At 42.3% G+C, this 56,888-nt stretch carries 70 protein-coding genes and 2 other annotated features (1 of these 72 running past the window's edge); all 70 genes read right to left on the minus strand.

The genetic code is table 11. The features are described from left to right. Positions 1-507 precede the first annotated feature (507 nt). Positions 508-1,173, minus strand: coding sequence for a KinB-signaling pathway activation protein (locus tag QMF37_RS13525; RefSeq protein WP_283478565.1), 666 nt, complete (start codon positions 1,171-1,173; stop codon positions 508-510). A 193-nt stretch (positions 1,174-1,366) separates the two neighbouring features. Beyond that, positions 1,367-2,431 (minus strand): Mrp/NBP35 family ATP-binding protein, encoded by a 1,065-nt coding sequence (locus tag QMF37_RS13530; protein ID WP_058386705.1) that lies wholly within the window; start codon positions 2,429-2,431, stop codon positions 1,367-1,369. 176 nt (positions 2,432-2,607) lie between these two features. Beyond that, on the minus strand, positions 2,608-3,042 hold the full coding sequence (locus tag QMF37_RS13535; RefSeq protein ID WP_078080031.1) for a VOC family protein: 435 nt from the start codon (positions 3,040-3,042) through the stop codon (positions 2,608-2,610). Between the two features lie 111 nt (positions 3,043-3,153). Then, on the minus strand, positions 3,154-3,546 hold the full coding sequence (gene rpsI, locus QMF37_RS13540; protein ID WP_058386707.1) for a 30S ribosomal protein S9: 393 nt from the start codon (positions 3,544-3,546) through the stop codon (positions 3,154-3,156). 29 nt (positions 3,547-3,575) lie between these two features. Then, complete coding sequence (gene rplM / locus QMF37_RS13545) at positions 3,576-4,013, minus strand: 50S ribosomal protein L13 (protein ID WP_058386708.1); 438 nt, start codon at positions 4,011-4,013, stop codon at positions 3,576-3,578. A 193-nt stretch (positions 4,014-4,206) separates the two neighbouring features. After that, entirely contained in the window at positions 4,207-4,950 is a 744-nt protein-coding gene (gene truA, locus QMF37_RS13550; RefSeq protein ID WP_283478567.1) for a tRNA pseudouridine(38-40) synthase TruA, read from the minus strand. 11 nt (positions 4,951-4,961) lie between these two features. After that, a complete protein-coding gene (locus QMF37_RS13555; RefSeq protein ID WP_078080027.1) occupies positions 4,962-5,759 on the minus strand; it encodes an energy-coupling factor transporter transmembrane component T family protein in 798 nt (265 codons plus the stop codon). Then, entirely contained in the window at positions 5,756-6,628 is an 873-nt protein-coding gene (locus tag QMF37_RS13560; protein WP_071154691.1) for an energy-coupling factor ABC transporter ATP-binding protein, read from the minus strand. Before QMF37_RS13560 ends, QMF37_RS13555 begins: the two co-directional genes overlap by 4 nt. After that, positions 6,604-7,452: an energy-coupling factor ABC transporter ATP-binding protein gene (locus QMF37_RS13565; protein ID WP_071154690.1), complete on the minus strand. Its 849-nt coding sequence runs from the start codon at positions 7,450-7,452 to the stop codon at positions 6,604-6,606. The genes QMF37_RS13560 and QMF37_RS13565 overlap by 25 nt, the downstream gene beginning before the upstream one ends. A 398-nt stretch (positions 7,453-7,850) precedes the next feature. Next, positions 7,851-8,225: a 50S ribosomal protein L17 gene (gene rplQ / locus QMF37_RS13570; protein WP_008432531.1), complete on the minus strand. Its 375-nt coding sequence runs from the start codon at positions 8,223-8,225 to the stop codon at positions 7,851-7,853. 45 nt (positions 8,226-8,270) lie between these two features. Next, positions 8,271-9,215: a DNA-directed RNA polymerase subunit alpha gene (locus QMF37_RS13575; protein ID WP_058386713.1), complete on the minus strand. Its 945-nt coding sequence runs from the start codon at positions 9,213-9,215 to the stop codon at positions 8,271-8,273. Positions 9,216-9,345: 130 nt separating this feature from the next. Further along, a complete protein-coding gene (gene rpsK / locus QMF37_RS13580) occupies positions 9,346-9,735 on the minus strand; it encodes a 30S ribosomal protein S11 (protein WP_006828953.1) in 390 nt (129 codons plus the stop codon). A 25-nt stretch (positions 9,736-9,760) separates the two neighbouring features. Beyond that, positions 9,761-10,126 carry a 30S ribosomal protein S13 gene (gene rpsM, locus QMF37_RS13585; RefSeq protein WP_006828952.1) on the minus strand — a complete coding sequence of 122 codons (366 nt, stop codon included), beginning with the start codon at positions 10,124-10,126 and terminating at the stop codon, positions 9,761-9,763. Between the two features lie 23 nt (positions 10,127-10,149). Further along, positions 10,150-10,263: a 50S ribosomal protein L36 gene (gene rpmJ / locus QMF37_RS13590; protein WP_058386714.1), complete on the minus strand. Its 114-nt coding sequence runs from the start codon at positions 10,261-10,263 to the stop codon at positions 10,150-10,152. A 37-nt stretch (positions 10,264-10,300) separates the two neighbouring features. Next, entirely contained in the window at positions 10,301-10,519 is a 219-nt protein-coding gene (gene infA, locus QMF37_RS13595) for a translation initiation factor IF-1 (RefSeq protein WP_006828950.1), read from the minus strand. 398 nt (positions 10,520-10,917) lie between these two features. Then, positions 10,918-11,571, minus strand: a complete 654-nt coding sequence (locus QMF37_RS13600; RefSeq protein ID WP_058386715.1) for an adenylate kinase — start codon at positions 11,569-11,571, stop codon at positions 10,918-10,920. A 61-nt stretch (positions 11,572-11,632) separates the two neighbouring features. Beyond that, positions 11,633-12,928, minus strand: a complete 1,296-nt coding sequence (gene secY / locus QMF37_RS13605; protein ID WP_058386716.1) for a preprotein translocase subunit SecY — start codon at positions 12,926-12,928, stop codon at positions 11,633-11,635. Then, on the minus strand, positions 12,928-13,368 hold the full coding sequence (gene rplO, locus QMF37_RS13610) for a 50S ribosomal protein L15 (protein ID WP_058386717.1): 441 nt from the start codon (positions 13,366-13,368) through the stop codon (positions 12,928-12,930). The genes secY and rplO overlap by 1 nt, the downstream gene beginning before the upstream one ends. Before the next feature lie 33 nt (positions 13,369-13,401). Beyond that, complete coding sequence (rpmD, locus tag QMF37_RS13615; protein ID WP_071154689.1) at positions 13,402-13,584, minus strand: 50S ribosomal protein L30; 183 nt, start codon at positions 13,582-13,584, stop codon at positions 13,402-13,404. Positions 13,585-13,597: 13 nt separating this feature from the next. Next, positions 13,598-14,098, minus strand: a complete 501-nt coding sequence (rpsE, locus tag QMF37_RS13620; protein ID WP_008497444.1) for a 30S ribosomal protein S5 — start codon at positions 14,096-14,098, stop codon at positions 13,598-13,600. Between the two features lie 21 nt (positions 14,099-14,119). After that, complete coding sequence (gene rplR, locus QMF37_RS13625; protein WP_058386719.1) at positions 14,120-14,482, minus strand: 50S ribosomal protein L18; 363 nt, start codon at positions 14,480-14,482, stop codon at positions 14,120-14,122. Between the two features lie 33 nt (positions 14,483-14,515). Beyond that, positions 14,516-15,055 (minus strand): 50S ribosomal protein L6, encoded by a 540-nt coding sequence (gene rplF / locus QMF37_RS13630; protein ID WP_071154688.1) that lies wholly within the window; start codon positions 15,053-15,055, stop codon positions 14,516-14,518. A 30-nt stretch (positions 15,056-15,085) separates the two neighbouring features. After that, entirely contained in the window at positions 15,086-15,484 is a 399-nt protein-coding gene (gene rpsH / locus QMF37_RS13635) for a 30S ribosomal protein S8 (protein WP_006828942.1), read from the minus strand. A gap of 29 nt (positions 15,485-15,513) precedes the next feature. Continuing rightward, positions 15,514-15,699, minus strand: a complete 186-nt coding sequence (rpsN, locus tag QMF37_RS13640; RefSeq protein ID WP_006828941.1) for a 30S ribosomal protein S14 — start codon at positions 15,697-15,699, stop codon at positions 15,514-15,516. Positions 15,700-15,718: 19 nt separating this feature from the next. Further along, complete coding sequence (gene rplE / locus QMF37_RS13645; RefSeq protein ID WP_006828940.1) at positions 15,719-16,258, minus strand: 50S ribosomal protein L5; 540 nt, start codon at positions 16,256-16,258, stop codon at positions 15,719-15,721. A gap of 27 nt (positions 16,259-16,285) precedes the next feature. Beyond that, entirely contained in the window at positions 16,286-16,597 is a 312-nt protein-coding gene (rplX, locus tag QMF37_RS13650) for a 50S ribosomal protein L24 (protein WP_058386721.1), read from the minus strand. Between the two features lie 35 nt (positions 16,598-16,632). After that, on the minus strand, positions 16,633-17,001 hold the full coding sequence (gene rplN, locus QMF37_RS13655) for a 50S ribosomal protein L14 (protein WP_006828938.1): 369 nt from the start codon (positions 16,999-17,001) through the stop codon (positions 16,633-16,635). 47 nt (positions 17,002-17,048) lie between these two features. Next, entirely contained in the window at positions 17,049-17,312 is a 264-nt protein-coding gene (gene rpsQ, locus QMF37_RS13660) for a 30S ribosomal protein S17 (RefSeq protein ID WP_008432511.1), read from the minus strand. A 24-nt stretch (positions 17,313-17,336) separates the two neighbouring features. After that, on the minus strand, positions 17,337-17,537 hold the full coding sequence (rpmC, locus tag QMF37_RS13665; protein WP_006828936.1) for a 50S ribosomal protein L29: 201 nt from the start codon (positions 17,535-17,537) through the stop codon (positions 17,337-17,339). Continuing rightward, the gene (rplP, locus tag QMF37_RS13670) at positions 17,527-17,961 is read right to left on the minus strand and encodes a 50S ribosomal protein L16 (protein ID WP_006828935.1); all 435 of its coding nucleotides are present in this window, start codon (positions 17,959-17,961) and stop codon (positions 17,527-17,529) included. Before rplP ends, rpmC begins: the two co-directional genes overlap by 11 nt. A 1-nt stretch (position 17,962) precedes the next feature. Then, the gene (rpsC, locus tag QMF37_RS13675) at positions 17,963-18,619 is read right to left on the minus strand and encodes a 30S ribosomal protein S3 (RefSeq protein ID WP_008497438.1); all 657 of its coding nucleotides are present in this window, start codon (positions 18,617-18,619) and stop codon (positions 17,963-17,965) included. Between the two features lie 3 nt (positions 18,620-18,622). Further along, on the minus strand, positions 18,623-18,964 hold the full coding sequence (gene rplV / locus QMF37_RS13680; protein WP_008432509.1) for a 50S ribosomal protein L22: 342 nt from the start codon (positions 18,962-18,964) through the stop codon (positions 18,623-18,625). A gap of 19 nt (positions 18,965-18,983) precedes the next feature. Then, positions 18,984-19,262 (minus strand): 30S ribosomal protein S19, encoded by a 279-nt coding sequence (rpsS, locus tag QMF37_RS13685; protein WP_006828932.1) that lies wholly within the window; start codon positions 19,260-19,262, stop codon positions 18,984-18,986. A gap of 60 nt (positions 19,263-19,322) precedes the next feature. Further along, positions 19,323-20,153 carry a 50S ribosomal protein L2 gene (gene rplB / locus QMF37_RS13690; protein WP_058386722.1) on the minus strand — a complete coding sequence of 277 codons (831 nt, stop codon included), beginning with the start codon at positions 20,151-20,153 and terminating at the stop codon, positions 19,323-19,325. Positions 20,154-20,199: 46 nt separating this feature from the next. Continuing rightward, positions 20,200-20,484: a 50S ribosomal protein L23 gene (gene rplW, locus QMF37_RS13695; RefSeq protein ID WP_058386723.1), complete on the minus strand. Its 285-nt coding sequence runs from the start codon at positions 20,482-20,484 to the stop codon at positions 20,200-20,202. Beyond that, positions 20,484-21,107 (minus strand): 50S ribosomal protein L4, encoded by a 624-nt coding sequence (gene rplD / locus QMF37_RS13700; RefSeq protein ID WP_058386724.1) that lies wholly within the window; start codon positions 21,105-21,107, stop codon positions 20,484-20,486. Before rplD ends, rplW begins: the two co-directional genes overlap by 1 nt. Positions 21,108-21,136: 29 nt before the next feature. After that, positions 21,137-21,766 carry a 50S ribosomal protein L3 gene (rplC, locus tag QMF37_RS13705; RefSeq protein WP_058386725.1) on the minus strand — a complete coding sequence of 210 codons (630 nt, stop codon included), beginning with the start codon at positions 21,764-21,766 and terminating at the stop codon, positions 21,137-21,139. Positions 21,767-21,813: 47 nt separating this feature from the next. After that, positions 21,814-22,122 carry a 30S ribosomal protein S10 gene (gene rpsJ / locus QMF37_RS13710; protein ID WP_006828927.1) on the minus strand — a complete coding sequence of 103 codons (309 nt, stop codon included), beginning with the start codon at positions 22,120-22,122 and terminating at the stop codon, positions 21,814-21,816. A 255-nt stretch (positions 22,123-22,377) separates the two neighbouring features. Next, positions 22,378-23,700, minus strand: coding sequence for a Na+/H+ antiporter family protein (locus tag QMF37_RS13715; RefSeq protein ID WP_078080022.1), 1,323 nt, complete (start codon positions 23,698-23,700; stop codon positions 22,378-22,380). Between the two features lie 147 nt (positions 23,701-23,847). Continuing rightward, a complete protein-coding gene (gene leuD, locus QMF37_RS13720; protein WP_078080020.1) occupies positions 23,848-24,435 on the minus strand; it encodes a 3-isopropylmalate dehydratase small subunit in 588 nt (195 codons plus the stop codon). Between the two features lie 25 nt (positions 24,436-24,460). Beyond that, positions 24,461-25,879 carry a 3-isopropylmalate dehydratase large subunit gene (gene leuC, locus QMF37_RS13725; RefSeq protein WP_283478579.1) on the minus strand — a complete coding sequence of 473 codons (1,419 nt, stop codon included), beginning with the start codon at positions 25,877-25,879 and terminating at the stop codon, positions 24,461-24,463. Between the two features lie 18 nt (positions 25,880-25,897). After that, on the minus strand, positions 25,898-26,998 hold the full coding sequence (gene leuB, locus QMF37_RS13730; RefSeq protein WP_283478580.1) for a 3-isopropylmalate dehydrogenase: 1,101 nt from the start codon (positions 26,996-26,998) through the stop codon (positions 25,898-25,900). 30 nt (positions 26,999-27,028) lie between these two features. Then, entirely contained in the window at positions 27,029-28,570 is a 1,542-nt protein-coding gene (locus QMF37_RS13735) for a 2-isopropylmalate synthase (RefSeq protein WP_078080014.1), read from the minus strand. Continuing rightward, positions 28,557-29,591, minus strand: a complete 1,035-nt coding sequence (gene ilvC / locus QMF37_RS13740) for a ketol-acid reductoisomerase (protein WP_058386731.1) — start codon at positions 29,589-29,591, stop codon at positions 28,557-28,559. Before ilvC ends, QMF37_RS13735 begins: the two co-directional genes overlap by 14 nt. 28 nt (positions 29,592-29,619) lie before the next feature. Further along, entirely contained in the window at positions 29,620-30,132 is a 513-nt protein-coding gene (gene ilvN, locus QMF37_RS13745; RefSeq protein WP_058386732.1) for an acetolactate synthase small subunit, read from the minus strand. Beyond that, on the minus strand, positions 30,129-31,856 hold the full coding sequence (gene ilvB / locus QMF37_RS13750) for a biosynthetic-type acetolactate synthase large subunit (RefSeq protein ID WP_078080012.1): 1,728 nt from the start codon (positions 31,854-31,856) through the stop codon (positions 30,129-30,131). The genes ilvN and ilvB overlap by 4 nt, the downstream gene beginning before the upstream one ends. A 354-nt stretch (positions 31,857-32,210) precedes the next feature. Continuing rightward, positions 32,211-33,110 (minus strand): branched-chain-amino-acid transaminase, encoded by a 900-nt coding sequence (gene ilvE / locus QMF37_RS13755; RefSeq protein WP_071153305.1) that lies wholly within the window; start codon positions 33,108-33,110, stop codon positions 32,211-32,213. 325 nt (positions 33,111-33,435) lie between these two features. Next, on the minus strand, positions 33,436-34,623 hold the full coding sequence (gene tuf / locus QMF37_RS13760) for an elongation factor Tu (RefSeq protein ID WP_058386734.1): 1,188 nt from the start codon (positions 34,621-34,623) through the stop codon (positions 33,436-33,438). Between the two features lie 115 nt (positions 34,624-34,738). Next, positions 34,739-36,817 carry an elongation factor G gene (gene fusA, locus QMF37_RS13765; RefSeq protein ID WP_058386735.1) on the minus strand — a complete coding sequence of 693 codons (2,079 nt, stop codon included), beginning with the start codon at positions 36,815-36,817 and terminating at the stop codon, positions 34,739-34,741. Between the two features lie 51 nt (positions 36,818-36,868). Further along, the gene (gene rpsG, locus QMF37_RS13770) at positions 36,869-37,339 is read right to left on the minus strand and encodes a 30S ribosomal protein S7 (RefSeq protein WP_058386736.1); all 471 of its coding nucleotides are present in this window, start codon (positions 37,337-37,339) and stop codon (positions 36,869-36,871) included. A 44-nt stretch (positions 37,340-37,383) separates the two neighbouring features. Continuing rightward, a complete protein-coding gene (gene rpsL / locus QMF37_RS13775; protein WP_058386737.1) occupies positions 37,384-37,803 on the minus strand; it encodes a 30S ribosomal protein S12 in 420 nt (139 codons plus the stop codon). 98 nt (positions 37,804-37,901) lie between these two features. Continuing rightward, complete coding sequence (locus QMF37_RS13780) at positions 37,902-38,150, minus strand: ribosomal L7Ae/L30e/S12e/Gadd45 family protein (protein WP_071153302.1); 249 nt, start codon at positions 38,148-38,150, stop codon at positions 37,902-37,904. A 138-nt stretch (positions 38,151-38,288) separates the two neighbouring features. Next, positions 38,289-41,894: a DNA-directed RNA polymerase subunit beta' gene (gene rpoC, locus QMF37_RS13785; protein WP_283478585.1), complete on the minus strand. Its 3,606-nt coding sequence runs from the start codon at positions 41,892-41,894 to the stop codon at positions 38,289-38,291. Between the two features lie 107 nt (positions 41,895-42,001). Beyond that, positions 42,002-45,556, minus strand: a complete 3,555-nt coding sequence (gene rpoB / locus QMF37_RS13790; RefSeq protein ID WP_058386740.1) for a DNA-directed RNA polymerase subunit beta — start codon at positions 45,554-45,556, stop codon at positions 42,002-42,004. Positions 45,557-45,770: 214 nt separating this feature from the next. Next, positions 45,771-46,373, minus strand: coding sequence for a class I SAM-dependent methyltransferase (locus QMF37_RS13795; RefSeq protein ID WP_071153301.1), 603 nt, complete (start codon positions 46,371-46,373; stop codon positions 45,771-45,773). Positions 46,374-46,497: 124 nt separating this feature from the next. Then, a complete protein-coding gene (gene rplL, locus QMF37_RS13800) occupies positions 46,498-46,857 on the minus strand; it encodes a 50S ribosomal protein L7/L12 (protein ID WP_058386742.1) in 360 nt (119 codons plus the stop codon). 57 nt (positions 46,858-46,914) lie between these two features. Continuing rightward, positions 46,915-47,415, minus strand: coding sequence for a 50S ribosomal protein L10 (gene rplJ, locus QMF37_RS13805; RefSeq protein ID WP_058386743.1), 501 nt, complete (start codon positions 47,413-47,415; stop codon positions 46,915-46,917). 31 nt (positions 47,416-47,446) lie between these two features. Continuing rightward, positions 47,447-47,595: a sequence feature (ribosomal protein L10 leader region), on the minus strand. Between the two features lie 42 nt (positions 47,596-47,637). Further along, on the minus strand, positions 47,638-48,336 hold the full coding sequence (rplA, locus tag QMF37_RS13810) for a 50S ribosomal protein L1 (protein ID WP_058386744.1): 699 nt from the start codon (positions 48,334-48,336) through the stop codon (positions 47,638-47,640). Positions 48,337-48,441: 105 nt separating this feature from the next. Then, the gene (gene rplK / locus QMF37_RS13815) at positions 48,442-48,867 is read right to left on the minus strand and encodes a 50S ribosomal protein L11 (protein WP_006828906.1); all 426 of its coding nucleotides are present in this window, start codon (positions 48,865-48,867) and stop codon (positions 48,442-48,444) included. A gap of 164 nt (positions 48,868-49,031) precedes the next feature. Beyond that, positions 49,032-49,565, minus strand: coding sequence for a transcription termination/antitermination protein NusG (nusG, locus tag QMF37_RS13820; protein ID WP_058386745.1), 534 nt, complete (start codon positions 49,563-49,565; stop codon positions 49,032-49,034). 103 nt (positions 49,566-49,668) lie between these two features. Further along, positions 49,669-49,854: a preprotein translocase subunit SecE gene (secE, locus tag QMF37_RS13825; protein WP_058386746.1), complete on the minus strand. Its 186-nt coding sequence runs from the start codon at positions 49,852-49,854 to the stop codon at positions 49,669-49,671. 58 nt (positions 49,855-49,912) lie between these two features. Continuing rightward, positions 49,913-50,059 (minus strand): 50S ribosomal protein L33, encoded by a 147-nt coding sequence (gene rpmG, locus QMF37_RS13830; RefSeq protein WP_078080010.1) that lies wholly within the window; start codon positions 50,057-50,059, stop codon positions 49,913-49,915. Positions 50,060-50,128: 69 nt separating this feature from the next. Beyond that, on the minus strand, positions 50,129-50,779 hold the full coding sequence (gene sigH, locus QMF37_RS13835; protein WP_058386747.1) for an RNA polymerase sporulation sigma factor SigH: 651 nt from the start codon (positions 50,777-50,779) through the stop codon (positions 50,129-50,131). A gap of 71 nt (positions 50,780-50,850) precedes the next feature. Then, positions 50,851-51,360 (minus strand): NYN domain-containing protein, encoded by a 510-nt coding sequence (locus QMF37_RS13840; protein WP_071153299.1) that lies wholly within the window; start codon positions 51,358-51,360, stop codon positions 50,851-50,853. A 4-nt stretch (positions 51,361-51,364) separates the two neighbouring features. Next, positions 51,365-52,120: a 23S rRNA (guanosine(2251)-2'-O)-methyltransferase RlmB gene (gene rlmB / locus QMF37_RS13845; RefSeq protein ID WP_071153298.1), complete on the minus strand. Its 756-nt coding sequence runs from the start codon at positions 52,118-52,120 to the stop codon at positions 51,365-51,367. Next, positions 52,117-52,536 carry a Mini-ribonuclease 3 gene (locus QMF37_RS13850; RefSeq protein WP_058386750.1) on the minus strand — a complete coding sequence of 140 codons (420 nt, stop codon included), beginning with the start codon at positions 52,534-52,536 and terminating at the stop codon, positions 52,117-52,119. The genes rlmB and QMF37_RS13850 overlap by 4 nt, the downstream gene beginning before the upstream one ends. Beyond that, positions 52,533-53,942, minus strand: a complete 1,410-nt coding sequence (gene cysS, locus QMF37_RS13855; RefSeq protein ID WP_283478587.1) for a cysteine--tRNA ligase — start codon at positions 53,940-53,942, stop codon at positions 52,533-52,535. The genes QMF37_RS13850 and cysS overlap by 4 nt, the downstream gene beginning before the upstream one ends. After that, positions 53,939-54,601, minus strand: coding sequence for a serine O-acetyltransferase EpsC (gene epsC / locus QMF37_RS13860; RefSeq protein ID WP_283478588.1), 663 nt, complete (start codon positions 54,599-54,601; stop codon positions 53,939-53,941). Before epsC ends, cysS begins: the two co-directional genes overlap by 4 nt. A 52-nt stretch (positions 54,602-54,653) precedes the next feature. After that, positions 54,654-54,871, minus strand: a binding site (T-box leader). A gap of 42 nt (positions 54,872-54,913) precedes the next feature. Beyond that, positions 54,914-56,377: a glutamate--tRNA ligase gene (gltX, locus tag QMF37_RS13865; protein ID WP_283478589.1), complete on the minus strand. Its 1,464-nt coding sequence runs from the start codon at positions 56,375-56,377 to the stop codon at positions 54,914-54,916. Positions 56,378-56,417: 40 nt separating this feature from the next. Further along, on the minus strand, positions 56,418-56,888 hold the 3' portion of the coding sequence (gene ispF, locus QMF37_RS13870) for a 2-C-methyl-D-erythritol 2,4-cyclodiphosphate synthase (protein WP_283478590.1). The gene runs 30 nt beyond the window's last position; only the last 471 of its 501 coding nucleotides appear in the window; the start codon falls outside the window, past its right edge; it ends in the stop codon at positions 56,418-56,420.

A 56,888-nucleotide genomic window follows, 5' to 3' on the forward strand; every position in this document is an offset into this window, starting at 1 on the left:
AGTAGTGTTGATTGCTCAATACTGCTGGCGTATCGCCGTCCGAAGACGCACGATTCGCTTTGATCTGCGTGATGCTGATCAGTAAGTTGTCGTCACGAACACCGAGAAGGAAAACAACTTTGCTCTGATTGCCATAAGGCAACCTTCGCAAAAGCCGTTCTCGCACCGAAGTGCTCGTGACGTCTTTCGTTGACGTTTTGCTGTTCAGTTTTCAAGGTTCAAGTTGTTGTGTTTGGTTGCCGCCGTTTTGTTTGTGTTGTTCGTTGTTGCTTGGCGACTTTTATTATATTAAAGCATGATTACATTTCTGTCAACACTTTCGCAAAAGTTTTTCTTAAAACCCTGTTTTCCCTTCTGTATTCTCTCTTTAAAAAATCGAAAAAGTACCTAGCTCCCTTACAGCCATCTACATTCGCTCATCGTGCAATTGATTTTATTAAAACAAAAAAATCATTTAGCCACTTTATTGAAACAAGCGGTTAAATGATTTTTCTTACGAAACAATGCTTACGCTTTTGCTTTTCTTGCAGCACGTCGTTCTTCTAATTTCTGGCGATCAATATCTGATTGTGCGTTGTATTTTGGCAACACCAATAACTGATACGCATTTACTGCTAAGAATGGGAACAGCAATAAAGTAACCCAGCTGTCGATATTCCCTTCTTCTACCATCAACGCCGGCAGCCATTCAACCGTCGTAATAACAATCATGAAGAACAATGCAGAAATAAATGTTTCTTTATTGGTCCATTTTGCTTTCATATATGCCGTAACCACTCCGGTAACGATCAAGATTGTTAATAAGATTCCATATAACCAAACCTGTTCAGTCGTTTCTGCGTTTGGCGCAAAGCGGAATAAAATCAAATCTGTAACGACTACGACGATAATCAAAAGTTGAATCCAATTCCACAAACGCAATGTACGGAATATGTTCATCCCAATCTGATGCACCGTCAAGTAAGCAAAGAAACACAATTGGCTAATAATGCTCATCGTTAAGCCAATAATAACGAGCCAGACAAATCCTGCCAAGAATTCGCCCCAGTGTCCTGCATAAAACGGTTGTGAAAATATATCATCCCAGCGAACGAATAAACCGAGTACGCCGGTTACCGCTCCACCAATTAATAAAGCTTTCAAGAAAAACTTAACCCAATTTCGTATTGTCAATTGAATGCCTCCGTTATTTAAAGTTCTTTTACGATTGTACCAACCGGCTATTAAAAAATCCATTCACTGTAGACGATAGATTGTGAACAAAGCTTGAAAGTCGAATCTTTGTTACTGAATCGCCATATCCTCCTGAGGATTGCACAAAATAAAAGCCCGGAAACCGATTATGGCTTCCGGACTGCTCATTATCTTATTTTTTGTCAGCAAATTGTTTAAGTACTTGCTGCGCGATGTCTTCGTAGATTTTCCCTGTCGGATGATCCGCCAAGTAAACAGACGGTGCAAAGTCTGCTTCGTTCCAGTCAGGCTGACCCAGTGGAATTTGTCCAAGTAGCGGCGCTTGCAACTCTTCTGCAAGTTTCGGTCCGCCACCTTGTCCGAAAAGAAATTCTTTCTTGCCCGTTTCTTGGCTTTCAAACCATGACATGTTTTCAATAACACCCAACACCTCGTGATTGGTTTGAAGCGCCATCGCTCCAGCACGTGCCGCAACAAACGCTGCAGTCGGGTGTGGTGTGGTGATAACAATTTCTTTAGATGCCGGTAGCATTTGGTGAATGTCGAGTGCAACGTCCCCTGTACCTGGTGGCAAGTCCAATAGAAGGTAATCCAAATCTCCCCATTCTACATCGCGGAAAAATTGATCAAGTACTTTGCCGAGCATCGGGCCACGCCAAACGACTGGCATATTGTCTTCTACGAAAAAGCCCATCGAAATTACTTTTACGCCGAAGCGCTCTACTGGAATGATTGTTTGACCACGAACGACTGGCGATTTATCAATGCCCATCATGTCTGGCACACTAAAACCGTAGATATCTGCATCGATTAAGCCCACTTTTTTGCCTAGACGCGCTAATGCAATTGCTAAGTTAACAGATACCGTCGATTTACCAACTCCACCTTTACCGCTGGCAATTGAAATAAATTCAACTTTGTTCAATGGAGATAACAAATCCTGCGCTTCTGATTCATCAGCTGTGCCACGGAATTTCGCTAAAGCTTCTGTTGAGAGCTCTTCAAAACGAATTCCGACAGAACCCGCTCCCGCTCCTTTTAATACATCGACAACTTTCATCTGTAACTGCATTTGTTCAGGTGTATTTGTTTTAGCAATTGCCAATTTGACACTGACGTGTTTTTTCTCTTCCTTAATCGTTACAGACGTAATGCCATCTGTTTCAGTTAACGATCTATGTAAAAACGGATCTTCTAACGCTCCGAGTAATTCGCGTACTTGTACTTCAGTTAACATATCGATACACTCCCTATCAATTTTGCTCACCATAAAGTATAGCACAGCAAATCTTATTTTTAATCTATTCGGTCTTATAAGAAAAATGAAAAAAGCCACTGCGCTCCGGTGGCTATGAGAGCTCGGGCGAAGTGGCGTTTCTTCAACAGAATAACTGGCGTGGCCAAGAGCCCAACTTACGAATCAATTTCCAGCATATCGTTTTCATCGAACGTAAAGTCCGGACCCCATGCTACTTCCCAGTAATAGCCGTCGGGATCGGTGAAGTAACCTGAATAACCTCCCCAGAAAACTTCTTTCGGTTCTTTGATGATCCTTCCTCCAGCCGCTTCCGCAAGAGCCATCACTCTATCCACTTCTTCTTTAGACTTTGCGTTATAGGCCAGCGTAATGCCTGAAAATCCACTGCCACTTGGCGGGTTCTTTTCATCGATATCTTTCGCCAAGTCCTCCAATGGATACAACTCCAGTTTCGTACCAGCCGAATTGAAAAACACGATTTCAGGATTGTCCCCTTTTTCCGTCGTTTTAAAGCCGAGGCCATCTCTGTAAAACTTTACGGATGTTCCCATGTCTTTCACACCCAGGCAAATTAAATTGATCCGGTTCATTTCGGCACCCCTCCCATTTCCTTCTATTTTACCTGTTCGAACCTCCATTTGAACATAAAAAAAGCACTTCCCGAATTTCTTCGGAAAGTGCTTTGTAAACGAAAATCGAAATTAACGTTTTGAGAACTGAGGTGCACGACGTGCTGATTTAAGACCTGGTTTCTTACGTTCTTTCATACGTGGGTCACGTGTTAACAACCCAGCAGATTTCAACGCAGGACGGAATGCAGGGTCTACAGTTAGTAGAGCGCGTGCGATACCGTGACGGATTGCTCCGGCTTGGCCTGTGAATCCACCGCCGTTTACGTTTACTAGGATGTCGTAGCTTCCTAGAGTATCCGTAGCAACTAGTGGCTGTTTGATAATTTGTTGTAGTGTTTCGTAAGGAACGTAGTCCGCTACGTCACGTTTGTTGATTGTAATTGTGCCGTCACCCGGTACTAAACGTACGCGAGCTGTTGAGTTTTTACGACGACCTGTCCCAATATATTGAACTTGTGCCAAAGGTGTATCCTCCTCTAATTTACTAATTATTAACCGCGTAGTTGATAGATTTCTGGTTGTTGTGCTTGGTGGTTATGTTCAGGGCCAGCATAGACATGCAGCTTTCTAAACGTTTGACGACCTAAAGAGTTTTTTGGAAGCATCCCTTTAATAGCCAATTCAAGCATTCTTGTTGGGTATTTTGTGCGCATTTCAAGTGCAGTACGTTGTTTAAGTCCACCCGTGTATTGTGTGTGACGGTAATAGATCTTGTCTGCAAGTTTGTTACCTGTAAGGTGAATTTTTTCAGCGTTGATAATGATCACGTGATCACCAGTGTCAACGTTTGGTGTAAATGTTGGTTTATATTTTCCACGTAAGATTGAAGCGACTTCAGAAGCTAAACGTCCAAGAGTTTGCCCTTCTGCATCGACAACTAACCATTTACGCTCTACTTCGTGACCCTTAGCCATGAATGTTGTACGCATGTATATTGTCCTCCTAATATATCGTCTCTTTTAAGTTCTTTTACAGTGTTCCGCTGTTCCGTTTTTTCGTTATCCCTTAACACAAATAACCTTCCGGGGCATATCGTGGGGGTAATGAAAATACCATACATCATGTTATAACGAAAGTGCTAAAAAGTCAAGGGGTTTTCTAAAAACACCAGGAAAAGTTGCTTCAGCTCTCGTACATCACGCTTTCCAAGTAAAGCCCATGTGCTGCCGCTGTTTTTCCAGCGGCGACCCGGTCCGTTGCAGCCACAATTCGACTAAGTTCGTCAGCTGCTCTTTTACCGGTACCGACTTCCGTTAAGGTCCCTGCAATAATGCGAACCATATTGTATAAAAAGCCAGATCCTTCAATAATCATATGCAATTCGTCACCATGTTCTTCAAACTCCAGACGTCGAACTGTTCGCACTTTATCGACTACTGCGGTATTCGCCGCACAAAAACTGGAGAAATCGTAAGTGCCAATCAACGCCTGTGCCGCTATGGTCATTGCTTCTACATCGAGTGGTTGCTTGATGTGAACCATCAAATTGCGCGTGAACGGACTGATGATTTGACTGCGATTCCATTTATAACGATAAGTTTTACCTGTCGTATGATAACGCGCATGAAAAGACGCATCGACTTCTTCAATCGCGTTCACGCGGATGTCTTCTGGCAATAGCACATTCAAAGCCTTTATCCAACCCGTCATCGGGATGGAAAACGCTGTATCAAAATGAATGACTTGTCCGGTAGCATGGACTTTGGCATCTGTCCGTCCGCTTGCCACGACTTGCACAACTTTTCCTTTATGAATGGTTTTTAACACGTTCATTAATTCGAGCTGGACCGTGCGTTTGTCTGGCTGCACTTGATAACCTGCAAATCCAGAACCATCATACGCAATGGTCGCTTTTAATCGTTTCATAATTTCTCTCCTTATACCCGGAAATACCAAAGCATTCCCGCGAGCCCCGCTAGCACAAGCAGGCTCAAGCTATCGATAGAACGCCAATTGAGTTGGCGATAGCGCGTTCTGCCTTCGCCCCCGCGGTAGCCACGAACTTCCATCGCTGTAGCCAAGTCCTCTGCCCGTTTAAAGGCACTGACGAACAGCGGAATCAGCAAGGGCACAACCGCCTTAATGCGCTCTTTAATCGGCCCTGAGCCAATGTCAGAACCTCTGGCCATTTGCGCCTTGAGAATCTTCCCAGTCTCGTCCATAAGCGTCGGGATAAACCGCAACGAAATCGACATCATCAACGCCAGTTCATGGACCGGCAACTTGATTCGTTTAAATGGACCAAGCAGTACTTCAATCCCGTCTGTAATAGAAATCGGTGAAGTCGTCAAGGTTAAAATACTAGTAATAAACACCAGTACTAAAAAGCGAATCGAAATGAATATCCCCTGCCGCAAACCTTCTTCATAAATTTCAATAAAACCAAAATCCACTAATATATCACCTTCACGCGTAAAGAAAATATGCAATAAAAAAGTGAATACCAACAATATAAAGACCGGTTTCAATCCATTTATCAAGAAATACAAACGAATTTTGGATAAAAATACTACCAGCAAAGTAAATCCTAGCAAAATCCCATAAGTCACTGCGCTATTCGCAATAAACACGATGGCAATAAACACAAAAACAAATGAAATTTTCGCCCGTGGATCCATTCGGTGAATAACAGAATCACCAGGAATAAATCGACCAAAAATCATTTTCTCCATCATTCGGAATCACGTCCTTCCGATAATGCGGATGCAATGTTTTGAGCTAACGCTTCTTCTGTCAATGAAACAACACCCAGTTGAATTCCTGTTTTGGCTTCAAATTTTCGTTGCAACCGAATGGTACGCGGTGGTTCCAAACGGTAATCTCTCAGTTGCTCTTCATTTGAAAAGATTGCTGTTGGCTCTCCTGTGACCACACAGCGACCATTGTGCATAATCGCCACATTATCTGCGTAACGCGCCGCATCTTCCATGCTGTGCGTCACCAGCACCGTTGTTAGTCCTTTTTCAATATGCAAACGGTAAAACAAGTCCATAATCTCACGGCGACCACGTGGGTCAAGGCCTGCTGTCGGTTCATCTAACACCAATACATCTGGTTCCATCGCCAACACGCCAGCGATAGCCACGCGACGCATTTGCCCACCGGACAAGTCAAACGGCGATTTTGTCAAAACTTCTGCAGGCAATCCAAGCTGTTCGACTAATTCATGCGCCCGGCGGCTCGCTTCTTCTTCTGACACACCATAATTTAAAGGTCCGAACATAATATCCTTTAAGACCGTCTCATCAAACAGTTGTTGCTCAGGAAACTGAAAGACAATCCCCACTTGTCGCCGAACATCACGCAAATTCTTTGCTTTTACACCAGCTTCGATTTTACGGTCACCAATCGTAACGGACCCTTCAGTTGGTTTTAAGAGCGCATTGAGATGTTGAAGAACAGTTGATTTGCCAGACCCAGTATGGCCAATAATAGCCGTATAGGAACCAGAAGGAATATGCAGCGATACATCCGTCAGTGCTCTCTTTTCAAAGGGCGTATCTTTCGCGTAACTATATCCTACTTCCTGGAGTAAAATGTCCATAACTCATCCACCAATTCTTCTTCTGTCATATGTTCTCCTTGCAACGCCACACCCGCTTCTCGCAACAAATGCGTCATGCGCATCGAAAACGGCAAATCTAAACCCAAAGTTGTTAATTCATTACCCGAAAGGAACACGGATTCTGGTATTCCTTCTAACTGCTTATGGCCTGCGTTCATTACAAGAATACGATCAGCAAGTGCTGCTTCTTCCAGGTCGTGCGTAATGGATATTACCGTCAAACCTGTTGCTTCCCGAAGTTCACGAATGGTTTCAATCACTTCCATACGCCCTTGCGGATCGAGCATCGAAGTTGCTTCATCCAAAATCAATAAACGTGGACGGAGCGCCAGTGCACCCGCAATTGCCACACGCTGTTTTTGGCCACCCGACAAATGATGAGGTTCATGATCAAGATAATCGTCCATCTTCACTTGGTGCAAAGCTTCTTTGACACGAACCACCATTTCTTTATGTGGCACACCGTTGTTCTCCAGTGCAAAAGCAACATCATCTTGAACCGTTGCCCCGACAAACTGATTATCTGGGTTTTGAAAAACCATGCCCATTTGGGAACGGATGTCCCACAAACTTTCCTCAGCCATCAATTTGCCCATGGCTGATACTTGACCGGTTTGCGGAAATAATAAGCCGTTCATCAATTTAGCAATTGTCGATTTTCCAGAGCCATTGTGACCCACTAAGGCAATCCACTCCCCATCTTGAATGGAGAATGACAAATCTGCTACAGCGGGTTTTACCGACTCGTCTTCTTGCGTATATGTAAATGTCACATTTTCGAATGACAAGATAGTCGAATTCATCTCAGCTGACCTCCTCTAACACTTGCTTAACTCTTCTCTACTCTACTGGTTTTTATGCGCGTTTGTAAAACCTAAAATAAATAAAAAAAGCGCGCACCTCATTCAGAGAAATGCGCTTTTCTGTCTCTATGGCTTCCCCGGTTGCTTAAGCCAGGGTTGAATGAGGTGCGTAGAGCTAGACGAGACGCCGCCTTTCGGCTCGCTCATCATAACACTCAGCTTTTCATATTGTCGTATAAATCATAATGCTAAAAGAAGAGGGCTATTGACCCCCTTCAAGTAAATCAATTATGCCTCCGCATAATTGCGTCCGGATTTTGAATTGCGCTAGCGCAATTCATTCCTTTCAAAATCCGTGACATCCGCCGGAGGCTTTAATTTGAATCAATAGATTCAAATTAAACCAATTCGATAATAACGATAGGTGCGCCATCTCCGCGACGAGGCCCCATTTTCATAATACGAGTGTAACCGCCTTGACGGTCAGCGTAACGTGGTGCAACGTCATCAAACAATTTCTGCAATGCATAAGTTGTCGTTTCGTTGCCTTCAGCGTCTGCAGTTGTAACCAACTCACGGCGCATCCATGCTGCTGCTTTACGGCGAGCGTGAAGATCTCCACGTTTACCAAGCGTAATCATTTTTTCTACAGTCGAACGCACTTCTTTCGCACGAGCTTCAGTCGTTTGAATGCGTTCATGTACGATTAAGTCTGTTGTAAGGTCACGTAATAGTGCTTTACGTTGAGAACTTGTACGTTGAAGCTTTCTCATTGAAGTTTCCCTCCTTTGTTGAATAGTTCGGATCCGATCTTAATCTCAGTCTTCTTTACGAAGTCCAAGACCTAAATCTTCCAACTTCACTTTAACTTCTTCAAGTGATTTGCGTCCGAGGTTGCGTACTTTCATCATGTCGTCTTCCGACTTGCTTGCCAGTTCGTGTACCGTGTTGATACCCGCACGCTTTAAGCAGTTGTAAGATCGAACCGAAAGATCAAGTTCTTCGATAGTCATCTCTAATACTTTTTCTTTTTGGTCTTCTTCTTTTTCAACCATGATTTCAGCCGTTTGTGCCTCATCTGTTAATCCTACGAAGATATTTAAATGCTCAGTAAAAATTTTAGCTCCAAGCGCAATTGCCTCTTTTGGACCAATGCTGCCATCTGTCCAAACATCAAGAGATAATTTATCGAAATGAGCCAGTTGGCCCACACGAGTATTTTCCACTTGGAAGTTAACGCGTGAAACTGGAGTGTAAATAGAGTCAATCGGGATAACACCAATCGGAAGATCTTCACGTTTGTTCTGATCTGCACGAGCGTATCCACGGCCTCTGTTCGCATACATACGCATACGTAGATGACCATTTTTAGCGATTGTTGCAATATATAGATCCGGATTCAGAATTTCCACGTCACTATCGTGCGTGATATCTGCAGCCGTAACCGTTCCGTCACCTTTTATATCAATTTCAATGACTTTTTCTTCGTCAGAGTAAATTTTCAAAGCCAGCTTCTTAATATTCAAAATGATTGTTGCTACATCTTCTTCTACACCTTCGACAGTGGAGAATTCATGCAGTACGCCATCAATTTGAATTGAAGTAACAGCTGCGCCAGGTAAAGATGAAAGTAAGATTCGACGTAAGGAGTTTCCTAAAGTGGTTCCATATCCACGCTCAAGAGGTTCAATAACAAATTTTCCGAATTTGGAATTGTTATCGATCTCAACCGTTTCAATCTTTGGTTTTTCTATTTCGAGCATTCAGTTTACCCTCCTTCAAAACGTCGGTTTTTTTTCGTGTCATCAAGAATTCGATAGTCACAGACTTTCGCTACGATTCAGAACCCATCCAGTAAGTCGTGATGTTCAAAAATCCTATTCAGATTAACGATTATACGCGACGGCGTTTTGGCGGACGGCAACCGTTATGAGGTACTGGAGTTACATCTTTAATCGCTGTAACTTCTAGTCCGGCAGCTTGAAGCGCACGGATAGCAGCTTCACGACCTGAACCAGGACCTTTAACTGTAACTTCTAAAGTTTTAAGACCGTGTTCGATTGATGTTTTAGCAGCAGTTTCAGCAGCCATTTGCGCAGCGAAAGGAGTAGATTTACGTGAACCTCTAAATCCTAGAGCCCCTGCACTTGACCATGAAACAGCGTTACCCTGCATATCAGTGATAGTAACGATTGTGTTATTAAATGTTGAGCGGATGTGAGCAATACCAGATTCGATATTCTTTTTCACACGACGCTTACGAGTTTGTTGTTTACGTGCCATGTTAAGAAGAAACCTCCTTTACTGATTATTTTTTCTTGTTAGCTACAGTTTTACGAGGACCTTTACGCGTACGCGCATTGTTCTTCGTATTTTGACCGCGAACAGGTAGTCCACGACGATGGCGAATCCCTCGGAAGCTAGCAATTTCCATCAAGCGTTTGATGTTCATTGAAACTTCACGGCGAAGGTCACCTTCGATTTTGTATTGATCTAATTGTTCACGGATATTGTTCAACTCGTCTTCTGTAAGATCACGAACGCGTGTCTCTTCAGAGATACCAGCAGCAGAAAGAACTTTCTGTGCAGTTGTTTTACCAACACCGAAAATATATGTTAATGAAATAACAACGCGTTTGTCGCGCGGAATGTCAACACCAGCAATACGTGCCATGTGTGCGATGCACCTCCTTCAAATTAGCCTTGTCTTTGTTTGTGTTTCGGATTTTCACAGATTACCATTACTTTACCGCTTCTGCGAATAACTTTACATTTTTCACAGATCGGTTTTACAGATGGTCTCACTTTCATCTAACCCAACCTCCTTAGTGGTCCGGAGTGCAAAAGATTATTTAAAACGGTATGTGATACGACCGCGTGTTAAATCATAAGGAGAAAGTTCTACTGTCACTTTATCTCCTGGCAGAATGCGGATAAAATGCATGCGAATCTTGCCAGATACGTGCGCGAGAATCGTGTGACCGTTTTCCAATTCTACTTTAAACATCGCGTTAGGCAAAGTCTCAACGACAGTTCCTTCGATTTCAATTACATCGTCTTTCGCCATCGACCCAGTCTCCCTTCTGTATACAAATCAGGTTCTCATCTTCAAACAGTATTTGCTGATTGAATAGTGTAGTACATTCATTCACGAGAAATGCATGAGTGACATTCGAAGATATTCTCCGAGCCCCGCAGTCTAGCGGGCCGGGGTTAATCCGGCAAAGCCAGTCTGTCTCATGTATCCTCGACTGCCCGGACTGCCTTGGATGAGTTCCAAACCCGTTACACAGATGCTTCCACGAAACTCATTATACTAGCATCGGTGCATAATTGCACTAAAGTGCATTTGCACCAATAGTTGTATCCTGAGCCTTGTTTGCTTTTGCAGCTCTCGAAAATTCATATCTCCGGTGCCCCTTTAAAGCCACATGGAGGCAACTAACTGCGCCCGGCGCCGGGGATTTAGCCTCGGTCGCCCTTTAGAAGAGCATCAATGTCAGCAAATACTTTTTTGATGTCCTGCTGTCCATCTATATTTTGCAGCACGTTTTTGCTTTCATAGAAATCAAGAAGCGGCTGTGTTTGTTGCATATTTACTTCTAGACGCTTCGTGACGGTTTCAGGCTTATCATCTTCACGCTGATAGAGTTCTCCGCCATCTTTGTCGCACACGCCAGCTTTAGCCGGTGGGTTAAACACAGTATGGTAAGCAGTTCCACAAACTTTACAGATCCATCGGCCTGTTAAACGTGCAATCAATTCGTCTTGTTCGACTTGAATATTTACGACATGCTCGATTCGCTTATCAAGATCGGCCAGAAGAGATTCCAACGCTTCAGCTTGAGGGACAGTACGTGGAAAGCCATCTAATAAGAAGCCTTCTTCACAATCCTTCGCACTTAGTCGTTCTCGGACAATGCCGATTGTCACTTCATCAGGCACTAGAGCACCTTGATCCATGAATGATTTAGCTTTCAAGCCCAGTTCCGTTCCACCTTTTATAGCAGCACGGAACATGTCACCTGTAGAAATATGAGGGATGTCGTACTTCTTAACAATTTCGTCTGCTTGAGTACCTTTTCCGGCACCCGGTAGACCCATTAATACGATATTCATACGTTGTCCCCCTCAAACAATTGGACAAGAGACGCTTTCACGTCTCTTTATATCCTACTGATTATTTCATAAAGCCTTTATAATGACGTTTCACAAGTTGAGATTCTAATTGCTTCATCGTCTCTAGTGCTACCCCTACAACAATCAAAAGACTTGTTCCGCCGATTTGCGCCGATTGCGGTAAATTCGCAATGTTAATGAAGAAAATCGGTAGAACAGCAATAACTGCTAAGAAAATGGCACCAACGAATGTCAATCGGTATAACACACTTGTTAAGTAATCTTGCGTATTTTTACCCGGACGGATTCCCGGAATATATGCACCTTGTTTTTTCAAGTTATCCGACACGTTCTCAGGATTAACCTGAATGAAAGCGTAGAAATACGTAAATGCTACGATCAAAGCGACATAAATGATCATGCCGACCGGACGCGTATAATCAAACGTACTCTGAATCGCTTCTGTAAACGCATTGGCACCAAAGAAAGAAGCAATGGTTTGTGGCGTAATAATAAACGCTACTGCAAAGATTACCGGGATAACTCCGGCCGCGTTTACTTTCAAAGGTAAATGCGTTTGCTGCCCACTTGTTGTTTGACCACGGCCAGCAACTCGTTTTGCATACTGAATCGGTATTTTACGCAACGCTTGTTGAACGTAAATAACCAAAACCGTAATGGCAACAACAGCTAATGCAAGCAATGCCATAATGGCAATATTGATCGGAAGCTGATCTCCAGCTCCTTGGATCTGCTGTGCATATAGTTGATTAATAGCACCTGGTACTGCAGCGACAATCCCTGCGAAGATGATAATCGAAATACCGTTCCCCACACCTTTTGCCGTAATCTGCTCACCAAGCCACAGTAGAAACGCCGTACCAGCAGTCAAAACAATAGCGATGACAACGTAAGTTGAAATCGTGTCATTCTGGATTAAAGAACCGCCGTACATTTGGTTAAATCCGTAAGACATACCGATTGCTTGAATAAAGGCAAGAACGATTGTGAAGTAGCGAGTGAATTGAGCAAGTTTCCGTCTTCCGACTTCCCCTTGTTTCGCCCACTCTGCAAATTTCGGTACAACATCCATCTGCAATAATTGCACGATGATTGATGCTGTAATGTATGGCATAATTCCCATCGCTAAAATCGAAAAGTTAGCAAGGGCACCTCCACCGAAAGTATTTAAGAATCCAACCAGACCCATCTGGTCAGTAGCTTGCAAAACTGAAGCATCAACATTCGGTACTGGAACAAAAGTTCCAATACGGAAAATGATGAGCATCAATAATGTAAAGAATATTTTATTTCGAATATCAGTCACGCGCATAAAATTAGAGATTGTCTGAAACATTAAACCACCTCGGTTTGTCCGCCAGCAGCTTCAATCGCTTTTTTAGCTGATCCAGAGAATTTGTGAGCTTTTACTGTCAATTTCTTTTCTAAGCTACCATTGCCCAGAATTTTGATTCCAGAACGTTCATTGCTCACAACACCTGTTTCAATCAACAATGCAGGTGTTACTTCTGTGCCTTCGTCGAAACGGTTTAGCACTTCAATATTTACAACTGCATAGTCTTTACGGTTAATGTTGGTAAATCCACGTTTTGGCAAACGACGGAATAATGGGTTTTGACCACCCTCAAATCCAGGACGAACACCGCCGCCTGAACGTGCGTTTTGACCTTTATGACCTTTACCTGCTGTTTTACCAGTACCTGAACCGATACCGCGTCCGATGCGCTTTCTTGAGCTGCGTGAACCTTCTGCCGGTTTTAATTCATGAAGTTTCATTTAGTTGGCACCTCCTTCTATAGAAATCCGTAATTAAACTTCTTTAATCGTTACTAAGTGAGCGACTTTAACGAGCATTCCGCGAATGGCTGCATTATCTTGGTGCTCAACAGTTTGATGCATTTTGCGCAATCCCAATGATTGAACAGTTTTACGTTGTGTCGGTTTAGTACCGATCACAGATTTTGTGAGGGTAATTTCCAATTTAGTTGCCATGTGATTTTCCCTCCTATCCTAACAGTTCTTCTATTGATTTGCCGCGAAGTTTTGCAACTTGGTCAGCACTTTTCAATTGAGTTAAACCGTTAATAGTTGCACGTACCATGTTGATTGGTGTGCTTGAACCTAGAGATTTAGATAAAATATCTTGTACTCCAGCTAATTCAAGTACCGCACGAACAGGTCCGCCAGCAATTACACCAGTACCCGGAGAAGCAGGTTTAATAAGAATTTGGCCTGCACCAAAACGACCGATTACTAAGTGTGGAGTTGTACCCTTAACCATTGGTACTTCGATTAGGTTTTTCTTCGCATCTTCAATAGCTTTGCGGATAGCATCTGGAACTTCTTGAGCTTTACCAGTACCAAAACCAACATTACCATTTTTGTCGCCTACAACAACTAATGCAGAGAAACGGAAACGACGTCCACCTTTTACAACTTTCGCTACGCGGTTAATCGTAACTACGCGTTCTTCAAGTTCAAGTTTGTTTGGATCAATACGACGCATGAAATGTGTCCCTCCTTCTTTTTAAAATTGTAAACCATTTTCACGTGCAGCTTCTGCTAATGCTTTTACACGTCCATGATATAAATAACCACCGCGGTCGAAAACAACTGATTTTAAGCCATTTTCAGTAGCGCGTTTTGCGATTGTTTCGCCGACTTTAGTTGCTGCTTCCACGTTGCCAGTAGATTCTACTGAGAAATCTTTCTCCATAGATGATGCACTTGCAAGTGTAACGCCATTCATATCGTCGATCAATTGAGCGTAGATGTATTTATTTGAACGGAATACGTTTAAACGTGGGCGTTGTGCTGTACCCGTAATTTTAGAACGTACGCGAGCATGACGTTTTTTACGAGATGCGTTTTTGTCGAGTTTCGTAATCACTGAGGTCACTCCTTTCAGCCTGCCTAAGCAGCATTATTTACCTGTTTTACCTTCTTTGCGGCGAACGACTTCTCCTTCGTAACGGATCCCTTTGCCTTTATATGGCTCTGGTGGACGTACTTGGCGAATGTTCGAAGCAAGAGCTCCAACACGTTCTTTATCAATACCTTTTACAATAACTTTTGTGTTTGCCGGAACTTCAACTGATACTCCGTTTTCCGGTGTGAATTCAACCGGGTGAGAGTAACCTACGTTAAGAACCAATTTTTCACCTTGTAATTGAGCACGGTAACCAACACCTACTAGTTCTAGTGTGCGTTGGAATCCTTCTGAAACTCCAGTAACCATGTTTGCAAGCAAAGCACGAGTTGTACCGTGGTTTGTGCGGTGATCTTTAGAATCCGAAGGACGTGTCAATGTTAGCACGTTATCTTCAAGAGCGATTGTAATATCTTTGTGGAATTCGCGAGTTAACTCGCCTTTAGGTCCTTTAACAGTTACAGCATTCTTGTCTCCAAGAGTGATTGTAACGTCAGCAGGAACCTCGATTGGTTTTTTACCTACACGTGACATTCTTTTGCACCTCCATTCGTTTGTTGCTTATTACCAAACGTATGCTATGATTTCTCCGCCGATTTGTTTCGCGCGGGCTTCTTTATCAGTTACTAAACCTTGTGATGTTGAGACTAAAGCGATTCCAAGACCGTTTAGTACACGTGGCACCTCATTAGTTTTTGCATAAACACGTAGTCCTGGTTTTGAAATGCGTTTCAATCCAGTAATAACGCGCTCATTGTTAGCTCCGTATTTAAGGAAAATTCGGATCATGCCTTGTTTATCATCTTCAACGTATTCTACGTCACGAACGAAACCTTCACGCTTAAGGATTTCAGCGATGTCTTTTTTCACATTAGAAGCTGGAAGCTCTAATTTCTCGTGACGAACCATGTTTGCGTTACGAATGCGTGTCAGCATATCTGCAATCGGATCTGTCATTGTCATTACTTTTACCTCCTTCCCAAATTAGGGGATTACCAGCTGGCTTTTTTGACGCCAGGAATTTGTCCCACATATGCAAGTTCACGGAAACAAATACGGCAAAGTTTAAATTTGCGTAATACTGAATGCGGACGTCCGCATCGTTCACAGCGTGTGTACTCTTGTACTTTAAACTTTGGCGTGCGTTTTTGTTTTGCGATCATAGATTTTTTAGCCACGTTTACGCCTCCCTCACGTTTACTTTTGGAACGGCATTCCGAATTGTGTTAATAACTCACGAGCTTCTTCATCAGAGTTCGCAGTCGTTACAATTACGATGTCCATACCGCGTACTTTTGAAACTTTATCATAATCGATTTCTGGGAAGATTAACTGTTCTTTCACGCCAAGTGTGTAGTTACCACGGCCGTCGAACGATTTGTTCGATACGCCACGGAAATCACGAACACGTGGAAGTGAGATAGCAATTAATTTGTCCAGGAAGTCATACATACGCTCTCCGCGTAGTGTAACTTTACATCCGATTGGCATACCTTCACGTAGACGGAAGCCAGCGATAGATTTCTTAGCTTTAGTAATAACTGGTTTTTGACCAGTGATCGTTTGTAATTCTTCAACAGCAGAGTCAAGTGACTTAGTGTTTTGAACAGCTTCGCCTACACCCATGTTGATGACGATTTTGTTTACTTCAGGTGCCTGCATTACCGATTTATATTCAAACTTGCTCACTAGAGCAGGAGTGATTTCATTGACATATTTTTCTTTTAGGCGGTTCATGTGTGTACCTCCCTTCATTCAGGAATTTTATTTATCTAATTTTTCGCCGGATTTTTTTGCAACACGAACTTTTTTACCATCTTCAACCTTATATCCTACACGAGTCGGCTCGCCGGATTTAGGGTCAAGTAACATTACGTTAGAAACGTGAATTGCTGCTTCTTGGCTGACAATTCCACCTTGTGGATTTGCCTGGTTCGGTTTTGTATGCTTTTTAATGATGTTTACACCTTCAACAAGCACACGGTCTTTCTTAGGTAAAGCAGTCAAAACAACACCTGTTTTGCCTTTGTCTTTGCCTGAGATTACCTTAACTGTATCGCCTTTTTTAACATGCATTCTGTCGCACCTCCTTGGTATGGCACATTGATTTATTAAAGAACTTCAGGAGCAAGTGATACGATTTTCATGAAGCTGTTATCGCGAAGTTCGCGGGCAACAGGTCCGAAAATACGAGTTCCGCGTGGACCTTTGTCGTCACGGATAATGACACATGCGTTTTCATCAAATTTGATATAAGTACCGTCTTTACGGCGAGCTCCGCTTTTCGTGCGAACGATGACAGCCTTAACGACTTCACCCTTCTTAACAACGCCACCTGGTGTTGCTTTTTTCACGGTACAAACGATTACGTCTCCGATGTTTGCAGTCTTACGACCAGAACCACCAAGTACTTTAATCGTTAGTACTTCACGAGCACCCGAGTTGTCTGCAACTTTTAAACGACTTTCCTGTTGGATCACTTAGGTAACCTCCCTCCGGAATTTCTTAGGTTCCGAAATTATTTAAATTAAATGATAACCGCTTTTTCTACAATTTCCAATACGCGGAAACGTTTTGTAGCTGATAACGGACGAGTTTCCATGATGCGAACTACGTCGCCCATTTTCGCTTCGTTTAGCTCATCATGAGCTTTATATTTCTTAGAGTATTTTACACGTTTGCCATAGAATGCATGCTTCTTTTGAGTTTCAACCATTACTGTAACGGTTTTGTCCATTTTGTCAGACACAACACGGCCTGTGTATACTTTGCGTTGGTTACGCTCAGTCATACTTGCAAACCTCCTCTCGATTTATCAGTTATTGCCACTGAGTACTCTTTCGTGAATCACAGTTTTCATACGGGCAATCGCTTTACGTACTTCGCGGATGCGAGCAGTATTTTCTAATTGACCAGTAGCCAATTGGAAGCGAAGGTTGAAAAGCTCTTCTTTCAGTGATTTCACTTTTTGTTCAATCTCAGCAGTGGTTAGGTCACGGATTTCATTAGCTTTCATTCGATTCACCACCAATTTCTTCGCGTTTTACGAACTTCGTTTTGATTGGAAGTTTGTGAGATGCAAGGCGTAATGCTTCGCGTGCCACTTCTTCAGTTACTCCACCAAGTTCGAACATGATTTTACCAGTTTTGACAACGGCTACCCAGCCTTCAGGTGAACCTTTACCAGATCCCATACGTACCTCTAGAGGCTTTTTCGTATATGGCTTATGAGGGAAAATTTTAATCCAGACTTTACCGCCACGTTTCATGTAACGAGTCATGGAAATACGTGCTGCTTCGATTTGACGGTTAGTGATCCAAGATGATTCTAGTGCTTGGAGACCAAATTCGCCGAATGCAATTTCTTTACCGCCTTTAGCTTCTCCGCGCATCTTGCCTCGGTGCTCTCTACGATATTTAACGCGTTTAGGCATTAACATATTATTTGCCTCCTTCCTCAGATTTCTTCTTAGTTGGAAGGACTTCACCGCGGTAGATCCATACTTTTACGCCAAGCTTACCATAAGTTGTGTCTGCTTCAGCATGCGCATAATCAATGTCAGCGCGGAGCGTATGGAGCGGAACAGTACCTTCACTGTAGTGTTCAGCACGCGCTATGTCAGCGCCGCCTAGACGTCCAGATACTTGAGTTTTGATTCCTTTAGCGCCAGAACGCATAGTGCGTTGGATCGCTTGTTTTTGTGCACGACGGAATGATACTCGGTTTTCCAATTGACGTGCAACACTTTCAGCAACCAATCTTGCATCAAGGTCAGCTCGTTTAATTTCAATGATGTTGATGTGTACACGCTTGCCAGTCATAGAATTAAGTTGTGTGCGAAGTACTTCTACTTCAGATCCACCTTTACCAATTACCATACCTGGTTTCGCAGTATGAATAGTTACGTTAACACGGTTTGCAGCGCGCTCAATTTCGATTTTAGAAACTGAAGCTTCTTTCAAACGTGCTTCAACATATTCACGGATTTTAATATCTTCGTGAAGAAGTGTCGCATAATCTTTCTCAGCGTACCATTTAGACTCCCAATCACGAATGATTCCGATACGCATCCCAATTGGATGTATTTTTTGTCCCACGAATTATCCCTCCTTCTGGTCAGATACCACTAATGTAATGTGGCTTGTGCGTTTATTAATTGCGCTTGCGCGTCCCATTGCACGTGGACGGAAACGTTTAAGTGTTGGTCCTTCGTCAACGAATACTTCGCTGATGACTAGGTCATTCAGGTCCATTTCGTAGTTGTGTTCAGCGTTAGCAGCTGCAGATTTTAATAACTTCTCAACAACAACAGATGCTGCTTTTGGAGTATGGTTCAAAATCGCAACAGCTTCGCCAATTTGCTTGCCTCGGATTAAATCTACTACTAAACGGACTTTACGAGGAGCAATACGTACTGTTCTAGCGACAGCTTTTGCTTGCATAGGGAAATCCTCCTCTCATTTAACGTCTTGTTTTCTTATCGTCTGCACCATGACTAGCGTATTTACGCGTTGGAGCGAATTCGCCTAGTTTATGGCCCACCATGTCTTCAGTCACGTATACAGGGATGTGCTTACGACCATCGTATACTGCGATTGTTTGTCCGATGAATGTCGGGAAAATTGTAGAACGGCGAGACCAAGTTTTGATCACTTGTTTTTTCTCAGAATCCTTTTGTGCTTCAACTTTTTTCATAAGATGATCATCAACAAAAGGTCCTTTTTTCAAGCTGCGGCCCATGTGGGATCCTCCCTTCGTGATCGCACCACGGTTCTTTTAGTGAACCGTAGCGGAATCAAATTATTTTTTACGACGACGCACGATAAATTTATCTGACTTGTTCGTTTTCTTACGTGTCTTGTATCCAAGAGTTGGTTTACCCCAAGGAGACATTGGTGATTTACGTCCGATTGGCGAACGTCCTTCACCACCACCGTGTGGGTGATCGTTAGGGTTCATTACAGATCCACGTACAGTTGGGCGATTGCCCTTCCAGCGGTTACGACCTGCTTTACCAATGTTGATCAATTCGTGTTGCTCATTTCCTACAGCGCCAATAGTTGCACGGCAAGTAGCAAGAATCATGCGAACTTCGCCTGATTGCAAACGAACTGTTACGTATTTTCCTTCTTTACCCAATACTTGAGCTGAAGTTCCTGCTGAACGAACTAATTGTCCGCCGCCGCCTGTTTTCAATTCAATGTTGTGGATTGTAGAACCCATTGGGATGTTTGATAACGGCAAAGCGTTACCTGGTTTGATGTCTGCTTCAATACCTGACATGATTTGAGTTCCAACTTCGACTCCTTTAGGAGCTAGGATGTAACGTTTTTCACCATCAGCATAATGAATCAATGCGATGTTCGCAGAACGGTTAGGATCGTACTCGATTGTAGCAACGCGTCCTGGAATGCCGTCTTTGTTACGCTTGAAATCGATCACACGGTATTGACGTTTATGTCCACCACCGTGATGGCGTACAGTAATTTTACCTTGGTTATTACGGCCGCCTTTGCGCTTTACAGGTTGTAGAAGCGATTTTTCAGGCTTGTTCGTAGTGATTTCAGCGAAATCTGAACTCGTCATGTTACGACGACCGTTAGTGGTAGGTTTGTATTTTCTGATCCCCACGTTATTTCCCTCCTTCTTTAATAGTCCTATAAGAACTTATAGAAAATTAAATTTCGAATAACTCGATGTCTTTAGATTCAGCAGTCAATTTAACAATCGCTTTACGGCGCTTGTTTGTATATCCTGCGTGTTTGCCCATACGTTTGAATTTGCCTTTGTAATTCATGATGTTGACTTTCTCAACCTTCACGCCAAAGATTTCTTGTATAGCTTGTTTAACTTGTGTTTTATTTGCGCGAGTGTCCACTTCAAAAGTGTACTTTTTCTCTGCCATTACTTCAGATGATTGCTCAGTAATGACCGGACGTTTTATTACATCACGTGCTTCCATTAACTAAGCACCTCCTCAATTTTCTCAATCGCTGCTTTTGTCATAACAATTTTGTCATGTCCAAGCAAGTCTAATACGTTAATACCATCTGCTGCTACTACTGTCATACCTTTAAGGTTACGTGCAGATTTTGCAACGTTCTCATCAAGGTCAGCAGTTACGAACAATGCTTTTTTGCCAATTGAAAGATCAGCGATCAACTGGTTAAATGCTTTTGTTTTTGGTGCATCAAATGTTAATCCTTCAAGTACCATCAAGTTTTCTCCTACTACTGTAGATGAAAGTGCAGAGCGTAAAGCTAAGCGACGGACTTTCTTAGGAAGCTTGTAGCTATAGCTACGTGGAGTTGGACCGAATACGATACCGCCTCCGCGCCATTGTGGTGAACGGATCGACCCTTGACGAGCACGTCCAGTTCCTTTTTGACGCCATGGCTTTTTACCACCACCAGCTACTTCAGAACGGTTTTTTACTTTATGGTTACCTTGACGTAGTGAAGCGCGTTGAGACACTACTGCGTCAAATAGTACTGATTCATTTGGCTCGATACCGAATACATAGTCGTTCAATTCGATGTCGCCCACTTGTGAACCTGTTTGATTTAATAAAGCTACTTTAGGCATTCTTGTTTCCTCCTTTCTCTAAAAATATATTATTTCGCTTTAGTTGCCGTTTTAACACGGATCAATGCTTTGCGAGAACCAGGAACATTACCTTTAACAAGAAGCAAGTTACGCTCAAGATCTACTTTCACGATCGAAAGGTTTTGAATCGTAATTGTTGTGCCACCCATTTGACCAGGTAATTTCTTCTGTTTGAATACGCGGTTAGGAGCAACCGGACCCATTGAACCAGGACGACGGTGGTAACGTGAACCGTGTGTCATTGGTCCGCGAGATTGTCCGTGGCGTTTAATAACACCTTGGAAACCTTTACCTTTTGTTGTTCCTGTTACATCTACTACATCGCCTTCTGCGAATACATCTACTTTGACTTCTTGACCAATCTCGTAATCAGCTAAGTTTACATTGCGAAGTTCGCGGATGAAGCGCTTAGGAGCAGTGTTTGCTTTTGCTACGTGTCCTTTAGAAGGTTTGTTTGAAAGCTTATCGCGCTTGTCTTCAAAACCTAATTGGATTGCTTCGTAGCCGTCAACCTCAACTGTTTTCTTTTGAAGCACTACGTTTGGAGAAGCTTCAATAACAGTTACAGGGATTAAATCACCGTTCTCAGCAAAAACTTGCGTCATACCGATTTTTCTACCTAAGATTCCTTTGGTCATGTTGTCACACCTCCTGTGATTATTTGTGTTTTCTATTTCGTTGCCGATTAAAGTTTAATTTCAATGTCAACGCCTGACGGTAAATCAAGTTTCATTAACGCATCAACAGTTTGTGGTGTTGGGTTAACGATATCGATTAGACGTTTGTGTGTGCGCATTTCAAATTGCTCACGAGCATCTTTGTATTTATGAACAGCACGCAAGATTGTGTAAACCGATCTTTCAGTTGGCAACGGTATCGGACCCGATACACTTGCACCTGAACGTTTTGCAGTTTCAACAATTTTCTCAGCAGACTGATCAAGAATTCTATGATCATACGCTTTTAAACGGATACGAATTTTTTGTTTTGCCATTATTTTCCCTCCTTTTCGCCTATTTTTGATAGACATTCTCCACGAAAATTTTCCAATCACTCGCCATGGCAAAGCGGCCGGGTGTATCGGTAACCTCTCGCTTCATCGCAGTCAAAAGACCAACATTAGATATTATACAGAATAAAAAAGAATTCCGCAAGTGTTTCCACGAAATTCTTTTTAATTCGCTTTTATTAGTATAACAGGATATTTCAGAACTTCAAGCGAGATGAAAATAGTCCGAACATTTCAAGCCTAGCTCAAGAACATCGCTGCAACCCAACCGAATATCACCAACGGAATATTGTAGTGAAGGAAGGTTGGCACGCACGTATCCCAGATGTGATTGTGCTGTCCGTCAACGTTCAGTCCGGCAGTTGGTCCAAGTGTTGAGTCAGAAGCTGGTGAACCGGCGTCACCGAGTGCTCCTGCAGTTCCGATCAATGCAATAATGGCCATGGTGGAAAATCCGAACTCCAGACTCAGTGGCACAAAAATAGCAGCAATGATTGGGATTGTGGCAAACGATGAACCAATGCCCATCGTCACAAACAATCCAACGATCAGCATCGCTAGTGCCGCGATTGCTTTATTGCCTGCGAAAAGATCTGATACGCTGGCAACTAACGGCTCGATAGCTCCTGTTGCTTGGATCACAGCCGCAAAACCGTTCGCTGTGATCATCACAAAACCGATGAACGCCATCATTTGCATGCCTTCTGTTAAGACTGCGTCAGCCTCGCGCCACTTCATCGCGCCAAAAACGTACAGCACCAAGATACCAGCTAGTGCTCCAATGATCATGGAATCTGTTTGGACTTGCCCGTACAACGCTGCAACCAACGCAACAATTGTCACCAACACATCTTTAGTTGACGCTTTCTTTTTCACAGTTTCTTCTATAGAAGAAACATTTGTATGGTAATCACGCGGCTTACGATAAGAAAAGAACACCGCAATGATCAAGCCGACTAGTAAGCCGGAAACTGGAATCGCCATTGCTTTTGGAATATCCGCCATGTCGATCGACAATCCAGCCAATTCCATTTGCGTAAAAACAATTTCGTGGAAGATCAATCCAAAGCCATACGGCAATAAAATATATGGAGCTGTCAAACCAAACGTCAACACTGCCGCGATCAACCGGCGATCAATTCGTAGTTCGTTTAAAATATGCAAAATCGGTGGAACTAGTAAAGGAATAAAAGCGATATGGATTGGAATGGCATTCTGCGATAAAATTGCCATCGTCAGTAACGCGATAATAATTAGAGCCTTTGCTAAATTTTGTCTTGTTGCTTTCCCATCTTTGTTCACTAACTTCAGCACTCCGGAGACCAGTAACTCTGGAATCCCTGTACGCGATATAGCTACGGCAAATCCACCCAGCATAGCATAGCTCAATGCAATGGTCGCTCCCGCCCCTAAACCGTCTGTAAACGATGTGATTGTATCAGTAAGTGACAACCCGCCACTCAATCCTCCTGCTAACGCGCCGATCAATAAGGCAAAAACGACATTCACACGCAATAAGCTCAATATGAGCATGACCAAGACAGCGATAATAACTGCATTCATATAATAAACTCTCCTTTAGTTTGCTAAAGCGTTAAAGTACATATTTAAAATTAACAAAATAAAAAATAGTTGTCAACAGACGATTACTCTTTTATTTTAAAACGAAAAAAAGACCTTTCACGGTTACGTAAAAGGTCTCTCGAAATATTAAGCACGTTGTTTTTCTTCATAAGCCGCAATATACGAATCATACTGGAAGGTTAACGCAATTTCATCCCAGCCTTTTAAGAGCATTTCTTTCCAATAAGGATCAATTTCAAATTCATAACGCGTACCGTCTTGTCCGGTAACAGATTGGTCTTCTAAGTTGATTTCTAACTTAAAATCTTGTTGTTGACCTTTACTAATCAACTCATCTACTTCTTGGTCTTTCAAGCGAATTGGCAAAATGCCGTTTTTAACGCAGTTGTTATAGAAGATGTCTGCATAGCTAGGTGCAATGACTACACGGAATCCGTAATCTAAAATTGCCCACGGAGCATGTTCACGAGAAGAACCGCAGCCGAAATTTTCTTGTGCGACTAGAATTTCGGAGTTTTCGAATCGAGGGTCATTCAAAACAAAGTCTTCTATTGGTGTACCATCTGCATGAAAACGCCAATGATAAAACAAATATTTGCCGAATCCCGTTCGTTCAATACGCTTTAGAAATTCTTTTGAAATGATTTGGTCCGTATCGACGTTTTTTCGTTCTAGTGGCGTCAGTATGCTTGAAATTTTATTTATCGGTTTCATCGAAGGGTCTCCTCACTTTCATTTGTCATACAGACGCTACAGGCTCTTCCATGTAGTTACGGACATCTGTTAAATGACCTTCAATCGCAGCCGCTGCTGCCATGACAGGACTTACTAGGTGCGTCATCGAGCCCGCTCCTTGTCGACCTTCGAAGTTTCGGTTAGAAGTAGATGCACAGCGTTCACCTGCAGGTACCGAGTCTTCGTTCATCGCTAAGCACATGCTGCAACCTGTCTCACGCCATTCAAAGCCCGCTTTGAGAAACACTTGATCTAAGCCTTCTTGTTCAGCTGCGCGTTTAACCGTTTCAGATCCAGGAACGACAATTGCCGTCACGGACGGGTGCACTTGCTTCCCTCTAATGATTCTACTTGCCGCACGTAAATCGCCTAGACGTGCATTGGTACAAGAACCGATAAATACATGTTGGATCGCAATTGAAGAAAGCGACATTCCTTCTTCTAAGTGCATATAAGCTAAAGCTTGTTTTAATGCATCTTTATCTGACTGTTTCTCGTAATCTGCAGCAGACGGAACGCGTTCAGCAATACCTGAACCCATTGATGGATTCGTTCCCCACGTAACGAATGGAGAGATTTCATCTGCATGAATCGAAAAGGTCGCATCATACTCTGCACCTTCTTCTGTTGCAAGAGCTAGCCAACGATCCGCTTCTTGTTCAAACGCGTCTCCTTCAGGGACATGTCTACGTCCTCTCAAATACTCGATTGTTGTTTGATCTGGGCTAATCAAACCTGCACGTGCACCAGCTTCAATGGACATATTGCAAATGGTCATACGCTCTTCCATCGTTAAGTTACGAACTGCTTCGCCCGTATACTCCATAACATATCCGGTTCCCATATCGATACCAAATTTCGAAATAATCGCAAGGATAACATCTTTAGCAGTAACACCAAAGCCTAACTTGCCATCAATTCGAACTTCCATCGTTTTGGGCTTTGATTGCCATAGTGTTTGAGTAGAAAGTACGTGCTCTACTTCACTTGTGCCAATACCAAATGCCAATGCGCCAAAAGCGCCGTGTGTTGAAGTATGACTATCCCCACAAACAATCGTTTTACCAGGTTGCGTCAATCCAAGTTCCGGTCCAATAACGTGCACAATTCCTTGGTCGGGATGATTAATACCCGCAAGCGGCACACCAAATTCATCGCAATTGTCTTGTAAGGTTTTGATTTGCTTACGCGAGACGGGATCTGTGATGGTATCTCGGTTTCTTGTTGGGACATTATGATCCATAGTCGCAAAACACAAATCCGGTCGACGGACTTTACGCCCGTCTAACCGAAGTCCTTCAAATGCTTGCGGAGAAGTCACCTCATGCAGTAAGTGAAGATCAATATACAGCAGGTCCGGCTTTCCTTGTTCTTCGAAGACAATATGTTGTTCCCAAATTTTTTCTATGATGGTTTGTGCCATGCCAACCGCTCCTTTTACTTACACATAAGAATACATGATATGTTCTGATACAAATTCTCGTTCTAGTTCTTCTATCACTTTCGTTACATATTGTTCTGTTGAAACCACACGCTTCCCACTACCAGCTAAGTCTCCTGTGCAGTAACCATCTTCCAAAACGCTCATTACCGCTTGTTCAACGACTGCCGCTTCTGTGTGGAGACCAAATGAATGCTTCAACATCATTGCAACCGACAAAATAGCAGCAGATGGGTTGGCTTTGTTTTGCCCCGCGATATCAGGCGCCGAACCATGTACGGGCTCGTAAAGACCGAAGCCGTCTGAACGGATGCTAGCAGATGGCAGCATGCCAAGTGACCCAGTAATAACGGATGCTTCGTCACTCAAGATATCTCCAAACATATTCTCAGTTACGACAACGTCGAAAGTGCGTGGATTCGTGATCAGCTTCATCGCTGCCGAATCAACTAGCATATGTTCTACTTCAATATCTGGATAGGCTGCTTTACGTTCTTCTACAACTTCACGCCATAGCTTACTCGTTTCCAATACATTGGCTTTATCAACCGACGTTACTTTGCCTCTTCGCGTACGAGCGATTTCAAACGCCTGGTTCACAATGCGCTCAATTTCTTCTCTCGTGTAAACCAATGTATCGACAGCCGATTTTTCAGAGCGACGTTTTGGTTCACCGAAATACAAGCCACTCGTCAATTCACGAACAATTACCATATCAACGTCTTTCGCTACTTCTTCTTTTAACGGGGAAGATGCTAGCAATGCCGGGATTGCTTTAACTGGACGAATATTTGCAAACAAATCGAAATGCTTCCGGATGTTCAAAAGCCCTTTTTCAGGACGCAAATGAGCGGGGTTGTTATCCCATTTCGTTCCTCCAACCGCACCGAGGAGAATCGCGTCACTCGCATCACAAACATCGATGGTTTGCTGAGGTAGCGGGTTATCAAATTGATCAACCGCCGCGCCTCCGATTACCGCGTGCTTTAAATGAAAAGTATGTCCATAACGCATTGCGATGGATTGCAACACCTTTACCGCTGCATCTGTCACTTCCGGTCCAATTCCGTCCCCTGGCAATACCGCTATTGTTTTTTTCATTTTAAATTCCTCCTCGTTTGAATTGTTCTTCTATACCGCTGACATCCTAACTTTCTTTCCTACTTGAACAATTTGACGATTAACTGCATTCAAATAGGCTTTTGCCGTCGCTTCCAAAACGTCCTGTGCAACGTCGCGCCCCGTTACCGTCTCACCGTTATAACTCATATTGATAACCGCTTCGCCTAATGCGTCACGCCCTTTACCAATAGAAGTCACACGGTAATCTAAAATGTGAACTTTGCCTTCCACAATCCGCTCCAATGTATTAAAAATCGCTTCAACAGATCCTGCTCCAGTAGCTGCTTCACTAATTAGCTCACCACTCGGGTGATAGGCAGAAGCAGTAGCCGTCGGAATGTTCGCCGTACCGTACTGTACTTGGACACTTTCCAACTTATAGACTGGCGTTTCATCATCGTGAATTTGCTGATCTGTTAGTAATACATAAAGATCGTCTTCCACAATTTCTTTTTTACGGTCAGCCAGCTTCTTAAACTCAATAAATGCGTTGTTCAACTTTTCTTCAGATAAGTCAAAGCCCATTTTGATAGCACGGTCTTTAAAGGCGTGACGCCCAGAATGTTTACCTAGTACCAATTCTGTTGCTACATCACCAATCAATTCCGGAGTAATGATTTCATAAGTCAACGGATTCTTCAGCATACCATCTTGGTGAATTCCCGATTCGTGGGCAAAAGCATTTTTACCGACGACCGCTTTATTCGGTTGAATCAAGCTACCTGTCAATTGACTCACCAATTGGCTAGTGCGCTTAATTTCGTTCAATTTAATACCCGTCTCGATGTTGAACATTTGTTTGCGAATGTGCAAAGCAACTGCAATTTCTTCTAGTGCAACGTTACCAGCGCGTTCTCCGATACCATTTATGGTTCCTTCGATTTGTGTCGCACCATTCTCGATTGCGGCTAGTGTATTAGCAGTTGCCATCCCCAAGTCGTTATGGCAATGTGCAGACAGTTTCACTTTTTCAATTCCCGCTACGTTGTCCGTCATGTATTTGAACATCGCACCGTACTCATGAGGTGTTGCATAACCAACTGTATCCGGAAGGTTAATAGTTGTGGCTCCCGCTTCAATTACTTTACGGATAATATGCGCCAGAAATTCCGGATCTGAACGAGAAGCATCTTCCGCTGACCACTGAACTAGCGGAAAGAACTTACGCGCGTATTTCACGGATTCTACAGCAAGTTCAACCACTTGCTCAGGTGTTTTAAATAACTTTGTTTCCATATGAATAGGCGAGGTAGCTAAAAAGATATGAATATGCGGCTGTTCCGCTCCTTTTAACGCATCCCACGTGCGGTCAATATCACTTTGTATCGAACGGGCCAAACCCGTCACAATTGAATTCTTTACCGTGCCTGCAATTCGCTGCACAGCATCAAAGTCTCCTGGAGATGAAGCTGGAAACCCTGATTCGATAATCGTCACTCCCAGACGTTCAAGTTGACGGGCGATTTCGATTTTTTCTGCTGTATTCAAGTTGATCCCGGCTGACTGTTCTCCGTCTCGTAATGTCGTATCGAAAATATCAATTTGTGACATTGGCGACCACCTCTTTTTGTTTAGTTTTTTTACCTTCATTGACAAATGGCATCATGGCACGTAATTCACGTCCAACTTGCTCGATTTGATGCGATTCTTCTGCTTTTTCAATTGCCGTAAATTCTGGACGGTTTAGTTGATTTTCAAGCAACCACCCTTTTGCGAATTTCCCTGTTTGGATATCTGTCAGAACATCTTTCATACGCGCTTTTGTATCTGCATCGACAATACGTGGTCCTGATACAAAATCTCCCCACTGCGCAGTATCTGAAATTGAGTAACGCATTCCAGACAAGCCACCTTCATACATTAGGTCAACGATCAATTTCAATTCGTGCATGCATTCGAAATACGCAAGTTCCGGTTGGTATCCAGCTTCAACAAGTGTTTCAAATCCAGCTTTTACTAGAGACGTTACACCGCCGCAAAGAACAGCCTGTTCTCCGAATAGATCCGTTTCCGTTTCTTCTTTAAATGTTGTTTCTAAAACACCTGCACGCGTAGCTCCGATTCCTTTTGCATAAGCAAGCGCCACTTCTTTAGCTTGACCTGACACATCTTGGTGAATCGCAATTAACCCTGGTACACCAGCACCCGCTTCGTATGTACGACGCACAAGATGTCCCGGTCCTTTAGGAGCTACTAGGAATACATCTACATCTGTAGGTGCAACAATTTGGTTAAAGTGAACATTGAAGCCATGAGCAAAAACAAGTGACTTGCCTGCTTTTAGTGAAGGCTTAATGTCTGCATTGTAGATTTGTGTTTGTTTTTCATCTGGTACTAAGACCATGATCACGTCTGCCGCGTCTGCCGCGTCTTTTACTGCCATTACTTTCATGCCGTCATTTTCTGCTTGCTCGAATGATTTACCAGGACGCACGCCAACTACTACGTCAAAACCAGATTCTTTTAAGTTTTGTGCGTGTGCGTGACCTTGTGAACCATAGCCAATTACCGCGATTGTCTTGCCTTTAAGTACCTGTTCGTTTACGTCTTGGTTATAATACATTTTTGCCATTTTTAATTTCCTCCTCGAGTTTGGTTTTTTATAGGATGTTTAATTGGGGTGCCTGCGTTTTTTGTGTTTCTCTGACAAAAGCTGATACACCGGTTCGGGTCAGCTCTTTGACACCATAAGGTCTCATCAGATCAATAAATGCTTCAATCTTTTCCGGGTCCCCTGTCACTTGAAATGTTGTTACATTTTTGCTCATATCAACCACTGTTGCTCGAAACGGCTCAACGATACTGAGCACTTCATTTCTGACCGCTGGTGGTACAACTACTTTTACTAGTGCAAGCTCTCTCATGACCATAGCTTTATCTGTAATATCATTCACTTTAAGTACATCAATTTGTTTTTGTAGTTGTTTTAGTAATTGTTCTAATTTCCCTCTATCTTCTACATTGACGACAAAAGTCATTTTTGATATGCCAGGCTGTTCTGTATGACCAACAGAGATACTTTCGATATTAAACTGCCGCTTCATAAGCAAACCCGTGACGCGATTTAACACACCACTTTGGTTGATTACCGTCGTTGTAATGACTCGTTTCATTCACCTTTCACTCCGATCATTTCATTCAAGCCTTTGCCTGGCGCTACCATAGGATAAACACATTCTAGTTGCACTACCCGACAATCGATCAAAACCGGCTCGTTTGAATTAAATGCTTCTGCAAACACAACTTCTGCTTCTTCCATCGTTTCTACTTTGTAACCTTTAACGTCATACGCTTCAGCCAGTTTCACAAAATCAGGTTGAACGGGCATCAACGATTGAGAATAGCGACTCTCATAAAACGTTTCCTGCCATTGTCTTACCATTCCTAAGCTTTGATTGTTTAAAATGACAATCTTCACCGGAAGACGAAGCTCTTGAAGCAAGGACAGTTCTTGCAAAGTCATTTGGAATCCGGCATCTCCAACAATAGAAATTACTTGCTCATCGGGTTTTGCTAGTTGCGCACCAATCGCTGCCGGAAAACCGAAGCCCATTGTACCTAAGCCACCTGAAGTTACCCAGTTATGTGGATTATTGAAACGATAATATTGAGCTGCCCACATTTGATGCTGACCAACATCAGTCGTTACCACTGCATCGCCTCTAGTCAAACGATGAATCAGCTCTACCGCTTGTTGAGGAAGGATACCTTCCCGACCTTTTACATGATACTGAAGTGGATATTCTGCTTTATTCTCGAATAATTCCCCTAGCCACTCCGTAGTGTTCGGACTTTCAAATGATTGATTGAGCAACTGGACCAACGCCTCTTTTGCATCTGCAACAATCGGAATTGCGGTCGGTACATTTTTGCCGATTTCTGCTGGATCAATGTCGATATGAATAACTTGAGCATTTGGTGCAAAGTTAGCCAGGTTGCCAGTTAGCCGGTCATCAAATCTGGCGCCAATGTTTAATAACACATCACAATCACAAATTGCTGTATTGGCTGTATAGGTACCGTGCATCCCCGCCATTCCGAGGAATAATTCGTGTTCGCCTCCAACACTTCCTAGCCCGAGTAACGTATTAGTAATTGGAATTTGATGTTTTTCTGAGAATTTCTTTAGCTCTTCTGTCGCTTTAGCGGCAAGTATGCCAGCCCCCGCTAAGATCAAAGGTTTTTTTGATTGTGACAACACTTGCGCAGCTTTTTGAATTTGTAAAAAATTAGGGCTAGTCGTCGGCTGATATCCCGGCAGATAGACTGCCTCTTCTTCTTTAGTAGATAAGAACAATTCCGTCGCAATGTTTTTCGGTATATCTACTAGAACCGGCCCTGGACGTCCAGTAGAAGCAATGTAGAAAGCTTCTTTAATAATTCTTGGTAGATCCGTTACTTTTTTCACTTGATAATTATGCTTTGTAATCGGTTGTGTGATGCCGATGATATCAGCTTCCTGAAAAGCATCGGTTCCGATGACTGAAGTCGCCACCTGACCCGTAAAAATGACTAACGGCAAGGAATCCAGCATAGCATCTGCAATTCCTGTCACTAAATTCGTAGCACCGGGACCAGATGTTGCAAGTACAACGCCCGTCTTACCTGATACCCTTGCATATCCTTCAGCTGCGTGAATAGCGCCTTGTTCATGCCTTGCTAAGATGTGGCGTATCGGATTTTTGTGTAAGGCATCGTAAATCGGTAGCACCGCGCCTCCAGGATAGCCGAATATGATTTCTACGCCTTGATTTTTTAAAGACTGAATCAGTATGTCTGCACCACTGCCTGTCAATTCCTGTTTAACTTCTTCTCTAACCTGTACGTTTACTCCCAATCTTTCCGCCTCCTTTTTTCAGTTTCTTGTGAAATACAAAAAACTTTTTCATCCCTACACAAAGAAACATGTTCTTCGTATAGGGATGAAAAAGTTTCATGGTACCACCCTATTTCACTGCGCAACCGCAGCCTCATGGATAAGCAATGCTTATCCATTGATAACGATGACTTTTCACTTGCAAGTCACCGGGACTACCTAAACAGCCGAAGCTTTTCAGCAATCCACTCAGAGGGGATGTCGCAAATGGTTGTATTACCGGCTTCCACCTGTACCGGCTCTCTGTAAATACGGATTCCATTTGCTTTAACCTCGTCATTGAGTTGAACGTATATTTGATTCTAGAAACTCTGTTTAAACTACGTTTAGATGATCTTCATAAACTTTCACGCCGTCGTTCTGAACAAGTTCTCTGAAGGATTCCAACAAATCATTCGTGATTGGACCTGGTTTTCCTTCGCCAATTACTCGACCATCTACTTTGATGACAGAAATGACTTCAGCAGCAGTTCCTGTTAAAAATACTTCATCTGCAACATACACATCATGTCTTGTGAAAACACCTTCTTGCATGTCATAGCCTTTTTGAGCAGCTACATCCATAATTGCATTTCGTGTAATTCCTTCAAGCGCTCCTACATAACCCGGAGGAGTGATTATTTTTCCCTTTCGAACAATAAAGATGTTATCAGCTGAACCTTCAGCTACATAACCTTGGTCATTTAACATAAGCGCTTCAGAAACGCCTGCAAGGTTAGCTTCAAGTTTTACTAAAATATTATTCATGTAATTCAAGGACTTAACTTTTGGACTCAGTACGTCTGAACGACTTCTTCGTGTAGCGACTGAAACAATTTCGATTCCTGTTTCATACATTGATTTCGGAAACAGGGATAGGGGTTCAGCTATCGCAATTACACTTGGATGAGAACAACTGTAAGGATCTAACCCAAGGTTGCCCACCCCTCTTGAAACGATGAGTCTAATATAAGCATCTTTAAACTTATTCTCTCTAAGTGTTTGAACAACAATATTGGTCATTTCTTCGAAAGTGTGTGGAATCTCAAGCATTACTGATTTTGCAGAATCAAAGAGTCGTTCCAGATGTTCTTCCAGCCGGAAAACATTTCCATTGTAAGAACGGATTCCTTCGAATACTCCATCACCGTACAAAAATCCATGATCATAAACTGAAATTTTAGCGTCTTCCTTTTTTACGAATTCGCCATTCATATAAATTACTTGTTCACTCATGATGTCCACTTCTTTCTCAGAAATTTTATAATATGCAATATATCAAATTCTGTATGTGTTTTGTAAATTGTTGCTATCATATCGTCTATTAAGAAGCCTGTCAATGAGCTTAATTGAAGTTTTTAGCCAATTTTGAATATTAACAATAAATGTATACGTTTTCATTGTTGCTAATACTGCATTTGTGACATTAATTAAAAAGTTTGAATATTTTACGAACAACTAGCTATTCAAGCAATACATCTCTATCATTCATGGTGACAACGCAAAAAAGACCCTATCTCATTGGTAATGAGATAGGGTCTTTTATAACACTTAGCAGTTATTACTTAGTAATTGTAGCAACAACGCCAGCGCCTACAGTACGTCCACCCTCACGGATAGAGAACTTAGTTCCTTCTTCAAGTGCGATAGGAGAGATTAGAGAAACGATCATTTCGATGTTATCTCCAGGCATAACCATTTCTACACCTTCAGGAAGGTTACAAACACCAGTTACATCAGTTGTACGGAAGTAGAACTGTGGACGGTAGTTTGTGAAGAATGGAGTATGACGTCCACCCTCTTCTTTTGAAAGAACGTAAACTTCCGCTCTGAATTCAGTATGTGGAGTAATTGTGCCTGGTTTAGCCAATACTTGTCCACGTTGAACGTCATCACGAGAAACTCCGCGAAGAAGTGCGCCAATGTTGTCGCCAGCTTCAGCATAGTCAAGTAATTTACGGAACATTTCTACACCAGTTACAGTTGTAGATTTTGGTTCTTCAGTAAGACCAATGATATCAACGTTATCACCGATTTTGATTTGTCCACGTTCAACGCGTCCAGTAGCAACAGTTCCACGGCCAGTGATTGAGAATACATCCTCAACAGGCATCATGAATGGTTTTTCAGTATCACGTGGTGGAGTAGGGATATACTCATCAACCGCGTTCATTAATTCAACGATTTTGTCTTCCCACTCAGCTTCTCCTTCAAGAGCTTTAAGAGCAGATCCTTTGATGACAGGAATGTCATCGCCAGGGAAGTCATATTCAGAAAGAAGATCGCGGACTTCCATTTCAACTAGTTCAAGAAGTTCTTCGTCATCTACCATATCGCATTTGTTCATGAATACAACTAGGTAAGGAACACCGACTTGACGTGAAAGAAGGATGTGCTCACGAGTTTGTGGCATTGGGCCGTCAGCAGCAGATACTACTAAGATTCCGCCGTCCATTTGAGCAGCACCAGTAATCATGTTTTTAACATAATCGGCGTGTCCAGGGCAATCTACGTGTGCGTAGTGGCGAGATTCAGTTTCATACTCAACGTGTGAAGTATTGATTGTGATACCGCGCTCTTTTTCTTCAGGTGCGTTATCGATTTGAGCGTAAGAACGAGCTTCTCCGCCTGATTTTTTAGCAAGAACTGTAGCGATTGCTGCAGTCAAAGTTGTTTTACCGTGATCGACGTGACCAATTGTACCAATATTTGCATGTGTTTTAGAGCGATCAAATTTAGCTTTTCCCATTAGAAAAATCCTCCTCGAAATGTAAGTGAATGTTTGTTTGAAGTGCTGAGAATAATAGGGCCCTATTATTCTCAGCATACAAACTATTTATACGTGATTAAAGATCAAAATTCAATTATTGACCTTTATTTTTTTTGATGATTTCTTCAGAAATTGATTTCGGTACTTCTTCATAGTGATCGAAGTGCATTGAGAACACACCACGGCCTTGCGTATTTGAACGCAATGAAGTTGCATAACCGAACATCTGTGCAAGAGGTACCATAGAACGAACAACTTGTGCGTTTCCGCGAGCGTCCATACCTTCTACGCGGCCTCGGCGTGACGTAATGTCACCCATGATATCCCCAAGGTATTCCTCAGGAATAACAACCTCAACGCGCATGATAGGCTCAAGAAGAACTGGATTAACTTTAGAAATTGCATTTTTAAGTGCCATAGAAGCAGCTACTTTAAATGCCATTTCGTTCGAGTCAACATCATGGTAAGATCCGTCGAACAAACGAGCTTTGATATCGATCAAAGGATATCCGGCAATAACACCGTTGTCTAGAGAGTCGCGAAGACCCGCTTCAACTGCTGGGATGTATTCACGCGGAACAACACCACCAACGATACCATTTTCAAATTCAAAACCTGCTCCTTCTTCGTTTGGAGAGAACTCAATCCAAACGTGTCCGAATTGTCCACGTCCACCCGATTGGCGCACGAATTTACCTTCAACTTTAGCAGACTGACGGAATGTCTCACGGTAAGATACCTGAGGTGCACCCACGTTAGCTTCTACGTTGAATTCACGACGCATACGGTCAACTAGGATATCAAGGTGAAGTTCACCCATACCCGCGATGATTGTTTGGCCAGTTTCCTGGTCAGTGTGCGCACGGAAAGTTGGATCTTCTTCTTGCAATTTAGCAAGGGCTTGACCCATTTTATCTTGATCGGCTTTTGATTTAGGCTCCACAGAAAGTGAAATAACTGGTTCTGGGAATACCATACGCTCAAGAATTACTTGTTGTTTCTCGTCACTTAACGTATCACCTGTTGATGTATCTTTAAGGCCGATAGCAGCAGCAATATCTCCGCAATATACTTCAGCGATTTCTTCACGAGAGTTTGCATGCATTTGTAGGATACGTCCAACGCGCTCACGCTTACCTTTAGAAGAGTTCTGAACATATGAACCAGATTTAAGAGAACCAGAATACACACGGAAGAAAGTTAACTTTCCAACATATGGATCTGTCATTACTTTAAACGCAAGCGCTGAGAATGGCTCGTCTTCGCTAGGTTTACGTAATACTTCTTCGTCTGAGTCCGGAAGAACACCAGTCATTGGTGGTACATCTAATGGAGATGGTAGGTAATCAATTACTGCATCAAGCATTAATTGAACCCCTTTGTTTTTAAATGCAGTTCCGCAAACTACTGGATAAAACTCAACGTCTAGTGTTCCTTTACGGATACCAGCTTTAAGTTCTTCAACAGTAATTTCTTCGCCACTAAGGTATTTTTCCATCAAATCTTCGTCAAGCTCAGCAACAGCTTCCACTAATTTAGTGTGCCATTCCTCAGCAAGTTCTTTGTGATCTTCAGGAATCTCACCTTCAGTAATTTCAGTTCCTAAATCGTTAGCGTAGAAATGTGTTTTCATTTCAACTAAATCAATGATTGCTGAAAAGTTATCTTCTGCACCGATTGGCAACTGAATCGGGTGAGCATTAGCTTGTAGACGCTCATGCAACGTACCTACAGAGTATAAGAAGTCCGCGCCGATTTTATCCATTTTGTTGATAAATACGATGCGTGGAACTCCGTAAGTTGTAGCTTGACGCCAAACAGTTTCAGTTTGAGGCTCAACACCTGATTGAGCATCAAGAACTGTAACCGCACCATCAAGTACGCGCAACGAACGTTCAACTTCAACAGTGAAGTCTACGTGTCCTGGAGTATCAATAATGTTAACACGGTGTTCTTTCCATGAAGCTGTTGTAGCAGCAGACGTAATTGTAATTCCGCGCTCCTGCTCTTGCTCCATCCAGTCCATTTGAGAAGCACCTTCATGCGTTTCCCCAATTTTGTGGATTTTACCAGTGTAGTATAAAATACGCTCCGTAGTAGTCGTTTTACCAGCATCGATGTGTGCCATGATCCCGATATTACGTGTTTTGTCTAAGGAGAACTCTCTAGCCATGTTGTTTTTCTCCTTCCGTTTCGGATTAAGATGTAAACATCTCGAAAGAAATTACCAGCGATAGTGAGCAAATGCTTTATTTGCTTCCGCCATTTTATGAATATCTTCGCGTTTCTTAACAGCTGCACCAGTGTTGTTAGCAGCATCTAAAATTTCATTAGCCAAACGCTCTTCCATTGTTTTCTCTCCACGAAGACGTGAATAGTTTACAAGGTAGCGAAGACCTAGAGTTGAACGACGTTCTGGACGAACTTCAACCGGTACCTGGTAGTTTGCACCACCAACACGGCGAGCGCGTACTTCAAGAACTGGCATAACGTTAGCCAAAGCTTGTTCGTATACTTCAATTGGATCTTTACCGCTGCGTTCTTTAACTAACTCAAACGCTCCGTATAAGATTTTTTGTGAAGTACCTCTTTTTCCGTCAACCATCATTTTATTAATTAAGCGTGTCACCAATTTTGAATTATAAATTGGATCTGGCAACACATCACGTTTAGCTACAGGACCTTTACGAGGCATGTATGTTCCTCCTTTCAACGAATTCTCTTCGTTAATTTAAGATATTATTTTTTTACTTTAGGACGTTTAGTTCCGTATTTAGAACGGCTTTGCATACGGCCGTTTACTCCAGCTGTATCAAGTGCTCCACGTACGATATGGTAACGTACACCCGGTAAATCTTTTACGCGTCCGCCGCGAAGAAGAACTACACTGTGCTCTTGAAGGTTGTGACCTTCTCCAGGGATGTAAGCATTAACCTCAATTTGGTTTGTCAAACGTACACGCGCATATTTACGCAATGCGGAGTTTGGTTTTTTCGGTGTCATTGTACCAACACGAGTACATACTCCACGTTTCTGTGGTGATGTCACGTTAGTTTGAGCCTTTTTGAAGCTGTTATACCCTTTGTTTAGCGCTGGTGAACCCGATTTAGTAGTCTTCGGTTTACGAGGCTTGTTAACTAATTGGTTAATTGTAGGCATCGATTTTTTCCTCCTCTCAAAAGGTGTTCTAATACCACATATCCAGGTGGTTCATTTTTGGGTAAAAAACAAAGTCTTTGTGATTTACACAAAAACTGTTATCCAGTAATCGCCACAGCAGCTGCACCGACATTAATGCCATATGCTTTGCCAAGCTTCAATCGTGAATCTGCAAATCCGACCCGAATACCTTTTTCTAAGGCTAGTTGGATAATCTGTTCGGTCATTCGATCGTCTGCGTCTTTTGCCACTATTATCTCTTGGACAATACCGCTTTTTATCGCTTTTACTGTCTGCTTTGTACCGATGATCATTTCACTTGTCTGTTTTACTTTTTCATTAGACATTCACATATCCTCCAAAGCGTTAGACCGTTAACCATCAACCCTTAACATATTATCATTCTATGCTAATGCTGTCAACTGAATTCTTAAAAAATCCCGAGGAGATTATTTAGAACCTCCCCGGAATCTAATACATTTATTTTATGACTCTGTACCGACACTTTCTTGCTTCGCCGCTTTTTCGCTTTGAGCAATTCTGATTTGACGGTAACGCTGCATTCCTGTTCCAGCTGGAACAAGTTTACCGATAATAACGTTCTCTTTCAATCCTAGAAGCTCATCACGTTTCCCTTTAATCGCTGCATCTGTTAAGACGCGAGTCGTTTCTTGGAAAGATGCGGCTGATAAGAATGATTCTGTTTCAAGAGAAGCTTTTGTAATCCCTAGAATTACGGGACGGCTTGTCGCTGGTAAGTTACCTTCTAGAACCGCTTTAACATTGGCTTCAGTAAATTGATGAATATCCAAAAGTGAACCTGGTAGCAATTCAGTATCACCGGCTTCAATTACGCGAACTTTACGGAACATTTGACGAACCATAACTTCTACGTGCTTATCGCCGATTTCAACACCCTGCATACGGTATACTTTTTGAACTTCTTTCAATAGATAAACTTGAACAGCTTGAACGTCTTTTACTTGTAGCAATTGTTTCGGATCAATTGAACCATCTGTCAATACTTCGCCTCGAACAATAGCATCGTCTACTTGAACCTTGATACGAGCATTATAAGGTGCTAAGTATTTACGCGTTTCAACGTCACCTTGAATCGTTACTTCTTTTTGGCCTTCGCGAATTTCGTCAATTTCAGTAACGATACCTGTAATTTCAGAAATAACGGCTTGACCTTTCGGATTACGCGATTCAAATATTTCTTGGATACGCGGAAGACCTTGTGTAATATCGTCTCCTGCAACACCGCCTGTATGGAATGTACGCATCGTAAGCTGAGTTCCTGGTTCTCCGATTGATTGAGCCGCAATAATACCAACTGCTTCGCCCACTTCAACTTCGTCTCCAGTTGCCAAGTTCGTTCCGTAACATTTCTTACAAATACCGTGTTTTGTGTTACATGTAAACGCAGAACGAATTGTCACTTCTTTAATGCCTGCCTCAAGAATGAGACGAGTCAAGTCTTGTGTGATCAGTTCATCTTTCGCTACAATAATCTCTTTAGTTTCCGGATGGCGAATTGTTTTCTTAGCATGACGACCAACGATACGCTCGTGCAGCTCTTCAATCACTTCTGTGCCTTCCATTAACGCCCCTACCAACAAGCCTCTATCAGTTCCGCAGTCATTTTCGCGAACAATTGCATCTTGTGCAACATCTACTAAACGACGAGTTAAGTAACCAGAATCGGCTGTTTTAAGTGCTGTATCGGCAAGACCTTTACGAGCACCGTGAGTTGAGATGAAATATTCAAGTACTGTCAATCCTTCACGGAAGGATGATTTGATCGGAAGTTCGATAATACGCCCAGCCGGGTTGGCCATCAATCCGCGCATACCAGCAAGCTGTGTAAAGTTGGAAGCATTACCACGAGCTCCGGAATCACTCATCATAAAGATTGGGTTTAAGTTATCAAGAGATGCCATCAGTTTGCCCTGAATGATATCTTTTGCATTACTCCAATACGAAATGACACGTGCATAGCGTTCTTCTTCTGTAATCAATCCACGACGGAATTGTTTCATTACTTTGTCTACATTTTCTTGTGCGCTAATTAAAATTTCTCCCTTGTCTGGAAGAACTACAATATCTGACACACCAACAGTAATGCCGGCTTGTGTCGAATACTTAAATCCAAGACTCTTCATGCGATCTAGCATTTTTGAAGTTTCCGTAATATGGAAACGTTTAAATACTTCAGCAATAATTTCTCCGAGAATTTTCTTTTTAAATGGCGTTACAAGTTCGGCTTCTTCAATATGCTTGCGAATATCCGTTGTTGTAGCAACAAAGTATTTCGCTGGCGTTTCCACCTGCAAGTTAAAGTCAGTCGGTTCATTGATATATGGGAATGACTTCGGCAGAATTTCATTGAAAATAATTTTACCAACAGATGTCAATAAAAGCATTTTGTTTTGTTCTTCTGTGAACGTCGGGTTGTTAACAGCTCCAGCTTGAATCGCAATACGTGTATGCAAATGCACATGGCCTGTTTGATAAGCGATCATGACTTCTTCAGGTCCTGAGAAAGTTGCGCCTTCTCCTGTAGCACCTTTACGCTCAAGTGTTAAGTAATAGTTTCCTAAAACCATATCCTGAGATGGTGTTACAACAGGTTTTCCGTCTTTTGGATTCAAAATGTTTTGAGCTGCAAGCATTAGTAGTCTTGCTTCTGCTTGTGCTTCAGATGATAAAGGTACGTGAACAGCCATTTGGTCACCGTCGAAATCGGCATTGTATGCAGTACATACAAGCGGGTGAAGGCGAATTGCTTTTCCTTCAACTAACGTTGGTTCAAATGCCTGAATACCTAGTCTGTGAAGAGTTGGTGCTCGGTTCAATAGAACCGGATGCTCCTTGATAACATCTTCCAGTACATCCCAAACTTCAGAATGAAGACGTTCGATTTTACGTTTTGCGCTCTTAATGTTATGAGCCAATCCACGTTCAACCAATTCCTTCATCACAAAAGGTTTAAACAATTCAATTGCCATTCCTTTTGGCAAACCACATTGGTACATTTTCAAGTTAGGTCCAACTACGATTACTGAACGACCTGAATAATCTACTCGTTTACCAAGAAGGTTTTGACGGAAGCGTCCTTGTTTACCTTTTAACATATGAGAAAGAGATTTCAATGGACGGTTACCAGGTCCAGTAACCGGACGGCCACGACGACCATTATCAATTAATGCATCAACAGCTTCTTGAAGCATGCGTTTTTCGTTTTGAACGATAATGCTTGGTGCACCAAGATCCAAAAGACGTTTCAAACGGTTGTTCCGGTTGATTACACGACGATAAAGGTCATTTAAATCGGAAGTCGCAAAGCGGCCTCCATCTAATTGAACCATCGGACGAAGTTCAGGTGGAATAACAGGAAGCACATCTAAAATCATCCAATCAGGGTTGTTTCCTGAGTTACGGAATGACTCAACGACTTCAAGGCGTTTAATCGCACGAGTACGACGTTGACCTTGTGCCGTTTTTAACTCTTCTTTTAAAGAATCCGTTTCGCGCTCAAGGTCAATTTCTTGTAACAGACGTTTGATTGCTTCTGCTCCCATAGCCGCTTGGAATTTCTTGCCAAACTTATCACGGTAAGCGCGGTATTCTTTTTCAGATAAAAGCTGTTTCTTTTCAAGTGGTGTATCTGCAGGATCAATTACTACATAAGAAGCAAAGTAAATTACTTCTTCAAGTGAACGCGGTGACATATCTAAGATAAGTCCCATACGGCTCGGAATTCCTTTGAAATACCAAATGTGTGAAACTGGAGCAGCTAATTCAATATGCCCCATGCGCTCGCGGCGAACTTTTGAACGTGTAACTTCAACGCCACAACGATCACAGACAACACCTTTATAACGAACACGTTTGTATTTACCACAATGACATTCCCAATCCTTCGTAGGACCGAAAATACGTTCGCAGAACAAACCATCTTTTTCAGGTTTTAGTGTACGGTAATTGATTGTTTCTGGCTTTTTGACTTCTCCATAAGACCATGAGCGAATTTTATCGGGTGACGCTAATCCGATCTTCATATACTCAAAATTATTAACATCTATCAAGGAGCCTACCTCCCTTTTGTCTCGAGTTTCTGTACGGCTCTTCCTCGGTAATGGCTAAGCGAATAAATGGAGAACGGCCGGTTACAGCCGTTCGAATCCAATCGTTATTAATCAATTGTTCCAACCGGTGCTTCTTTATCTGCGATTGGTAGGATATTCAATGAATCCGCAGGCTGAAGATCTTCTTCTTCATCCAAATCGCGTAATTCAATTTCTTCATCATCAATCGTCAACATCTTAACGTCCATACCTAAACTTTGAAGCTCTTTGATTAGAACTTTAAATGATTCCGGCACACTTGGTTCCGGTACACTTTCGCCCTTAACAATTGCTTCATACGTTTTCACACGACCTACAACATCATCCGACTTAACTGTTAAGATTTCTTGTAATGTATGTGCAGCACCATATGCTTCTAGTGCCCATACTTCCATCTCACCAAAACGCTGTCCACCGAATTGTGCTTTACCACCCAGTGGTTGTTGAGTAACCAATGAGTAAGGTCCAGTTGAACGGGCATGCAATTTATCGTCAACCATGTGAGCAAGTTTGATCATGTACATAATCCCTACAGACACACGGTTATCGAACGCTTCCCCAGAACGACCATCATAGAGAATCGTCTTACCATCAAGTGGCATACCTGACTCTTCCATTGTTTCCAACACATCTTCTTCATTCGCTCCATCAAATACAGATGAAGCCATATGAATTCCAAGTGAACGAGAAGCCATTCCAAGATGCAATTCAAGCACCTGACCGATATTCATACGAGACGGTACACCCAGTGGGTTCAACATAATGTCGACTGGTGTGCCATCAGGCATAAATGGCATATCTTCTTCAGGTAAAATCCTTGAAATAACACCTTTGTTTCCGTGACGACCGGCCATTTTATCACCCACAGAAATTTTACGTTTCTGAACGATGTATGCGCGGACTAGCTGATTAACACCCGGTGGTAGTTCATCTCCATCTTCACGGTTGAAGATTTTAACGTCCAATACAATACCGCCAGCACCGTGAGGAACTCGCAACGATGTATCGCGAACTTCGCGTGCTTTTTCACCAAAAATAGCATGAAGAAGACGTTCTTCAGCAGTTAATTCAGTAACGCCTTTAGGTGTTACTTTACCAACTAGAATATCTCCATCTTTTACTTCAGCTCCGACACGGATAATTCCACGGTCATCCAAGTTACGTAATGCGTCTTCCCCTACGTTCGGAATATCGCGCGTAATTTCTTCTGGTCCAAGTTTTGTATCACGTGAATCAGATTCGTACTCTTCTATGTGGACAGATGTGTAAACATCGTCTTTCACTAAACGTTCACTCATGATGATCGCATCTTCGTAGTTAAAGCCGTCCCACGTCATGAAGGCTACCAATACGTTTCTTCCCAATGCCATCTCTCCGCGCTCCATTGAAGGTCCATCGGCTAGAATATCACGTTTAGAAATACGGTCTCCAACTTTAACGATTGGGCGTTGGTTATAACTTGTCCCTTGGTTCGAACGAACGAATTTCTGCAATCTGTAGACATCCAAGTCACCCTTAACTTCATTGCCATCCACAACTTCGATGCGGCGAACTGAAATTTCTTTTGCTTCCACAAACTCTACAATACCGTCATTTTTTGCCACCACAGCTGCACCAGAATCACGTGCCGCCAAATGTTCCATTCCAGTTCCTACAAAAGGAGCTTCCGGATTTAACAAAGGAACTGCTTGACGTTGCATGTTCGCTCCCATTAATGCTCGGTTGGAGTCATCGTTTTCTAGAAATGGAATACAAGCTGTTGCTACGGAAACGACCTGCTTCGGAGAAACATCCATATAGTCAATGCTGCCGCGTTTGTAAATTGTGTTTTCCCCGCGGAAACGTGCCACAATGCCTTCTTCAACAAATGATCCATCGTCATTTAATTTCGAGTTAGCTTGAGCGACTACATAGTTATCTTCTTCATCCGCAGTCAAGTAATCAATATGCTGTGTAACTAAGCCAGTTTCACCATCTACACGACGATAAGGAGTTTCAATGAAACCAAACTTATTCACTTTCGCAAATGTTGAAAGTGTATTGATCAATCCAATGTTCGGGCCCTCAGGCGTTTCAATTGGACACATACGGCCATAATGTGAATAGTGAACGTCACGCACTTCAAAACCTGCACGTTCACGCGTTAAACCACCGGGCCCAAGAGCCGATAGACGGCGTTTGTGTGTCAATTCAGCAAGTGGATTCGTTTGATCCATAAACTGAGAAAGCTGAGAACTACCGAAGAACTCTTTAATTGATGCAATAACCGGGCGGATATTGATCAATTGTTGAGGTACGATGGCTTGTGTATCGTTAATCGACATACGCTCACGCACGACGCGCTCCATACGAGACAAACCAATACGGAATTGGTTTTGTAAAAGCTCACCTACTGAACGCAAACGGCGGTTACCAAGATGATCAATGTCATCTGTGTTTCCAACACCGTAAAGAAGGTTAAAGAAGTAACTAATAGAAGAAATAATATCCGCTGGCGTTACATTTTTAATCTTATCTTCTATATAAGCATTACTAATCACGGTGATTTCTTTTTGATCTTCGTTGTTCGGCGCATAAATTTTAATCGACTGTAAAGTAACTTCACCTTCTAGAACGCCACCTACTTGAGAAACCGTATGGAAACCAACACCGTTTTCTAAGTTTGGAATTAAACGATCCAGTACACGACGATCAATTAATGTCCCTGCTTCAACTAAAATTTCACCTGTTTCAGGATCTGCCAATGTTTCGGCAATTGTTTGGTTGAAAAGACGGTTTTTAATATGGAGCTTTTTGTTCATTTTGTAGCGACCAACATTTGCTAAGTCATAGCGTTTTGGATCGAAAAAGCGTGAATATAGTAAGCTCTTCGCACTTTCAACCGTTGGTGGCTCACCAGGGCGCAAGCGTTCATAAATTTCAAGAAGCGCCTTTTCTGTGCTCTCTGTATTATCTTTTTCAAGTGTGTTTTGAAGGAATTCGTTATCTCCAAGCAAATCAATGATTTCTTGGTCTGATCCAAATCCAAGAGCTCTTAAAAGAACTGTTACTGGCAATTTACGTGTACGATCAATTCTGACATACACGACATCTTTCGCATCTGTTTCGTACTCCAACCATGCTCCACGGTTAGGTATAACAGTTGCTCCAAAGCCTTTTTTACCATTTTTATCTGTCTTGTCGTGGAAATAAACACTTGGCGAACGAACTAACTGGGAAACGATAACGCGTTCTGCGCCATTGATGACGAAAGTACCCGTTTCTGTCATTAATGGGAAATCTCCCATGAAGACATCCTGCTCTTTTACTTCGTCTGTTTCTTTGTTGTGCAGACGCACTTTAACACGCAAAGGTGCTGCGTAAGTAACGTCGCGCTCTTTCGATTCATCGACTGGATACTTCGGTTCCGCGAGACTGTAATCAACAAACTCGAGTGATAGATTCCCTGTGAAATCTTCAATCGGTGAAATATCTCGGAACATTTCGCGAAGCCCTTCTTCGAGAAACCATTCATAAGATGATGATTGAATTTCGATCAAGTTCGGAAGATCCAGCACTTCACTGATTCTCGAAAAACTTCTGCGTTGACGATGTTGACCGTACTGAACTAGTTGACCTACCAACTTATTCACCCCTCAATAAAACGATTATAGGTCTTTGCGATTTCTACAAAATAGTGTATGATATCGAAAAGACAAAAAGAAAACGAGGCTAAAATAGCTCATTTTCGGTTTACACGTGATTAGCTCTGTCGCCATGCCAAGCCCGAAAAAGGGCAAACGACCTCAAAATAATAAATTTTGCATTTCATTATAATAACACAGGCGTTTTGTCAAGTCAAACTTTTCTGGCTTCAAAAATAAAGTAACCTTTCTTCTTATCAACCACTCTTACTTCTCCGAAAAGTTCTTCTAATTTCACTTGTGTAGAAGGAGCACCTTGCTTTTTTTGAATAACTACCCACAATGATCCACCATCCATTAACTTTGCAGCTGCTTCTTCATAAAAACGGAAAATAGTTTCTTTTCCAGCCCTAATTGGCGGATTTGTTAGGATAGCTGAGAAATCATCAATTTCAACCGCAGCTAATCCGTCACTTTCATAAATCTGGACATTGGAGATCTCATTTTTTTCAACATTTGTTTTCGCTAGTTCAATAGCTCGTGTATTCACATCTATCATATGAACTTGTTTTTGAGGAAATGCTTTTGCGATTGCCATCCCGATCGGCCCGTAACCACAACCCACATCCAGCATAGGTCCATCAATATCAGCTTCTCTGAATGCCTCGATTAATAAACGCGAACCAAAATCGACTTCACTTTTGCTGAAAACTCCTGTATCGGTTTGGAATCGGAATTTTTCGCCGCGTAACACATCTGTCCACTCTCGAGGATTGCTTTTTATTTGAGGATTTTTAGAATAATAATGTTGAGACATATAACGTCCTCCTTGCATTCACCTTATTACGGACAATGTCCGCCCTGCAAATAAATTTAAAAAGAAGAAAAGCCCGTCGGTATACACTGACGAGCTTTCCTTTCTTTTTTATGAATTCATGAAATTACTTAACTTCTACTGAAGCGCCAACTTCTTCAAGTTTGCCCTTCATTTCTTCAGCGTCTTCTTTAGATACGCCTTCTTTGATTGCTTTAGGAGCTTCGTCTACAAGTGCTTTTGCTTCTTTAAGACCAAGACCAGTGATTTCGCGTACTGCTTTGATTACTTTGATTTTTGAATCGCCTGCAGAAGTAAGAATAACGTCAAATTCAGTTTGTTCTTCTTCAGCAGCAGCGCCAGCACCAGCAGCAGCAACAGGAGCAGCAGCAGTTACGCCGAACTCTTCTTCGATTGCTTTTACTAGGTCGTTTAGTTGAAGAACTGTCATTTCTTTGATTGCGTCTAAGATTTGTTCTTGTGTCATTATAGTTTCCTCCTATTGATAGGTAATATTTTTTGTCTTGCTTAGCCGGCTAACTTATTAAGCGCCTTGTTCTTCTTTTTGATCTGCAACTGCTTTTGTTGTAGCTGCAAAGTTGCGGATTGGAGCTTGTAGTACGCTGAGTAGCATAGATAGCAAGCCATCACGTGATGGAAGTTCTGCCAATGCTTTCATATCGTCAGCAGATGCGACTACACCTTCAATAACGCCCGCTTTGATTTCAAGCGCTTCATTCGCTTTAGCGAAGTTATTGATGATTCTTGCTGGTGCTACTACATCTTCGTTAGAAAATGCAATTGCGTTTGGTCCTGTAAAGTGTTCGTTGATTGCTTCAAGTCCGTGCATTTCAGTCGCACGACGAGTCATTGAGTTTTTGTAAACTTTAAACTCAACGCCTGCTTCACGAAGCTGTTTACGAAGTTCTGTTAATTGTGCAACGTTCAATCCACGGTAATCAACAACTACAACTGACGCTGCAGCATTGAATTTATCAGCGATTGTTTGCACGACAACTTTTTTCGTTTCAACTGCTTTGCTCATTTTGGCACCTCCTATAGATTTTTCATTTATACCGTCCATAAGAAAAGCCTCTGGTCCATTACAGACACAGAGGCATAAAATCAGCATCAAAAAGATGTTTACTGAATTCATCATGTCCTCGGCAGGGATAAATTAAGCGACTAGCGCCCCTACTGTCTGCGGTACAAATGGGTATTTCACAACTCCGCTAGTATAGCAGAGCAGAAATACGATGTCAATATATTATTTAGCAACTACTTTAGATGGATCCACTTTAACAGCAGGCCCCATTGTAGTAGTAACGTTTAATGATTTGATGTACGTACCTTTAGCAGAAGATGGCTTCGCTTTTAATACTACGTCATAGATCGCTTCTAAGTTTTCAGCAAGTTTGCTGTCATCAAAAGAAACTTTTCCGATTGGCGCATGGATAATACCTGTTTTGTCTGCACGGTATTCCACTTTACCCGCTTTGATTTCTTGAACAGCTTTCGTTACGTCAAAAGTAACTGTACCTGTTTTAGGGTTTGGCATTAAGCCTTTTGGTCCTAAAACGCGTCCAAGTTTACCAACTTCACCCATCATGTCAGGAGTTGCAACGATCACGTCGAAGTCAAACCATCCTTGTTGGATTTTTTGGATATATTCAGCGTCGCCTACGAAATCAGCACCAGCTGCTTCAGCTTCTTTAAGTTTTTCGCCTTTAGCAAAAACCAATACGCTTTGAGTTTTACCAGTTCCGTTTGGAAGTACTACTGCCCCACGGATTTGCTGGTCGTTCTTACGCGTGTCGATTCCTAGACGGAAAGCCACTTCCACTGTAGCGTCAAAGTTCACCGTGCTTGCTTTTTTCGCAAGTTCGATTGCTTCTTTCGCTTCGTATTGTTTTGAGCGGTCGATTAATTTTTGTGCGTCTTGCAATTTTTTGCCTGTTTTAGCCATTTTAAACGTCCTCCTTGTTGTGGTATAACGGAATGAACCTCCCACGATTAAAGGCTGCGCGGTTCATGATGAACTGCGCAACCCATCCAAAAACAACTACTAGAATTAGTCTTCGATTGTAATGCCCATACTGCGAGCAGTACCTTCAACCATCAACATTGCAGCTTCTACTGAAGCAGCATTTAGATCTGGCATTTTAGTTTCTGCTATTTCGCGAACTTTGTCGCGTTTCACAGTCGCTACTTTATTGCGGTTCGGTTCGCCTGAACCTGATTCAATACCGGCTGCTACTTTTAATAGAACAGCTGCGGGCGGAGTTTTCGTAATGAATGTAAATGAACGATCTTCAAATACTGAAATCTCAACTGGAATGATCAGTCCTGCTTGATCTGCCGTACGCGCGTTAAACTCTTTACAGAATCCCATGATGTTAACACCTGCTTGACCCAATGCTGGACCAACTGGTGGCGCTGGATTAGCTTTTGCTGCAGGTATCTGCAATTTTACAACTTTAACAACTTTTTTAGCCACGAAACACACCTCCTTAAGTCCGTGATGTGGTAATAGGGTTGCCCCTCCCACTCAATATCTGTCTGTCAACGATGTTGATAGAATTAGCTAAATTGTACAGAGTGTCCTATGACAGTCTGACCTTTGAAATAATACCATTAATAATTCAGAATAGCAAGGGACTTTTATACTTTTTGAACTTGCTCGAAATCCAGTTCCATTTTGGTTTCGCGACCAAAGATGTCAATCGCTACTTTTACTTTGCCTTTTGTATCATCAATTTCCTCGACTTTTCCTTGGAAATTAGCAAATGGCCCTTCCATTACTTCAACTGTATCCGCAACCGCAAAGTCAATGTCCACTTTGCGTTCTGTCATACCCATTTGTTTCAAGATAAATTCAACTTCTTCATCTAATAACGGCGTTGGTTTTGCTCCTCCACCCGATGAACCGATAAATCCTGTAACACCCGGTGTATTTCTGACTACATACCAAGATTCATCTGTCATGATCAATTCAACCAAAACATATCCCGGGAAGGTCTTACGCATTACTGTACGCTTTTTACCATCTTTAAAATCTGTTTCTTGTTCTTCGGGAATGATGACGCGAAAGATCAGATCTTCCATACCCATTGTTTCGACACGCTTTTCTAAATTTGCTTTAACTTTGTTTTCATACCCGGAATACGTGTGGACTACATACCAATTTTTCTCCATAATCGTGCGGACTAAACGTCCATCCCTCCTTTTTAACCAAATGAAAAAACCCGTTCTCATAGAATGACGGGCTATTTTTTATGCGTTATTCTTATCGAACAACTTATAATGCTACGAACCAACGGAATAATTCCGAGATGCCTGCATCGACTATTGTGAAAAAGAGAGCCATAAAAATACAAGTAGAAAGAACAACGATTGTATAACGAGTTAGTTCTTTTCGTTTCGGCCAGCTTACTTTCCGCATTTCCGAAACGACATTTTTAAAGAAACCGCTAATGTTACCCATTATTTTAAAAACCTCCGAATTTCAAAATCACTCTATATCGCCCGGCATTCAGTTAAATTCATATCGTTTGTTTATGCACGGTATGCTCATTGCAATGAGCACAGAATTTTTTGAGTTCCAAACGTGTGCTAGCTTCTGCTTTCGCAGGAACCGTATAATTACGAGATGCACATTTTGAGCAGCTTAATACAATTTTTTTGACCACAGTATCACCTTATTTATATTTAAAGCTTTTTCAAGGTTATCACCTTAAAACAGCCCTGTCAACCGCACTTCAGGAGCTTGGCATCTCATTGATCTGTAAGTGACGCTCAAGTTTTCTCTTGACTCGCTGTAATGCGTTATCAATTGATTTTACATGGCGTTCAAGCTTTTCTGAAATTTCTTGATAAGATTGACCATCTAAATAAAGGGCTAACACTTCACGTTCCAGTTCACTTAGTACTTCTCCCATTTTTTCTTCCATATACTGAAACTCTTCGTTATGAATGACCAAATCTTCCGGATCGTCTACGCCATTGCCCGTCAGTACATCCATTAAAGTCCGGTCAGACTCTTCATCGTAAATTGGCTTGTCCAACGAGATATACGAATTTAACGGAATATGCTTCTGTCGAGTTGCTGTTTTAATAGCGGTGATGATTTGACGAATAATACATAATTCCGCAAATGCACGAAACGAAGATAATTTATCACTTTTAAAATCTCGAATCGCCTTGTATAAACCAATCATGCCTTCTTGAATAATGTCTTCTTTGTCAGCGCCGATCAGAAAATACGAGCGGGCTTTCATTCGAACAAAAGGACGGAACTTTGTAATCAAAAAATCCAGTGCTTCCGTATTTCCACTGTGGACTAAACTGACAAGTTCCTCATCTGTCATACCGGTGAATCGTTGGGGCTGAACTTGATCATGATTTTCCACGGGTGATCCCTCCGATTGCGTGAGCCTCGATATCTTCAGTATACAGGAAGAAAAAAATGAGCGTCAACCGTTCATTTCAAGCCTCTTCGCCATTTTTCGAAAATTTCCGCTACTTCTCCAGACAGCGGTATCTTTGAAATCCCGCGCTGCTCCTGGATTTCTTTTACTTTTTTAGTGATGTTCTCCTGTATTTCAGTCGTTTCAATTTCTAGTTCTCTTGCTGAAATTCGTAGAGCTCCTTTACCAAAAATAACCCATTGCTCTGTTAAATCCGAAGTTGCTACATAAACTTGGTCGCGGCGAGTATGCAAGCTTGTCGCCAATTTTTCGATCCGTTCATCTGCCGTTTCACTTTCTTTTGTGTAAATGACTTCAACATCGTGGTGCAGATTTTTGGCTTCAATTCCCGGAACAAGGTGAGCGTCAAAAACGATGATAACACGCCATCCCTTATAGCTCCGGTATTCAGCCATCCGCTCTATAAGACGATCTCTAGCATTCGCCAATTTATCTTTTTTCAGTTCCTGCAGTTCGACCCAGTCCCCAATGATATTGTATCCATCAACCAGCAGAATATTCATGGCATTAATCCAATGGATTGCGCTTTCTATAAACTTCGTACATCAACAAGCTTGCTGCTACTGACGCATTAAGCGACGTGACATGACCTACCATAGGCAATTGATAAAGAAAATCACATTTTTCACGCAAAATCCGACTCATGCCTTTGCCTTCGCTGCCAATAATAACGGCTAGTGGCAAAGATGCATCCATTTTTCGGTAATCAACCGACTCTTTTGCATCAGTACCGGCAATCCATACCCCGCGCTTTTTTAGTTCATCTACAGTTTGTGACAAGTTATTAATGCGCACGACTGGCACATGCTCAATCGCGCCCGTTGAAGCTTTTGCCACAACCCCAGTCAAACCAACTGCACGACGCTTTGGAATAATCAAACCATGAACGCCAATTGCATCCGCTGTTCTCATGATAGAACCCAAATTATGTGGATCTTCTAACTCATCTAAGATCAAGAAAAATGGATCTTCACTCTTTGCCGAAGCTGCTGCAAACAAATCATCCAAACTTGCGTAATTATAAGCAGCTACTGCTGCCGCGATTCCTTGATGATTAGTATCCGTCAAACCGTCAATTTTTTTCTTTGGAACTGACTGGACAATGACGCCTCTGTCTTTTGCCAACTGCAATAATTCAGTAATACCTTTTTTCTGGACACCTTCAGCAATCCAGATTTTATTAATATCCCGGTCTGCTCGTAACGCTTCGAGTACGGGGTTCTTACCGCCAATTATTTCCGGTGCCAACTCTTCTTCAGTCATTTCAATCCGCCTCCCAGCTCTTCAATGATCTCAATCGCATAGGAAATGATTTCGTCCACACGCGCTTGTTCTTCTTTTAAATACAACCAGCCCAGTACCGCTTCAAAAGCGGTACTGAAATTATAAGTTTGTACGTCGGTATTCTTTGGTACGGACCCAGACTTGGCGTTGCGTCCTCTTCTCATGATTGCCAATTCGGCTTCTGTTAAAAACCCTTCTTCTGTCAACCTCTTTAACACTACTGCTTGCGCTTTAGCAGAAACGAAAGTAGTTGATTGGCGATGCAAAATATTCGGTTTTGAACGGCCAGAGCGTAATAAATGCTCACGTACTGCTTGCTCATAGACCGCATCTCCCATATAGGCAAGTGCAAGTGCATTGAGTTGATCTACATCGTTTTTTCGTAAAATAGTCAATTTATTGCCCCTCGTTTCCAGCGTGTCCCTTGCGCTGTATCTTCTAAAATGATATTTTTTTCTTTGAATAAATCACGGATTTCATCTGCCCGTGCAAAGTCACGATTTTTACGCGCTTCAATGCGTTCGATCATCAAAGCTTCTACTTCTTCGTCTAGCAGTTCTTTTTTCTGACTGAACGGTAAGCCTAAAACACCAGCCAACTCATCAAACACCGCGAGGAATGTTTCCAAAACCGTTGTTGCTGTTTGTTTTTCCAATAAATACGTATTAGATAAGCGAGATAAGTCGAAAAGACTAGAAATCGCATTTGCTGTATTAAAGTCATCATCCATTGTTTCAATAAACGCCGCTTTAATCGTGTCGATTTTGTTAATCCAACTATCTGAATGGTCGCCGAGGTCAGCAGACACACTCAATCGGTGATTTAAGTTAGCATAAGCTGTACGCAGTCGCTCTAGTCCAGCAACTGCATCTTCTACTAATTGCTGCGAGTAGTTGATTGGGTGACGGTAATGAACCGACAACATAAAGAAACGTAGCACTTGTGGGTCCATCTCTTTTAATATATCGGTTACCAACACAAAATTATTCAGCGACTTCGACATTTTTTCATTATCAATATTGATATACCCGTTGTGCATCCAATAACGCGCAAATGGCTTGCCAGTGAACGCTTCAGATTGAGCAATTTCATTTTCGTGATGCGGGAACGTTAAATCTTGTCCGCCTGCGTGAATATCAATCGTATCACCCAAATGTTCGCGCGCCATTACCGAGCACTCGATGTGCCAACCCGGACGCCCTTTCCCCCATGGACTATCCCATGAAATTTCTTTTGGTTTTGCCGCTTTCCATAGTACGAAATCTAGCTCATCTTCTTTTTTATCACCTGTTTCAATACGAGCACCAATCTTCAATTCATCAACTGATTGATGAGACAACTTGCCGTAACCATCAAATTTTCGCGTACGGTAGTAAACATCTCCTTGTGACTCGTAAGCGTAATCTTTTTCAATTAGCGCTTGAATAAACTCAATAATTTGCGCCATATGATCTGTTACGCGCGGGTGCACATCTGCCTCCGTACAACCAAGTGCTTTCGTATCTTCAAAGTAAGCGGCGATAAAACGCTCCGCAATCTCTGGTACTTCTTGACCCAGCTCATTAGCCGCTTTGATCAATTTATCGTCAACATCTGTAAAATTGGATACGTACTTCACATTATAACCGCGGTATTCTAAATGACGACGAACGGTGTCATAAACGATAACCGGACGCGCGTTACCAATGTGAATATAATTATAAACAGTCGGTCCGCAGACATACATTTTCACTTTACCCTCTTCTAATGGAACAAAGGTTTCTTTTTGTCTGGATAATGAATTAAAAATTTGGATTGTCATAAACGACGCCCTTCTTCCTGTGTTACTTGTTTTAGTTGTTCGATTTCCTGTTGCAATTTAGCAATTTTTACTTCCATCCCATCACATTTATCCATAACAGGGTCTGGCATATGTTGATGGTTTAAATCTTGTTTTACTTTCATACCATTTTGAATGACCACTTTGCCTGGAATTCCGACTACCGTAGAATTCATCGGGACATTTTTTAAAACGACCGATCCGGCTCCGACTTTGGAATTAGCACCAATAATAATAGAACCTAACACTTTGGCGCCTGTCGCAACTAAAACATTATCTTCTAATGTCGGATGACGTTTACCACGTTCTTTACCCGTACCACCTAATGTGACACCTTGATACAAAGTAACATTATCACCGATTTCACAAGTTTCTCCAATAACAACACCCATACCATGGTCAATAAAGAACCTGCGGCCAATAACGGCACCTGGATGAATTTCGATGCCTGTAAAAAAGCGGCTAATTTGCGAGATCACACGGGCAATAAAAAACAATTTATTCTTAAAAAAGAAATGTGCTAGTCGATGTGCCCAAATGGCATGGAGACCGGAATAAGTTAACATAACTTCCCAATAATTACGCGCTGCCGGGTCTTGTTCAAAAATGACATCCACATCATCTTTCAATAACTTAAACATTTGTCTCGCTTCCTTTCTGATCCAAAATAAAAAGCGCCCCTGTCATATACATGACAGAGACGCTTAGTTGCGCGGTTCCACTCTGATTAAAAGAACAGCTCGTCCTTTTCTCTCGAAAGCCTATAACGCAGGCAAAACGTCTGGTCTACTTGATTCGACTCAGCACTCGGAGAGGCATTTCGATGCGGCAGCGGCCCGGATCCCTTTCAGCCGATGAGGATCTTCTCTTGAGAGCTTGCTGCATGTACTTCTTCTCGTCAACGTTTTATAGATGGTAAATCTATTTTACACCGTCAGCCTAATAAGTCAATGTTAGGCACCTGCATATTGTGAAACACGGGCGATAGCTTTGTCTTTGCCTAATAAAGAAATAGAGTCTGGCAATTCAGGTCCGTGCATTTGTCCGGTGATCACTACACGAATCGGCATGAATAGGTTTTTGCCCTTATGCCCTGTTGCTTTTTGAACGGCTTTGATTACTGCTTTGATTTCAGCTGGCTCAAAATTTTCAAGTGCTGCTAGCTGTTCTTTAAAAGCCGCCATCACTTCTGGCACTTGCTCAGCAGCCAAAATTTCTTTCTCCGCTTCGCCATACGTCAATTCGTCAGTGAAAAACTGTTCAGACAGCTCAGTGATTTCTGCACCATAGCTCATTTGATCGTGGTACAAAGCAACTAGCTTATTAGCCCATTCTTTTTGCTCAGCCGTCATTTCTTCTGGCAGTTTGCCTGCTTTTTGCAAATGCGGTAGAGACAATTTCACGACTTCTTCAAGCGGCAATTGCTTGATGTATTGGTTGTTCATCCACATTAATTTCTGTTTATCAAACATTGATGGTGATTTAGATAAGCGCTCCACATCAAAGATTCGAATAAATTCTTCTTTCGAGAAAATCTCTTCTTCACCTTCTGGAGACCAACCAAGTAGCCCAAAGAAATTAAATAAGGCTTCTGGAATGTACCCTAAATCTTTGTACTGTGAAATAAACTGCAAGATCGACTCGTCACGCTTCGATAATTTCTTGCGGTCTTCGTTGATGATTAACGTCATATGACCATAACTCGGGTAGTCCCAGCCAAATGCATCGTAAATCATCATTTGTCTTGGTGTGTTCGACAAATGCTCTTCGCCTCGGAAGACATGTGAGATTTTCATCAAATAATCATCGATAACAACCGCAAAGTTATACGTAGGAATACCGTTCGTTTTAACCATAACCCAGTCGCCAACATCTTTTGACTCAAATGAAATTTGCCCACGCACTAAGTCATTAAACTCATACGTAGTGTTAGCCGGAACTTTTGCACGAAGAGTGAATGTTTTTCCTGCTGTTTCTTTTTCAGCAACTTCTTCGGCTGTTAAATTGCGACAAGTGCCACTGTATTGTGGTGCTGCAATACCAGATGCTTTTTGTGCATCGCGTTCTGTTTCCAACTCTTCAGGCGTACAGAAACATTTATAAGCCAATCCTTTTTCAAGCATTTTCTCAGAATGCTCTTGATACGTATCCAACCGTTCCATTTGACGGTAAGGACCATATTCTCCGCCAATATCAATTGATTCATCGTGTTCAATACCTAACCATTTTAAATTATCCAACTGCGACATGATCCCGGTTTCAATGTTACGAGCCGTATCTGTATCTTCAATACGGATAATGAATTTACCATTATTGTGGCGTGCAAATAAATAGTTAAATAGAGCTGTACGGGCGCCTCCAATATGCAGGTGACCTGTAGGACTCGGTGCATAACGTACGCGTACTTCTTGTGTCATTTAATTTCCTCCTAAAATGTCTTATCCTTCTGCTATTCTATCACTCCGGGACATCAAGTGAAACCGGACGTTTTGTTAACAAAATCACTGCTAATGAAGCAATTCCTTCTTCACGTCCAGTAAATCCAAGATGCTCTGAAGTCGTCGCTTTGACGTTTACCTGCGAAACATCAGCTTCTAATAAGGTCGCAATCGATTCACGCATTTGCTCAATGTAAGGGGCCAGTTTCGGCTTTTGCGCAATAACTGTGCAATCAATATTGCCGAGTTCATAGCCTTGTTCTTTCACATATCCCCAAATATGCGTTAACAGTTTGCGGGAATCAGCATCTTTAAATTCTGGATCTGTGTCTGGGAAATGCTTGCCAATGTCGCCTCCACCTATCGCGCCAAGTGCTGCATCTGTGATGGTATGCAATAAAACATCCGCATCTGAATGACCAAGCAATCCTTTGTGATGTTCAATTTCAATACCCCCCAAAATAAATGGGCGTCCTTCAACTAATTGATG

It is taken from the genome of Planococcus sp. S3-L1 (genome assembly GCF_030063085.1).
GTDB classification, from domain to species: Bacteria; Bacillota; Bacilli; order Bacillales_A; family Planococcaceae; genus Planococcus; species Planococcus kocurii.

Coding starts and splice junctions, on each gene's coding strand:
- nusG (WP_058386745.1), bottom strand. CDS start 49,565: ATGGAGAAAAATTGGTATGTAGTCCACACGTATTCCGGGTATGAAAAC.
- rpsG (WP_058386736.1), bottom strand. CDS start 37,339: ATGCCTCGTAAAGGTCCTGTAGCTAAACGTGATGTGTTGCCAGATCCA.
- rpsJ (WP_006828927.1), bottom strand. CDS start 22,122: ATGGCAAAACAAAAAATTCGTATCCGTTTAAAAGCGTATGATCATAGA.
- QMF37_RS13735 (WP_078080014.1), bottom strand. CDS start 28,570: ATGTCACAAATTGATATTTTCGATACGACATTACGAGACGGAGAACAG.
- rplX (WP_058386721.1), bottom strand. CDS start 16,597: ATGCATGTTAAAAAAGGCGATACAGTTAAGGTAATCTCAGGCAAAGAC.
- rpsM (WP_006828952.1), bottom strand. CDS start 10,126: ATGGCACGTATTGCTGGTGTTGACATTCCGCGCGACAAACGCGTTGTT.
- rpsL (WP_058386737.1), bottom strand. CDS start 37,803: ATGCCTACAATTAACCAATTAGTTAACAAGCCTCGTAAACCGAAGACT.
- leuC (WP_283478579.1), bottom strand. CDS start 25,879: ATGGCACAAACCATCATAGAAAAAATTTGGGAACAACATATTGTCTTC.
- rplW (WP_058386723.1), bottom strand. CDS start 20,484: ATGGAAGCACGTGATGTAATAAAACGTCCGGTCATTACTGAGCAATCA.
- QMF37_RS13840 (WP_071153299.1), bottom strand. CDS start 51,360: ATGAATATTCTGCTGGTTGATGGATACAATATCATTGGGGACTGGGTC.
- QMF37_RS13560 (WP_071154691.1), bottom strand. CDS start 6,628: ATGGACATTTTACTCCAGGAAGTAGGATATAGTTACGCGAAAGATACG.
- gltX (WP_283478589.1), bottom strand. CDS start 56,377: ATGACACAAGAAGTACGCGTACGTTATGCACCGAGTCCTACAGGTCAC.
- rplA (WP_058386744.1), bottom strand. CDS start 48,336: ATGGCTAAAACAGGCAAAAAATTGCAAGACGCACAAAAATTAATCGAC.
- QMF37_RS13575 (WP_058386713.1), bottom strand. CDS start 9,215: ATGCTCGAAATAGAAAAACCAAAGATTGAAACGGTTGAGATCGATAAC.
- rpmJ (WP_058386714.1), bottom strand. CDS start 10,263: ATGAAAGTGAGACCATCTGTAAAACCGATCTGTGAAAAATGTAAAGTT.
- cysS (WP_283478587.1), bottom strand. CDS start 53,942: ATGACAATCCAAATTTTTAATTCATTATCCAGACAAAAAGAAACCTTT.
- rpsK (WP_006828953.1), bottom strand. CDS start 9,735: ATGGCACGTAAACAACAAACTCGTAAGCGTCGTGTGAAAAAGAATATC.
- tuf (WP_058386734.1), bottom strand. CDS start 34,623: ATGGGAAAAGCTAAATTTGATCGCTCTAAAACACATGCAAATATTGGT.
- QMF37_RS13795 (WP_071153301.1), bottom strand. CDS start 46,373: ATGTCTCAACATTATTATTCTAAAAATCCTCAAATAAAAAGCAATCCT.
- QMF37_RS13600 (WP_058386715.1), bottom strand. CDS start 11,571: ATGAATATCGTATTAATGGGTCTACCGGGTGCCGGAAAAGGTACTCAA.
- fusA (WP_058386735.1), bottom strand. CDS start 36,817: ATGGCTAGAGAGTTCTCCTTAGACAAAACACGTAATATCGGGATCATG.
- rplM (WP_058386708.1), bottom strand. CDS start 4,013: ATGCGTACAACATTCATGGCTAAGGGTCACGAAGTAGAGCGTAAATGG.
- epsC (WP_283478588.1), bottom strand. CDS start 54,601: ATGTTTAAGTTATTGAAAGATGATGTGGATGTCATTTTTGAACAAGAC.
- leuB (WP_283478580.1), bottom strand. CDS start 26,998: ATGAAAAAAACAATAGCGGTATTGCCAGGGGACGGAATTGGACCGGAA.
- rlmB (WP_071153298.1), bottom strand. CDS start 52,120: ATGACTGAAGAAGAGTTGGCACCGGAAATAATTGGCGGTAAGAACCCC.
- leuD (WP_078080020.1), bottom strand. CDS start 24,435: ATGAAACCGATAAATAAAATTTCAAGCATACTGACGCCACTAGAACGA.
- rplO (WP_058386717.1), bottom strand. CDS start 13,368: ATGAAACTTCATGAATTAAAACCGGCAGAAGGTTCACGCAGCTCAAGA.
- QMF37_RS13715 (WP_078080022.1), bottom strand. CDS start 23,700: ATGAATGCAGTTATTATCGCTGTCTTGGTCATGCTCATATTGAGCTTA.
- rplL (WP_058386742.1), bottom strand. CDS start 46,857: ATGACACAAGAACAAATCTTAGACGCAATCAAAGAAATGACAGTTCTT.
- rpsS (WP_006828932.1), bottom strand. CDS start 19,262: ATGGGCCGCAGCTTGAAAAAAGGACCTTTTGTTGATGATCATCTTATG.
- rplE (WP_006828940.1), bottom strand. CDS start 16,258: ATGAACCGCCTAAAAGAAAAATATGTCAATGAAATCACTCCTGCTCTA.
- rpmC (WP_006828936.1), bottom strand. CDS start 17,537: ATGAAAGCTAATGAAATCCGTGACCTAACCACTGCTGAGATTGAACAA.
- QMF37_RS13535 (WP_078080031.1), bottom strand. CDS start 3,042: ATGAACCGGATCAATTTAATTTGCCTGGGTGTGAAAGACATGGGAACA.
- QMF37_RS13780 (WP_071153302.1), bottom strand. CDS start 38,150: ATGTCTAATGAAAAAGTAAAACAGACAAGTGAAATGATCATCGGTACA.
- rpmD (WP_071154689.1), bottom strand. CDS start 13,584: ATGGCAACTAAATTGGAAATTACCCTCACAAAATCTGTGATCGGTACT.
- infA (WP_006828950.1), bottom strand. CDS start 10,519: ATGGCGAAAGACGATGTAATTGAAATCGAAGGAACTGTCGTTGAGACT.
- QMF37_RS13555 (WP_078080027.1), bottom strand. CDS start 5,759: ATGATGGAGAAAATGATTTTTGGTCGATTTATTCCTGGTGATTCTGTT.
- rplC (WP_058386725.1), bottom strand. CDS start 21,766: ATGACCAAAGGAATCTTAGGTAGAAAAATCGGTATGACGCAAGTTTTT.
- ilvE (WP_071153305.1), bottom strand. CDS start 33,110: ATGAGTGAACAAGTAATTTATATGAATGGCGAATTCGTAAAAAAGGAA.
- rplJ (WP_058386743.1), bottom strand. CDS start 47,415: ATGAGCAAAGCAGTTGAAACGAAAAAAGTTGTCGTGCAAACAATCGCT.
- ilvN (WP_058386732.1), bottom strand. CDS start 30,132: ATGAAACGAGTCATTACAACGACGGTAATCAACCAAAGTGGTGTGTTA.
- QMF37_RS13530 (WP_058386705.1), bottom strand. CDS start 2,431: ATGTTAACTGAAGTACAAGTACGCGAATTACTCGGAGCGTTAGAAGAT.
- rplP (WP_006828935.1), bottom strand. CDS start 17,961: ATGTTAATGCCTAAACGCGTTAAATATCGTAGAGAGCACCGAGGCAAG.
- rpsQ (WP_008432511.1), bottom strand. CDS start 17,312: ATGACTGAGCGTAACCAACGCAAAGTATACACAGGCCGTGTTGTGTCT.
- rpsH (WP_006828942.1), bottom strand. CDS start 15,484: ATGACAATGACAGATCCGATTGCAGATATGCTGACACGCATTCGTAAC.
- rpsE (WP_008497444.1), bottom strand. CDS start 14,098: ATGCGTCGTATTGATCCAAACAAACTTGAACTTGAAGAACGCGTAGTT.
- truA (WP_283478567.1), bottom strand. CDS start 4,950: ATGAAACGATTAAAAGCGACCATTGCGTATGATGGTTCTGGATTTGCA.
- rplV (WP_008432509.1), bottom strand. CDS start 18,964: ATGCAAGCAAAAGCTGTCGCTAGAACAGTACGTATTGCTCCTCGTAAA.
- ilvC (WP_058386731.1), bottom strand. CDS start 29,591: ATGGCAAAAATGTATTATAACCAAGACGTAAACGAACAGGTACTTAAA.
- QMF37_RS13565 (WP_071154690.1), bottom strand. CDS start 7,452: ATGAATTCGACTATCTTGTCATTCGAAAATGTGACATTTACATATACG.
- rplQ (WP_008432531.1), bottom strand. CDS start 8,225: ATGAGAAAGCTTCAACGTACAAGTTCTCAACGTAAAGCACTATTACGT.
- secY (WP_058386716.1), bottom strand. CDS start 12,928: ATGTTTCAGACAATCTCTAATTTTATGCGCGTGACTGATATTCGAAAT.
- rplD (WP_058386724.1), bottom strand. CDS start 21,107: ATGCCTAAAGTAGCTTTATTAAATCAAACAGGTTCACAAGTGGGCGAC.
- secE (WP_058386746.1), bottom strand. CDS start 49,854: ATGGGTAACATTAGCGGTTTCTTTAAAAATGTCGTTTCGGAAATGCGG.
- rplF (WP_071154688.1), bottom strand. CDS start 15,055: ATGTCACGTGTAGGTAAAAAACCAATCGAGGTTCCTGCTGACGTTACA.